The 57,671-nt window shown below is 44.0% G+C and carries 49 protein-coding genes and 1 riboswitch (2 of these 50 running past the window's edge); of the genes, 39 read left to right on the top strand and 10 right to left on the bottom strand.

Features of this window, described 5'->3' with window-relative positions; all coding sequences use genetic code 11:
• On the bottom strand, positions 1-1,873 hold the 5' portion of the coding sequence (locus tag G633_RS18015; protein ID WP_022769625.1) for a transglycosylase domain-containing protein. 854 nt of this gene lie to the left of the window's left edge; the window shows 1,873 of its 2,727 coding nt (coding positions 1-1,873); it begins with the start codon at positions 1,871-1,873; its stop codon lies beyond the left edge, outside the window.
• 123 nt (positions 1,874-1,996) lie between these two features.
• Between G633_RS18015 and G633_RS0109715 the strand changes: the two genes are divergently transcribed.
• Entirely contained in the window at positions 1,997-2,626 is a 630-nt protein-coding gene (locus tag G633_RS0109715) for a YigZ family protein (RefSeq protein ID WP_035771031.1), read from the top strand.
• Positions 2,627-2,673: 47 nt separating this feature from the next.
• Here G633_RS0109715 and typA read toward each other — a convergent pair whose 3' ends face one another.
• Complete coding sequence (gene typA / locus G633_RS0109710; protein ID WP_022769623.1) at positions 2,674-4,509, bottom strand: translational GTPase TypA; 1,836 nt, start codon at positions 4,507-4,509, stop codon at positions 2,674-2,676.
• Between the two features lie 174 nt (positions 4,510-4,683).
• On the opposite strand from typA, the gene G633_RS0109705 reads away from it, so the two are divergent.
• The 5 genes from G633_RS0109705 to hisA all read left to right on the top strand — a co-directional run bounded on the left by G633_RS0109705 (position 4,684) and on the right by hisA (position 10,198).
• A complete protein-coding gene (locus G633_RS0109705; RefSeq protein ID WP_026519784.1) occupies positions 4,684-6,117 on the top strand; it encodes a TldD/PmbA family protein in 1,434 nt (477 codons plus the stop codon).
• A gap of 15 nt (positions 6,118-6,132) precedes the next feature.
• Positions 6,133-7,404 carry a metallopeptidase TldD-related protein gene (locus G633_RS0109700; protein ID WP_026519783.1) on the top strand — a complete coding sequence of 424 codons (1,272 nt, stop codon included), beginning with the start codon at positions 6,133-6,135 and terminating at the stop codon, positions 7,402-7,404.
• Positions 7,405-7,495: 91 nt separating this feature from the next.
• A riboswitch (Lysine riboswitch) is annotated at positions 7,496-7,668 on the top strand.
• Between the two features lie 98 nt (positions 7,669-7,766).
• On the top strand, positions 7,767-8,657 hold the full coding sequence (gene dapA / locus G633_RS0109695; RefSeq protein WP_022769619.1) for a 4-hydroxy-tetrahydrodipicolinate synthase: 891 nt from the start codon (positions 7,767-7,769) through the stop codon (positions 8,655-8,657).
• Positions 8,657-9,412 (top strand): 4-hydroxy-tetrahydrodipicolinate reductase, encoded by a 756-nt coding sequence (gene dapB / locus G633_RS0109690; RefSeq protein ID WP_026519782.1) that lies wholly within the window; start codon positions 8,657-8,659, stop codon positions 9,410-9,412. Before dapA ends, dapB begins: the two co-directional genes overlap by 1 nt.
• A 12-nt stretch (positions 9,413-9,424) precedes the next feature.
• Positions 9,425-10,198 carry a phosphoribosylformimino-5-aminoimidazole carboxamide ribotide isomerase gene (hisA, locus tag G633_RS0109685; protein ID WP_026519781.1) on the top strand — a complete coding sequence of 258 codons (774 nt, stop codon included), beginning with the start codon at positions 9,425-9,427 and terminating at the stop codon, positions 10,196-10,198.
• Positions 10,199-10,344: 146 nt separating this feature from the next.
• Here hisA and G633_RS0109680 read toward each other — a convergent pair whose 3' ends face one another.
• The gene (locus G633_RS0109680; RefSeq protein WP_013281837.1) at positions 10,345-10,545 is read right to left on the bottom strand and encodes a cold-shock protein; all 201 of its coding nucleotides are present in this window, start codon (positions 10,543-10,545) and stop codon (positions 10,345-10,347) included.
• A gap of 95 nt (positions 10,546-10,640) precedes the next feature.
• Positions 10,641-12,377, bottom strand: coding sequence for a GGDEF domain-containing protein (locus G633_RS0109675; RefSeq protein ID WP_026519780.1), 1,737 nt, complete (start codon positions 12,375-12,377; stop codon positions 10,641-10,643).
• Positions 12,378-12,599: 222 nt separating this feature from the next.
• Here G633_RS0109675 and G633_RS0109670 point away from each other — a divergent pair, with 222 nt between their 5' ends.
• The 8 genes from G633_RS0109670 (at position 12,600) to G633_RS0109635 (ending at position 22,642) form a co-directional block, all read left to right on the top strand.
• Entirely contained in the window at positions 12,600-12,887 is a 288-nt protein-coding gene (locus G633_RS0109670) for a YerC/YecD family TrpR-related protein (RefSeq protein ID WP_022765063.1), read from the top strand.
• 166 nt (positions 12,888-13,053) lie between these two features.
• Positions 13,054-14,565: an ABC transporter substrate-binding protein gene (locus G633_RS19300; RefSeq protein WP_026519779.1), complete on the top strand. Its 1,512-nt coding sequence runs from the start codon at positions 13,054-13,056 to the stop codon at positions 14,563-14,565.
• Between the two features lie 118 nt (positions 14,566-14,683).
• Complete coding sequence (locus G633_RS0109660; protein WP_022769612.1) at positions 14,684-15,607, top strand: ABC transporter permease; 924 nt, start codon at positions 14,684-14,686, stop codon at positions 15,605-15,607.
• A 13-nt stretch (positions 15,608-15,620) separates the two neighbouring features.
• The gene (locus tag G633_RS0109655) at positions 15,621-16,502 is read left to right on the top strand and encodes a carbohydrate ABC transporter permease (RefSeq protein ID WP_022769611.1); all 882 of its coding nucleotides are present in this window, start codon (positions 15,621-15,623) and stop codon (positions 16,500-16,502) included.
• Positions 16,503-16,519: 17 nt separating this feature from the next.
• Positions 16,520-18,241: a sensor histidine kinase gene (locus tag G633_RS0109650; RefSeq protein ID WP_026519778.1), complete on the top strand. Its 1,722-nt coding sequence runs from the start codon at positions 16,520-16,522 to the stop codon at positions 18,239-18,241.
• Complete coding sequence (locus tag G633_RS0109645; RefSeq protein WP_026519777.1) at positions 18,238-18,999, top strand: response regulator transcription factor; 762 nt, start codon at positions 18,238-18,240, stop codon at positions 18,997-18,999. Before G633_RS0109650 ends, G633_RS0109645 begins: the two co-directional genes overlap by 4 nt.
• A gap of 17 nt (positions 19,000-19,016) precedes the next feature.
• Positions 19,017-20,357, top strand: coding sequence for a carboxylesterase/lipase family protein (locus G633_RS0109640; protein WP_026519776.1), 1,341 nt, complete (start codon positions 19,017-19,019; stop codon positions 20,355-20,357).
• 8 nt (positions 20,358-20,365) lie between these two features.
• Positions 20,366-22,642, top strand: a complete 2,277-nt coding sequence (locus G633_RS0109635) for a glycoside hydrolase family 2 protein (RefSeq protein WP_026519775.1) — start codon at positions 20,366-20,368, stop codon at positions 22,640-22,642.
• A gap of 15 nt (positions 22,643-22,657) precedes the next feature.
• On the opposite strand, the gene G633_RS18005 is transcribed toward G633_RS0109635, so the two are convergent.
• The 3 genes from G633_RS18005 to G633_RS0109620 form a co-directional block, all read right to left on the bottom strand.
• Positions 22,658-23,149 carry a bactofilin family protein gene (locus G633_RS18005; RefSeq protein WP_022769604.1) on the bottom strand — a complete coding sequence of 164 codons (492 nt, stop codon included), beginning with the start codon at positions 23,147-23,149 and terminating at the stop codon, positions 22,658-22,660.
• A 29-nt stretch (positions 23,150-23,178) separates the two neighbouring features.
• The gene (locus tag G633_RS0109625; RefSeq protein ID WP_022769602.1) at positions 23,179-23,961 is read right to left on the bottom strand and encodes a murein hydrolase activator EnvC family protein; all 783 of its coding nucleotides are present in this window, start codon (positions 23,959-23,961) and stop codon (positions 23,179-23,181) included.
• 124 nt (positions 23,962-24,085) lie between these two features.
• Positions 24,086-26,524 carry a GH36-type glycosyl hydrolase domain-containing protein gene (locus tag G633_RS0109620; protein WP_026519774.1) on the bottom strand — a complete coding sequence of 813 codons (2,439 nt, stop codon included), beginning with the start codon at positions 26,522-26,524 and terminating at the stop codon, positions 24,086-24,088.
• A 392-nt stretch (positions 26,525-26,916) separates the two neighbouring features.
• Between G633_RS0109620 and G633_RS0109615 the strand changes: the two genes are divergently transcribed.
• The 8 genes from G633_RS0109615 to G633_RS0109575 all read left to right on the top strand — a co-directional run bounded on the left by G633_RS0109615 (position 26,917) and on the right by G633_RS0109575 (position 35,745).
• The gene (locus G633_RS0109615; RefSeq protein ID WP_026512569.1) at positions 26,917-27,939 is read left to right on the top strand and encodes a LacI family DNA-binding transcriptional regulator; all 1,023 of its coding nucleotides are present in this window, start codon (positions 26,917-26,919) and stop codon (positions 27,937-27,939) included.
• A 66-nt stretch (positions 27,940-28,005) separates the two neighbouring features.
• Positions 28,006-29,445, top strand: a complete 1,440-nt coding sequence (locus G633_RS0109610) for an ABC transporter substrate-binding protein (protein ID WP_022769598.1) — start codon at positions 28,006-28,008, stop codon at positions 29,443-29,445.
• A gap of 110 nt (positions 29,446-29,555) precedes the next feature.
• Entirely contained in the window at positions 29,556-30,482 is a 927-nt protein-coding gene (locus G633_RS0109605) for a carbohydrate ABC transporter permease (protein WP_026519773.1), read from the top strand.
• A gap of 13 nt (positions 30,483-30,495) precedes the next feature.
• Complete coding sequence (locus tag G633_RS0109600) at positions 30,496-31,359, top strand: carbohydrate ABC transporter permease (protein WP_026519772.1); 864 nt, start codon at positions 30,496-30,498, stop codon at positions 31,357-31,359.
• A gap of 435 nt (positions 31,360-31,794) precedes the next feature.
• A complete protein-coding gene (locus G633_RS0109590; protein ID WP_026519771.1) occupies positions 31,795-32,523 on the top strand; it encodes a hypothetical protein in 729 nt (242 codons plus the stop codon).
• Positions 32,524-32,719: 196 nt separating this feature from the next.
• On the top strand, positions 32,720-33,175 hold the full coding sequence (locus tag G633_RS0109585; protein ID WP_022769593.1) for an ACT domain-containing protein: 456 nt from the start codon (positions 32,720-32,722) through the stop codon (positions 33,173-33,175).
• Between the two features lie 10 nt (positions 33,176-33,185).
• On the top strand, positions 33,186-34,394 hold the full coding sequence (locus tag G633_RS0109580; RefSeq protein WP_026519770.1) for a homoserine dehydrogenase: 1,209 nt from the start codon (positions 33,186-33,188) through the stop codon (positions 34,392-34,394).
• A gap of 31 nt (positions 34,395-34,425) precedes the next feature.
• Positions 34,426-35,745 (top strand): aspartate kinase, encoded by a 1,320-nt coding sequence (locus G633_RS0109575; protein WP_026519769.1) that lies wholly within the window; start codon positions 34,426-34,428, stop codon positions 35,743-35,745.
• 91 nt (positions 35,746-35,836) lie between these two features.
• Here the strand turns inward: G633_RS0109575 and G633_RS0109570 are convergent, their stop codons facing one another.
• The gene (locus G633_RS0109570) at positions 35,837-36,634 is read right to left on the bottom strand and encodes a hypothetical protein (protein ID WP_026519768.1); all 798 of its coding nucleotides are present in this window, start codon (positions 36,632-36,634) and stop codon (positions 35,837-35,839) included.
• A 231-nt stretch (positions 36,635-36,865) separates the two neighbouring features.
• On the opposite strand from G633_RS0109570, the gene G633_RS0109565 reads away from it, so the two are divergent.
• From G633_RS0109565 to G633_RS0109545, 5 genes are read left to right on the top strand one after another with little or no spacing between them, the layout of a single operon-like run.
• On the top strand, positions 36,866-37,378 hold the full coding sequence (locus tag G633_RS0109565; protein ID WP_022769584.1) for a DUF6106 family protein: 513 nt from the start codon (positions 36,866-36,868) through the stop codon (positions 37,376-37,378).
• A gap of 23 nt (positions 37,379-37,401) precedes the next feature.
• Positions 37,402-38,859 (top strand): IMP dehydrogenase, encoded by a 1,458-nt coding sequence (guaB, locus tag G633_RS0109560; protein ID WP_022769582.1) that lies wholly within the window; start codon positions 37,402-37,404, stop codon positions 38,857-38,859.
• Positions 38,860-38,918: 59 nt separating this feature from the next.
• Positions 38,919-41,654: a putative bifunctional diguanylate cyclase/phosphodiesterase gene (locus G633_RS0109555; protein WP_155834937.1), complete on the top strand. Its 2,736-nt coding sequence runs from the start codon at positions 38,919-38,921 to the stop codon at positions 41,652-41,654.
• A gap of 56 nt (positions 41,655-41,710) precedes the next feature.
• The gene (locus tag G633_RS0109550) at positions 41,711-43,420 is read left to right on the top strand and encodes a glutamine--tRNA ligase/YqeY domain fusion protein (RefSeq protein ID WP_051200093.1); all 1,710 of its coding nucleotides are present in this window, start codon (positions 41,711-41,713) and stop codon (positions 43,418-43,420) included.
• A gap of 21 nt (positions 43,421-43,441) precedes the next feature.
• A complete protein-coding gene (locus tag G633_RS0109545; RefSeq protein WP_026519765.1) occupies positions 43,442-44,287 on the top strand; it encodes a DUF2225 domain-containing protein in 846 nt (281 codons plus the stop codon).
• A gap of 64 nt (positions 44,288-44,351) precedes the next feature.
• Here G633_RS0109545 and G633_RS18000 read toward each other — a convergent pair whose 3' ends face one another.
• Entirely contained in the window at positions 44,352-44,690 is a 339-nt protein-coding gene (locus G633_RS18000) for a hypothetical protein (RefSeq protein WP_022769577.1), read from the bottom strand.
• Positions 44,691-44,867: 177 nt separating this feature from the next.
• Between G633_RS18000 and G633_RS19295 the strand changes: the two genes are divergently transcribed.
• The 8 genes from G633_RS19295 (at position 44,868) to G633_RS0109500 (ending at position 52,472) form a co-directional block, all read left to right on the top strand.
• Complete coding sequence (locus tag G633_RS19295) at positions 44,868-45,467, top strand: TetR/AcrR family transcriptional regulator (RefSeq protein WP_022769576.1); 600 nt, start codon at positions 44,868-44,870, stop codon at positions 45,465-45,467.
• A gap of 16 nt (positions 45,468-45,483) precedes the next feature.
• Positions 45,484-46,425, top strand: a complete 942-nt coding sequence (locus G633_RS0109530; RefSeq protein WP_022769574.1) for a carbohydrate kinase family protein — start codon at positions 45,484-45,486, stop codon at positions 46,423-46,425.
• Between the two features lie 129 nt (positions 46,426-46,554).
• Positions 46,555-48,078 (top strand): 4-alpha-glucanotransferase, encoded by a 1,524-nt coding sequence (gene malQ, locus G633_RS0109525; protein WP_035771029.1) that lies wholly within the window; start codon positions 46,555-46,557, stop codon positions 48,076-48,078.
• Between the two features lie 22 nt (positions 48,079-48,100).
• Positions 48,101-49,132, top strand: coding sequence for a LacI family DNA-binding transcriptional regulator (locus G633_RS0109520; protein ID WP_022769572.1), 1,032 nt, complete (start codon positions 48,101-48,103; stop codon positions 49,130-49,132).
• On the top strand, positions 49,132-49,338 hold the full coding sequence (locus G633_RS17990) for a hypothetical protein (RefSeq protein ID WP_035771026.1): 207 nt from the start codon (positions 49,132-49,134) through the stop codon (positions 49,336-49,338). Before G633_RS0109520 ends, G633_RS17990 begins: the two co-directional genes overlap by 1 nt.
• A gap of 1,065 nt (positions 49,339-50,403) precedes the next feature.
• The gene (locus tag G633_RS0109510; RefSeq protein WP_022770048.1) at positions 50,404-51,186 is read left to right on the top strand and encodes a mechanosensitive ion channel family protein; all 783 of its coding nucleotides are present in this window, start codon (positions 50,404-50,406) and stop codon (positions 51,184-51,186) included.
• A gap of 131 nt (positions 51,187-51,317) precedes the next feature.
• Positions 51,318-51,839, top strand: coding sequence for a QueT transporter family protein (locus G633_RS0109505; RefSeq protein WP_026519763.1), 522 nt, complete (start codon positions 51,318-51,320; stop codon positions 51,837-51,839).
• Positions 51,840-51,860: 21 nt separating this feature from the next.
• The gene (locus tag G633_RS0109500) at positions 51,861-52,472 is read left to right on the top strand and encodes a thymidine kinase (RefSeq protein WP_026519762.1); all 612 of its coding nucleotides are present in this window, start codon (positions 51,861-51,863) and stop codon (positions 52,470-52,472) included.
• A gap of 46 nt (positions 52,473-52,518) precedes the next feature.
• Here the strand turns inward: G633_RS0109500 and G633_RS19290 are convergent, their stop codons facing one another.
• Positions 52,519-53,580 (bottom strand): hypothetical protein, encoded by a 1,062-nt coding sequence (locus tag G633_RS19290; RefSeq protein ID WP_051200091.1) that lies wholly within the window; start codon positions 53,578-53,580, stop codon positions 52,519-52,521.
• A 464-nt stretch (positions 53,581-54,044) separates the two neighbouring features.
• Here G633_RS19290 and hisC point away from each other — a divergent pair, with 464 nt between their 5' ends.
• From hisC to G633_RS0109475, 4 genes are all read left to right on the top strand, one after another.
• Entirely contained in the window at positions 54,045-55,103 is a 1,059-nt protein-coding gene (hisC, locus tag G633_RS0109490) for a histidinol-phosphate transaminase (RefSeq protein WP_026519761.1), read from the top strand.
• Positions 55,104-55,121: 18 nt separating this feature from the next.
• A complete protein-coding gene (locus G633_RS0109485; protein WP_022770042.1) occupies positions 55,122-55,640 on the top strand; it encodes a small multi-drug export protein in 519 nt (172 codons plus the stop codon).
• Positions 55,641-55,685: 45 nt separating this feature from the next.
• On the top strand, positions 55,686-56,540 hold the full coding sequence (locus G633_RS0109480) for a class I SAM-dependent DNA methyltransferase (RefSeq protein WP_026519760.1): 855 nt from the start codon (positions 55,686-55,688) through the stop codon (positions 56,538-56,540).
• A 280-nt stretch (positions 56,541-56,820) separates the two neighbouring features.
• A protein-coding gene (locus tag G633_RS0109475; RefSeq protein ID WP_026519759.1) for a hypothetical protein crosses the window boundary here: on the top strand, positions 56,821-57,671 show its 5' portion. It continues 1,885 nt past the right edge of the window; 851 of the gene's 2,736 nt are visible here — the first part of the coding sequence; it begins with the start codon at positions 56,821-56,823; the stop codon falls past the right edge of the window.

Here is a 57,671-nt window from a genome sequence, read left to right as displayed (position 1 = left end):
CGTCGTGATCAACAATCTTGGTGTAGAGCTTGGGCTTGATGTATACACCGCCGTTGGCGATAGAAGCATAAGCTGCATTCAGCTCAAAGTTCTTAACACCCTTGGTAAGTCCGCCCAGAGCCGTTGACTGCTGGATATCGGAGAAGATCTGTCCGTTGATCTCTTCTTTTTCTACAAGGGTCGTGAATCCGAAGTTCTTAAGGTAATCAAAACCAAGCTGAGGAGTGATGAGCGTAAGGGCTTCAACTGCGATTACGTTCATGGAATCCCTGATGGCTGATCTTACTGTGTTAAGGCCTCTGTAGGATGAACCCCACCAGTTTCTAACAAGCGTTCCGTTGGCGTAGGCAAACGGAGCATCATTAAATACTGTAGCAAGAGTAAGTCCTGCGCTGTCGATACCGGGAGCATAGGTTGAAAGAACCTTGTAGGTTGAACCCGGCTGACGGTAGGAGTCGGTAGCACGGTTGAGGGTACGGCTGGCAGTCTTTTGACCACGTCCGCCTACCATGGCTACGATATAACCTGTGGACTGTTCCTCAACAGTGATTGAAACCTGTGGCTGAGGAGTCAGGGTGATCTTCTCGCCCAGAACCTCGTCGCCTTCGTTCATGACTACGGACTTGTATTCCTCAATAGCAGCTTCTGCTGACTCATGGGAGTCATAGATCATGTTAAAAGAGCTCTTTTGCTGCTTAAAGTATGACTGGAACATCTCACTGCTGTGATTGGTCACGGTTCCGTCAGGAGCCTGTACTGAAAGCTCGTAAGCAAGAAGGTACTTGGTGCCTTCGGGGTAATTACTCTCATCCTGGAATACGGAATCACAGATTCTCTGGATGTCCGGATCCTGTGTCGAATAAATCTTAAGACCGCCACTGTAGAGAAGGGTGTAGGCCTGAGTCTCGTTGTAACCTGCTGCAATAAGATCATCGATAACGTCGTTGGTAAGAGCATCTACAAAGTAGGAGTTGATGGTGGAATCTCCGCCGGTCTCCTGGTTGACGTTCTGGATCCTTGAATAAACATCATCTGCCAAAGCTGTGTCATACTCAATCTGAGTGATGAACTTGTGCTTGAGCATGTTGTTAAGGACCTTGGTACGACGCTCGGCGTTCTTTTCGGGATGGGTGATGGGGTTAAACCTGCTCGGATTCTGAGTGATGGCAGCAATTACTGCGCACTCTGAAAGGTTAAGGTCTGAAACAGGCTTGTTGAAATATCTAAGTGATGCAGCCTGTACACCCAGTGTGTTCTGGCCAAGGTTGATGGTGTTCATGTAGTTGAGAAGGATATCCTCCTTGGACATTCTCTTCTCAAGCTGAACGGCCAGGTACTGCTCCTGAATCTTACGCTTTACACTCTGTAGAAATGTCTCGTCTGTCCATCCGGAGAATACGCTGTTCTTGAGCAGCTGCTGGGTAATGGTAGAAGCACCCTGTGAGAAATCACGGGTTGTGATACCTACATAACCTGCACGGATGATACCCTGGATATCAATACCGTTGTGCTCATAGAATCTCTCGTCCTCGATAGCAACAAAGGCCTTTGAGAGAAGTTCCGGAATCATGTCCCCTGTAACCGGGATACGGTTTGAATCCGTGGATACGAGCTTGGCAATCTGATTGCCGTCGGTGTCATAGACGAAGGTTGAAAAACCTCTCGGCGTAACATCAATATTTGAAATATCCGGAGCATTGTCTCTTATTCCGTTGAAAACACCGATTCCTGCACTTGATCCTATTATTACTACTCCAAGGATCAGCGCCAGCATAATATAAAAACCGAACAGACTGAATTTCTTTCCCCATTTGTCGGTACCGGAGTTCAGCGCTCTTGCCTGCTGCACGATACCTCTTTTACCATAGTTCATATACTTTCCTCGCATATTTTTAAAACTATTAAACCAATCTATTATACCACATACAAAAGAATCGGCAAAATTTTGGCCCCCGGGGACGGAGTCAGTGGTTCAAAATATGGTATACTCACTTATATGAGCAGAGAATCTTACAAAGTCATAACTAAAGACGGAGTCGGCGAGATCGTAGAGAAAAAGTCGCGTTTCATCGGCGCAGTTTACAACGTCGAAAGCACAGATGAAGCAGATGCCAAAATTGCGGAGATTTCCAAGAAGTACTGGGATGCGAGGCACAATTGCTACGCCTATGTAATAGGAGAGAACAGCGAGATCTCAAAGTGCAGCGATAACGGCGAACCTTCGGGAACAGCAGGAAAGCCTATACTTGAAGTCATAAACGGAGCAGGGATCACCAATGCCCTGATAATTGTCACAAGGTATTTCGGAGGAGTGCTCCTTGGAACTGGAGGCCTTGTCAGGGCCTACACTCAGGCAGCACAGGCGGCTCTTGCAGATGCTGAGGTGGGGGAAAAGGTCTTTTCCCAAAAGCTCACACTGACCGTTGGCTATAACATGATAAATAATGTCCAGTATTACCTTGGACAGAATAACATAGCTATCGCAGATTCAAGATATGAAGCGGATGTAAGCTTTGATATCTGCGTAAAAGAGTCGGACCTTGAGACCATAAAAAATGGCCTGACGCAAAAGTGCGAAGGCCAGATAAACATCACAGAAGGTGACAAGGGCTACTACATATTATAAAAGAAAAAAGCAAGAACCGAATTAACCGGTCCTTGCTTTTATTATTATCAGTTGTTCTTCTTAAAGCCTGCTCTCTTACGAAGTGTAGGATCAAGAATTCTCTTACGGATTCTGAGGCTTGTAGGTGTTACCTCAAGGAGCTCGTCGTTGTCGATGAACTCGATGCACTGCTCAAGGCTCATTACACGAGGTGGAACGAGACGAAGTGCTTCATCGGATGCAGATGTTCTTGTGTTTGTTAGGTGCTTGGTCTTGCAGACGTTAACCTCAACATCCTCGCTCTTTCCGCTGGTTCCGATGACCATTCCTGAATATACCTTGTCACCTGTCTTGATAAAGAGCTGTCCACGGTCCTGAGCATTGAAAAGACCATATGCAGTTGCTTCACCGTTCTCGAATGCGATAAGGGATCCTGTCTTACGATAGTTCATATCTCCCTTGTAAGGTGCATATCCGTCGAAGATTGTATTGATGATTCCGTTACCCTTTGTATCTGTCATGAACTCACCACGATATCCGATAAGTCCGCGGGAAGGAATGTTGAACTCGATTCTTGTGTAGCCACCGTTTCCGGCACCCATGTTTACAAGCTCACCCTTTCTCTCGCCGAGCTTCTGGATAACGCTTCCTGAGAACTCGTCGGGAACGTCGATGTAGCACTTCTCCATAGGCTCAAGCTTGTGGCCCTGCTCGTCTGTGTGGTAGATAACCTCGGCCTTACTTACTGCAAACTCAAAGCCTTCACGACGCATGGTCTCGATAAGAACTGAAAGGTGAAGCTCACCTCTTCCTGAAACCTTGAAGGTCTCTGTTGTATCTGTATCTTCAACTCTTAAGGATACGTCTGTGTTGAGCTCCTTGTAGAGTCTGTCACGAAGGTGACGGCTGGTTACGTACTTACCTTCCTGTCCTGCAAGAGGAGAGTCGTTAACAATGAAGTTCATTGAAATTGTAGGCTCTGAGATTTTCTGGAAAGGAATTGCAACCTGATTATCAACTGAGCAAAGTGTATCACCGATCTTAAGATCCTCGATACCTGAGATGGCAACGATGGAACCGATCTTGGCTTCCTGAACCTCAACTCTTCCAAGTCCGTCGTATTCATAGAGCTTACCGATCTTGGTCTTAACGCGGCGCTCAGGGTCGTGGTGGTTTACAACAACGACTTCCTGGTTAACCTTAACAACACCGTTGTCTACCTTACCTACACCGATACGTCCAACGTACTCGTTGTAGTCGATGGTGCTGATAAGTACCTGTGTGCTGGCCTCAGGATCGCCTACAGGAGCAGGAATGTAATTGATGATAGTATCGAGAAGAGGCTTCATATCTGTGCCTGCCTCATCAAGGCTAAGTGAAGATGTACCTGCCTTGGCTGATGCAAATACGAATGGGCAGTCGAGCTGCTTGTCATCAGCGCCAAGGTCCATGAGAAGCTCAAGAACCTCATCGATAACATCGTTAGGTCTTGCCTCGGGTCTGTCAATCTTGTTGATACATACGATAACGGGAAGTCCCAGTTCCATAGCCTTTCCAAGAACGAACTTGGTCTGTGGCATAGGACCTTCGAAAGCGTCAACTACAAGGATAACGCCGTTAACCATCTTAAGTACACGCTCAACCTCTCCGCCGAAATCAGCATGGCCGGGAGTGTCGATGATGTTGATCTTGATATCTTTGTATGTGATAGCTGTATTCTTAGACATGATGGTGATTCCACGCTCTTTTTCAATATCGCCGGAATCCATAACACGCTCAACAACCTCCTGGCCTTCACGGAAGATTCCGCTCTGACGAAGAAGTCCGTCTACAAGAGTTGTCTTACCATGGTCTACGTGAGCAATGATCGCTACGTTTCTTACATCATTTCTAGTCTGCTTCATAAATCTTTTGTCTCCTTAATATAGAAAAAACACATCCATTTCAAACTAAGGAATTATAGCACGCAAGTATTACATGTTCAACATAAAAATTTCACAGAAAACAAGGGCCTTTTGTGATAAAATTAAGCATGGTTGCGCAAAAAGTAACCAATTTGTGAAAGAAAAGGGGAAAAAATGAAGGCGAAATTTTCAACATATTTAAATGATATCGCGCCTAGTTTAAAAGACCTTATAGCAGAACTTGGAAAGAGTTATGACTATGTAAGCGTTCTTTCAACGGATTCCGTTGGCTTTAATGTCAGGGTTTCACAGCGCGTTAAGTCCGTGAGCGGATCGACACTTACCACTGAGAGAGGAAACGTCATCAGGGTCTACAAGGACGGCCTTTACAGCGAATACTCTTTTAACAGATTTGATCCTGACAGGGCAAAAGACATGGCGGCTGAAGTGAGGGGCGTTCTTGATGCCCAGCTGTCAGTCCTTGCGGCAACTAAGTCTGAAATCTACAACACTCCCAAGCTCGATGATGAGAAGCAGGAGCTCTATGTGGAGATGGAGACAGGCTCACTACCTGAGGAGACAGATATCTCAGCACTGGTTGACAAGCTCCAGAAATTCAGCGACGAAGGCGTAGCCCTTTCCGATGAAGTTATCGACTGCAACTGCGTGGCTCAGTCAACTCATATCTGCAAGATGTTCCTTACAGCTAATAAGGATCTTCGTCAGAGCTATGTTTATTCAGAAGGTGCAGCATTCATCATCGGAGCAAGAGATGGTAAGAGTGACCAGTCCTTCAGCGGAATCTCTGACAGGCTGGGACCTGAGATCTTTGACGGAATGGGAGAGGTGGTAAAAGAGAGCTTTAGAGGACTTAATGATACTCTGGGTGCCGACCATGTGATCCCCGGCGAGTACGAGATCATCACAACTCCCGAGATCTCCGGACTCATTGCCCATGAGGCTTTTGGCCACGGTGTTGAGATGGATATGTTTGTTAAAAAGAGAGCTCTCGGAGCAGAGTATTTAGGTAAGAGAGTCGGCTCAGACATTGTTACCATGCATGAGGGAGCAAAGTGCGTAAGAGACGTTACCAGCTATGCCTTTGATGATGAGGGAACTCCTGCAGGCGACGTTGTAGAGATCGACAAGGGTATCCTTAAGACCGGTGTTTGTGATGCACTCGCTGCCTTAAGGCTCGGAACAAAGCCCACAGGAAACGGCAAGAGAGAGAACTTCGAGCACAAAGTTTACACCAGAATGACCAACACTATGTTTGATTCCGGAACTTCAACCAAGGAAGAGATGATAAAGAGCGTTAAGAAGGGCTATCTTCTTGACGGAATGGATTCAGGTATGGAGGATCCCAAGCACTGGGGAATTCAGTGCATCGTGGCAAGAGGATACGAGATCATTGACGGTAAGCTCACAGGCAAGGTTGTTTCACCTGTTATCATGACCGGATATGTGCCCGATCTTCTAGGCTCAATTTCCATGGCAAGCACAGACTACGAATCCCATGGAAACGGCGCCTGCGGTAAAGGACACAAGGAATGGGTCAAGACCGTTGACGGAGGCCCGTATCTTAAAGCCGTAGCGAAACTTGGATAAAAGGGGAAACAGATAATGACAGATAGAATAATTGAACTTTTAAAAGCTCAGGGTGTTGACGGCTTTGAAGTTACAGATAAATGCACAAGCGCCTGGGAGTTTTACTTTATAAAGCATGAGCTGGACCAGAACAGAGTTCGTGATGTCGAGCATATCGATGTCACAGTTTACAGAAAGCTTGAGGATGGGAAATTCCTTGGAAGCGCAACTCAGGAGATATCACCCACAGCGTCTGAAGAGGAAGCTAAGAAGATAATAGCCGATCTCTACGAGAGAGCCCAATATGTTAAGAACCCATACTACGAGCTCAACAAAAAGAAGGTAGAGGGCGGCGGAGAGAAGTTTGACCCGGCACAGATGGCCAGGGACTTCATCGAAGCTATGCAGCAGATTCCGGAGACTTCCGGCGAGGACATCAACTCCTACGAGATCTTTGCAGAGAGCAACACAAGAAGATACGTAAACTCAGAGGGCGTTGATGTTACAGTCAGCTATCCCAGTTCGACGGTAGAAGTCGTTGTAAACGCAAGGAACGATAAGCACGAGATTGAGCTCTATCGCATGTATACTTCAGGAACCTGTGATAAGGACAATCTGGTAAAAGAGATCTCGAAGACCCTAAGCTTTGGTAAGGACAGACTTGTAACGGTTCCGACACCAGCACTGGATAAGGCAACAGTTCTTTTTACAACGGCTGATGCGGTAGAGATCTTCAAGTGGTTTGCCATGAAGATGCACGCAGCCTTTAAGTACCGCGGATACTCAGACTGGGAGAAGGGTAAGGCCATCTGCGAAAATGTAGAAGGTGATACTTTCACCATCAAGGCAGTAAAAGAGCTTCCCAACTCCTCATATAATGCACCTGTAGATTCTCAGGGCGCAGCGATACGTGACATGTATATCTTAAAGGAAAACGTTCCGGAGAACTTCTGGGGAGATGCTCAGTTCAGATACTACCTCGGCGTTACGGATTCCTTTATAGCAAGTAACTTCGCTGCTGAAGGCGGATCACTTTCAGAGAGCGAACTCAGGTGTGGCAACTACCTTGAGCCCGTTGAGTTCTCAGACTTCAGTGTGGACCCAATAACAGGAGACATCGCAGGAGAGATAAGGCTTGCTTACTGGCATGAGGGAGATAAGGTAACACCTGTAAGCGGAGGCTCTGTTTCCGGAACTCTCTCAGACCTTATAAAGAATGTAAGACTCTCAAAAGAGCTTAAGCAGTATGACACAACTCTTATTCCAAGTGCCGTAAAGATAGAAAACGTCACTGTTACAGGAGCTTAAGGCCGATCATTTAATGCTGACTTTATGGTAAAAAATGCCTATGTATTGACAGGTTATTGACCTGCGTTGTACTATTTAAAAAACACATAAGACATTAGATAGAGGTTGCATATTTAATGAGTAACTTCGCGGATGCTACAGGAGCAGGTGAAACGAAGTGGAAGGTAAATATGCCGAAAGGTTCAGTGACCTGTAATCTGAATGCTTGGGCATACAGTTAAGAGCTGTATGACTGTCATCGCAAGATGGGGCGCTATCAATAAGCTTAATCATTATGGCTATTTTTTGTTAGGCTTTTGGCGGCTCATCAGAATATCTGATGAGCCTTTCTTTATCTAATTTGTTCACAGAAGGAGGAAAATATGGCTATATTTAAGGGTGCTGGAGTTGCCATCGCGACTCCGTTCAAAGAAAATGGAGAGGTTAATTACGAGGAGTTCGAGAGACTGATCGAATTCCAGATCGCAAACGGAACAGATGCCATCATCGTCTGCGGAACAACAGGCGAGGCAGCAACCATGTCAGAAAAAGAGCACATGGAAGTAGTTAAGTTCTGTATCGACAAGGTGGCAAAGAGAATCCCTGTCATCGCCGGAACAGGTTCTAACTGCACAGAGACAGCAATCGAGCTTTCAAAGCTTGCAGAGGAGTACGGAGCAGATGGTGTTCTTCAGGTAACTCCATATTACAACAAGGCTACTCAGGGCGGACTTATTGCTCACTTCTCAGCCATTGCAGATGCTATAAATATTCCGATCATTCTTTACAACGTACCCAGCAGAACAGGATGCAACATCCTTCCCGAGACAGCTGTCAAGCTTGCAAAAGAGCACAAGAACATCGTCGGCATCAAGGATGCAACAGGAAATATTTCCCAGACCATCAAGATGATGCAGCTTGCAGAAGGCGCAATCGACCTCTATTCAGGTGATGACGACCAGATCGTTCCAATCATGTCAGTTGGTGGACTTGGCGTAATCTCAGTTCTTTCAAACGTTGCACCAAGACAGACACACGAGATCTGCCAGAAGTGCCTGGACGGCGATTTTGCTGCAGCTCGTGAGCTTCAGTTCAAGGCTTATCCTCTGGTAAAAGCTCTTTTCTCAGAAGTTAATCCTATCCCTGTTAAGTCAGCACTTAAGATGATCGGATTTAACGCAGGACCGCTTCGCCTTCCTCTCACAGAGATGGAACCACAGAATCAGGAAAAGCTTAAGGAAGAGATGATAAAGTTCGGTCTGGAGGTTAAGTGATGGTTAAAATGATAATGCACGGCTGTAACGGCCGTATGGGTCATGTGATCGTAGATCTCTGCAAGGAAGATCAGGATATTCAGGTAGTTGCAGGTGTAGATGCTTTTGGCGAGAATACTTACGATTTTCCTGTATTTAAGAGCCTTTCAGAGTGCAATATAGATGCAGATGTAATCGTTGATTTCTCCAATGCATCAGCAGTGGATGGACTTCTTGACTACTGCACAGATAAGGGGATTCCTGTAGTTCTCTGTTCAACAGGCCTTTCAGCTGAGCAGCTTGATAAGGTAAAAGAGGCTTCATCCAAGGTTGCAGTTCTTAAGTCAGCCAACATGTCTGTAGGTGTAAATGCACTTATAAAAGTGCTTAAGGAGGTTTCTCCTCTCTTTGCAGCAGCAGGCTTTGATATTGAGATCGTAGAGAAGCACCACAACCAGAAGCTTGATGCTCCTTCGGGAACAGCTATTGCTCTGGCTGATTCGATCAATGAGTCTTTGAACAATGAGTATGAATATGTTAACGATAGAAGCACAAGAAGAGAAAAACGCCCTGTAAAAGAGATTGGAATCTCTGCAGTCCGTGGCGGAACCATCGTTGGTGATCATGATGTTATCTTTGCCGGTCACGACGAGGTCGTAACGCTTTCTCACAGAGCATATTCAAGAGCTATCTTTGGAAAGGGTGCCATTCAGGCAGCCAAGTTCCTGGCAGGAAAGAGCGCAGGAATGTACGATATGAGCGATGTACTTCAGTGAGGTTTGTGATACATGAGATTCAGGCCCTGTATTGATATTCACAACGGCAAAGTTAAACAGATAGTCGGATCGAGCCTACAAGATGAAGGAGATAGTGCTTCTGAGAACTTCGTGTCTGCAAGAGGCGCTGATTACTACGCCAGAATGTACAAGGAACTGGGACTGTTTGGTGGCCATATCATTCTGCTTAATCCTCAGGGAAGTCCTTCCTATGAGATGACTAAAAAGCAGGGAATATCGGCACTTACAGCAACTCCCGGGCTATTACAGATTGGCGGAGGCATTACGGATGAAAATGCCTTAGAGTTTATAGAAGCCGGAGCTTCCCATGTAATAGTCACATCTTTTGTATTTAAAAATGGTCGTATCAACAAGACTAATCTTAAAAAGCTGGTTAAGGCAGTAGGAAAAGAGAGACTGGTTTTGGATCTCTCCTGTAAGAAAGTGGAAGATGATTACTTTGTAGTCACTGACAGATGGCAGAAGCTTACTGATGTTAAACTTGATGCAGCCACCATGGATGACCTTTCGGACTACTGCGATGAATTTCTTATCCATGCAGCAGATGTGGAAGGTAAACAGGAAGGCATAGAAGAAAACGTTGCCACAATCCTTGGACAATGGGCCAAAAAGCCTGTGACCTACGCGGGTGGTATAAAGAGCTGCAGTGATATAGAACTTTTGAAAAGGCTTGGAAACGGAAAGGTTGATGCCACGGTGGGAAGTGCGCTTGATATCTTCGGCGGAAGCCTTAAGATGAAAGAAGTAATAGAAGCTTGTAAATGAAATTTATAAGAAAACTCAAAAGAACCATCTGGTCTACACCAGATGGTTCTTATGATTAATCATTGTTACAATATTGCAAATTCAAAATAAATCTATTTTAGAATAAGGCACCTTGTAGTCTGATTAAATGCTTTAGTTACTCTGAATTAAAGCTTGTTTACGTTTACGGCCTGAGGTCCCTTTTCGCCCTGGATTACATCATACTCTACAGAAGCGCCCTCTTCGAGAGACTTGAAACCTTCCATGTTGAGTCCTGAATAATGTACGAATACATCATTTCCAGCCTCGTCAGAAATGAAGCCGTAACCCTTCTGGTTGTTGAACCACTTAACAGTACCTTTGTTCATCGTAATACCTCCAATAAAAATAAAAAAATAAAATGTTATGTTGTCTATGACAACATATTTACGATATCACATAAGTGGTCAAAAGTAAAGCAATTTCAGCCGAGAGAATGGAGCGATAGCAGGTCAGTGAAAGCCCTGTAATATCTAAAGTGTGTCTGGTTCCACAAAATAGTTTTTCCGACTGTGGAAATGATGAATATGCATTTTCTGTTATCTTTGTCGAAAAACCTGGTGTAAATTATGGAGTAAGTCTCTCTTTTAGTCAGGAATTCCTTGATGTTATGGGCAAAAGGCGGAAGCATTTCAAGGCGGTTTATAACAACGAAATCGTCGAGGGCAAAGTATTGTTCCAGCTCCGGACTATCTAATAGATTTATAACGAAGTCTGTTGCGACTTTGTCTGTTATAGCGTTACTTCCGGCGGAACATCTGTATTTAAAGGGTTCTCCAACAAACAGCATGACGTTTTGAAGATCAAAAGCCTCGGCAAATTCTGACATGTATTGTTCTACGGTGCTGTCCTTGTCATGAAGAGCCATGTTGAACATCTTGACGATGACATCGCCATAGGAGTTATCTCTTTCGTTGATCTTTCGGGTATTTTGTTGCTTCTGCCTTATTTCTTCCAGAGTTCCGTGTTTCTCAGGCGTGTATATGATATATCTGTTTCGGCCTTTTTCCTTGGCAAGATACAGACAGTGATCGGTAAGTTCAAACAGATCATCGTAGTTATCTGCGTCATTAGGGAAAACTGCTGCACCTATAGAAACAGAAAGAGGATTGTCTTTGTCGATTCCCTTATCCGGGAATGTGGAGGTGACTTTGTTTTTAATAGCCCTGAGTTTAGCCCTTAGCTCTTTTTCTGAAGAGATATCGTATAGAACAACAAGGAACTCATCGCCTCCGAATCGCCCTGAAATACCATCGGTGTCGATCTCGTTTGATATGATGCTGGCAGTTCTTTTGATGACTTCATCACCAAACTGATGGCCAAAGGTGTCGTTTACTGATTTGAAAAAGTCAATATCAATGATCGCAAGGGCAGTGCCTTCAAGCCTTCTGTCGTCAATCCTTTCTTTGGCGATCCTCAGGATATCACTTTTATCAAGAAGCCCGGTCATTGAATCGTGCTTGATGCTGTTTATCTTTACAGCTCCGCTGCTTCTTAAAAGCTGAATATGACCAACTACGCCATTGGTATCCTTGTCATAGAAAACAAAGGATTCATCCAGGACGGTATGTGTAACATCGGGATCATCATTTAAGAGGTTCCCTTTTACGGTGGTGGTACTTCTGCCAACACCTGATTTAACCTGAGTGATAAAGCCTTTTACACTGTCAATCTGTTCACCCTCTGCTCTGGAGAGAAGGATTTTTTCGAATTCTTCCGGAGAATAGAGCCTTGACTGGAAATCAGAAACTTCTGTATTGAAAACACTGATATTGTCCTCGCCCGGGGTATATACAAAGTAAACATCCTCGTACATATCCAGCTGAGCCTGGAATATATTTATGACTCTCATAAGAGAGCTGTGAGCATTTAAAAGGTCTGCAGCATTCACAATAGTAAGCCTTATGAAGTTTTCGTTTTCTTTTGCCGCCTTCATGTAGGTGTAATACATGGTATGATGGCAGATTATCTTACTGGGGTACCAGTTGCCGTCGCAGTTTTTGATGTTATTCTGATAGATTTCCATATCCTCCGCGGCTATCATTTCGTTCATGGGCTTAACTGCGTAGTTACCAAGCTGGTCGTAGATCCAAGCATCTGCTGAAACTATTCTCTGGTCTTTTTTTGAAATGACTATATCGTAAAAACTAACGTCCTTCATACGTCTTCCTCGTCAAGAAATGTAGGCGCTAACTATATACAACAATCAAATAAACATAATAACGCAAAATATTAATCTTATTATATAACAAATAATGACATGGAAAAAGCATATATGAGTCGGGCTTTACTTTAAAGTTTTAGCGTGATAAAATATTTAAGCATGAAAGCATTATTAACGGAATATAGTTAATAGCAAATCAGATCAGTTGGAGGGACAGAAATGAACAAAAAAATCAGAACAGATGCTGTTGATCACTTGTTTGATGCAATACTCTGCCTGCAAAATAAAGAGGAGTGCTACAGCTTCTTCGAGGATCTGTGTACAGTAAATGAGCTTTTATCGCTCTCACAGAGATTTGAAGTTGCTTCAATGCTCAGAGATAAGAAGACATACCTTGAGATAGCTGAGAAGACCGGAGCTTCTACAGCGACAATCAGTAGAGTAAACAGATCTCTTAACTACGGAGATGACGGTTACGAGCTGGTATTTACCAGAATGCAGGACTGAGAAAAACACTGATATACAGAGGCTGTGCAGAATGAGAAATCATTTTCACAGCCTCTTTTAAATTTATAATAACAGGTTCTCAAATTATAAATTGAGGTTTCGATTTTGATATTTTTTTAATTTCCGGTTGAGTAGAATTGAGACTATCAACAGGAGGGAAAAGGAAATGAAAAAGAAATTTTTAAGCCTATTGTTATCCACAGTTATGGCGGGAACAATTCTCGCCGGTTGCGGTTCTGATGAGGGGGTTACATCAGATTCCACACCAGCAGCAACAAATGCTGCCACAGAGAGTGGCGCAGGGGAGTCAGAGAGTAAGGAGATTGAAAAGATCACAATGTATCTTCCCACATCAGGAAAGACCGATGATATCGCAACTGTCCTTGAGAAGGTCAATGAGATCACTACCGAGAAGATCGGTGTTGAGCTTGACATCAAGACCTATGAGATGGGTCAGTGGTTCCAGCAGTACTCACTTTTCCTCAGCGGAACAGAGGATGTGGATGTCCTCGTCAACTACGGCGGATATCTCAACGCTGTTTCCCAGGGAGCTGCATATGATCTGACAGATCTTCTTCCCGAGTACGGACAGGACATCATCGCTGCGGAGGGAGAATTCCTTAAGGGCGGCCAGGTTGAAGGCGTTCAGTATGCGATTCCGATCTATGCTTCTTATGCATGGAACATGGGTATCATCTACCGCAAGGATGTGGTGGAGGAACTCGGACTTCAGGATATGGTTGCAAATGTTAAGACCCTTGAGGACTGGGGCGAAGTGCTTGCAGCTGTAAAGGAAGCAAAGCCTGACATGACACCTTTTGTAACAAACAACGGCAACCAGGCAGCAAACTTCAACTATGGAACATGGGACACTCTCGGCAATGTATACGGAGTCCTTATGGATGGCGGCAAGACCAAAGATGTAGTAGACCTCTTTGAGACAGATGAGTATGCAGGGCTCTGCAATGTGATGCACAGCTGGTATGTAAACGGCTACACCAACAAGGATATCCAGACACAGACAGATTCCTTCACAGCTCTTACCAAGAACGATGCAGCATTTTCAACTCTTGGTCAGACAGATTTCAACACACCGTTCTATCAGTCAACTACCTGCCAGAAGGACATTGATGTAGTAATGCTCGGTGATCCGGTATCAAGAACATACAACAACGTAACATATACGGTTATGTCCAACTCTGAGCACCCTGAGGCTGCAGTTAAGTTCCTGAACCTCTGGTTCACAGATCCCGAGCTCGGAACACTTATCAAGTACGGTATTGAGGGAGTTCACTATCAGCTCGATGAAAACGGTATGGGATGTTACCTTGAGGGACAGGATCCTTCATCCTGCACATATCACCTCGGAAGCGCGATCAACAATACAAACGCGATCCGCTGGACCGGAGAGAACCCTGATTATTCTGAGCTTCTTTTAGAGAGCAACAACAATTCTCCCAAGTCAGTAGCACTTGGATTCTCTTTCAACACAGAGAACGTAACAAACGAGATCACACAGCTCGACAACGTATGCAGCAAATACCAGATCGGACTTGAGTGCGGAGCACTTGATCCGGAGACTGACCTTCCCAAGTTCATTGATGAACTTAAGAGTGCAGGACTCGACACAGTGATTGCAGAGAAGCAGGCACAGCTCGACGCTTTCCTTGCACAGTAAGAAACAGCTGAACAGAATAAACTGAGATTTAAGGGCGCAGATTACAGTGAAAGCTGTGCTGTGCCCTTTTTTTACCCAAAAACAGGTGCTTTTTAGATAGTACAGATGAGGTTTGAAAATGAAACAGAAAAATATATGGAAACAAATTAGAAAATATCTTCCATTCTATATAATGGCACTGCCGGCGGTTGTGTACTTTTTTATCAACAACTACATTCCGATGGGAGGGCTGATACTGGCCTTTGAGAAATACACTGTCAAAGGCGGAATATTTGGCAGCAAAAAAGTGGGATTTGATAATTTCAAATTCCTGTTTAAGAGTTCTGATGCCTGGATCATGACGAGAAATACCCTTCTTTATAACCTGGTGTTCATAATTCTGGGGACGGTTCTTGCGATTGTAGTAGCCTACCTTCTCCATGAACTTAAGAGCAATATGTCCAGAAAGGTCTATCAGACGCTCATTCTTTTCCCAAGTCTTCTGTCCATAATCATCGTATCTTACTTGGTAAATGCGATCCTCGCGGGAGACACAGGCTACATCAACATGCATATATTAAAGCCCATGGGGCTTGAGCCGATAGCCTTTTACAGTGAAAAGAAATGGTGGCCGTTCTTTCTGACTTTCGTGCACTTGTGGCAGATCACAGGAACTAACTGTATTTTGTACCTCGCGAATATGTCGGCTATTGATCCCGGACTTTACGAGGCTGCAAGCCTTGACGGTGCAGGCAGATGGCATTGCTTTACAAAGATCACGATTCCCTGCCTGATACCGACTATCATTACACTTACAATTCTTGCAGTAGGCAAGATATTCAACTCGGATTTTGGTCTGTTCTATCAGGTGCCCCTTAATTCAGGCGCTATCGTAGATGTTACACAGACTATCGATACTTATGTTTACAGAGGACTTATGAACACAGCGAATATGGGAATGAGTGCAGCAGCGTGCTTCTATCAGTCGGTTGTGGGATTTGCCCTTGTTCTTATAACTAATGCTCTGGTTAAAAAGCTGAGCAAAGAAAACGCAATGTTCTGATTGGAGGCGCGAAATGGTTAAGAAAGATACAGGTTTTCAGATTTTAGCCCATGTGGTAATGATCATCATGGGAATACTGGTGGTATTTCCGCTTGCCCTTCTTGTTATGTCCTCAATCACTGCAGAAGCTGATATAATGAAGTATGGGTATTCGATATTCCCCAAAAATTTTGATTTTACATCGTACAAATATATATTTGGTGAGGGAAGTATTTTCCACTCATATTTTATAACTATAATTGTTACGCTTATCGGTACTTTGATCAGTGTTGTTATTACAACCATGATCTCATACACACTTACAGTACCCGGCCTTCCGGGAAAAGGACTGCTGAGTTTTTACGTCCTTTTCACAATGCTCTTTTCCGGAGGACTTGTTCCAAGTTATATGATGTGGACCAGTATGTTCCATGTTAAAAACACAATTGTTGCACTGATCGTTCCTTTTATGCTCTGTAATGCATTCCACATCATGATCACAAGAACTTATTTTGCCAACAATATTCCAAAAGAGATTCTTGAGAGCGCAAGAATTGACGGAATGACTGAGTTTGGGATATTCTTTAAGATTGTACTGCCCCTTAGTACACCCATCATTGCAACAATCGGATTTATGAAGGCTCTTATGTACTGGAATGACTGGAAGAACAGCCTTTATTTCATAACAGATAAAGAATTTGTCGGTATTCAGGCGCTGCTCAACAACATGCTCACAAACGTGCAGTACCTTTCCCAGTCAGCAGATGCATCAAGCGTAGCAATGGAGAGCAATATCCCCACACTTGGAATTCGTATGGCAGTTGCGGTTGTAGGTATGATACCTATGGCTGTTCTCTATCCGTTCTTCCAGAAGTACTATATGAAGGGACTTACAGTTGGAGCGGTAAAAGGCTGATTTAAGAGGAGACTACGGTGAGAAAGACATCACTGCAGAGATGGTTAAGAAAATACTGGCTTGTTACGACGATCCTTTTTGTGTCGATGTTTTTGATCCTGCACACTGTTCTTGTAAGGAATATTACACTTCGGACAGAGAACGGGATCAGAAACAGTATAACCATCTCGGCGGTTGGTATAGAGAACTCTCTTCAAATGGTTGACGGCTTTGTAAATGAAGCGCTATACAGCGATTCGACACAATCCACTTCGCAGCTATACTACTCCCTGAAAAACGAAAAAGATCCGCTCTCGCTCTTAAGCGCAAGATCAGCGGTCCTTAAGTCACTTCAAAGTATCTGGACCTGGTCGGCAATGATAGATTACATTATGCTTTATACCGACAGGGAAGATGAATTTAAATGGCTTGAGGTCGGAGGAGATCAAGACATAAAGGTCAGAAACCAGATCAAGCAGACTCTGTCAGACTATCTTGAAGACGGAAATATGTCAGGGATAAAAAGATATATGATCTGGCCCAGTGATTATGGCAATCAGATGCTCAGAGTCCTTAAGGTAAACGGAAGTTACCTGGTGGTCGGAGTTTCTCAAAGAGAGATACTAAACACGCTGGGGAGGGCTTCTTTCGATGAGGAGAGCATCTCTTTTGCTGCAGATGAAAACGGGAATATTATATTCTCGTCGGCGCCTTTGGACTGCACAATAAATTCGGAGAATGAGGGAAGATATATAACCGTTAACGGGAAAAGATATCTTCAGACCGGATACGTTTCGGGGCAGGGAAATTACTATTTTGGCTCGCTTACGTTAAGGGCGGATATATTAAAAGAAACGTTCACCTTTGATATGGTGTTCCTTATAGTTTCAATCTTAATAATGCTTCTCTTCCCTCTGTCCATAGTTCTTTTGCGGAAAAACATTGAAAAGCCCATCGAGACCATCTCGGATAAAATGAACGAGATATCAGAGGGAGATCTTGATGCCACGGTAGATGAGGAATTCTTTATAAAAGAGCTTGATGTTCTGGTGAGGGCTTTTAACCACATGAGCAGCAGGCTGGGGCAGCTTAAGATTGAGAAGTATGAGATGGAGCTTGAAGCACAGAAGGCTACAATGCAGTATCTTCAGCAGCAACTTAAGCCACACTTTTTTGCCAATGTTTTAAACATTATTTATTCGCTTGCAGAGCGCAAGGACTTTGAGACAATACAGAGATTATCAAAGGCTATAGTCAGTTACTCAAGGTATATGTTCCAGGATACAAGAGAACTGGTTGAGCTCAGCAGAGAGCTGGAGCAGCTTGGATACTACATGGAGATCCAGGAAATAAGGTATATGAAGCAAATCAGGATGGATATTGATATTCCTGATGAACTTTTAAGTGCGTTGGTGCCTCCTTTTATTATCCTGACCTTCGTTGAAAATGCCGTCAAATACGCATTTTCATCTCAGAAAAATTCTGTTATAGAAGTAAGAGCCAAAGCAGATGATGATAAGGAATACATGATGATCACAGTCCATGATAATGGAGCAGGATATCCTGATCATGTCCTTAATGCGGACCTTGAGGATGTAAGCGATGAGGGACATGTGGGCCTTACCAATATCATCAGAAGGCTTAGACTGATATATGCCGATAAGGCACAAATTGAACTTAAGAACGAAGATGGTGCATTTACCACCATCAGAATTCCGTGCATTACAATGAATGATAGTTTTGGGGATGATGACCTATGAAGAAATTTAACATCCTGTTGACAGATGACGAGGAACCGGCACTACTTGGCCTTGAAGAGGGCGTCAACTGGGAGAAACTGGACGTTGAAAAAATTTATAAGTGCCACAGCAAGGATACAGCAGTAAGAATGCTTAAGACTTATCCGATTGATATCCTGATAACCGATATTGAAATGCCAAACGGAAACGGCATTGAGCTGATCAGGTGGCTTAGGGAAAATAAGCCCGGAGTAAAGGCTGTGTTTTATACAGGGCATGCGGAATTTGCGTATGCTCAGGAGGCTCTGCGCCTCGGGGTAGAAGATTATCTTTTAAAACCTATTCCCTACGATGAGCTTGAGGAGATAATCTCCCGCATTGAGAAAAAGATCATTCTTGAGGAAAAATCTGTGGATTTCTCGGAACTTGCCGAGGATAGCGCGGTTGAATCACCTGAGAGCATTGTTGATACCGTTAAAAAGCTGATAGCTGAAAATCTCTCTGTGGGAAATCTACAGAGGGATGAACTTGCTGCCATGGTGCATGTCAGCAGCGGATATCTAGGAAGAATATTTAAGAAAGAAACCGGTCTGGCTATCAGTGACTACATAGTTAAAAAGAGAATTGCCGTTGCCAAGCAGCTTCTTTCAAAAACTTCGCTTTCGGTTACTGATGTGTCCAACAGAGTCGGATTTACCTACTCGTCATATTTTACCAAGACCTTCAAGGAACATACCGGAATGACACCACAGGAATTCAGGCAGCAGAACAAAATCTGATAAATGGGGAAATATATATGCTTGTTAAGACTAAATATGGAGAAATTGAGGGCATCCGTGAGAGAGGATGCATAGTTTATAAGGGAGTTCCTTATGCCAAGGCTCCCATCGGAGATTTAAGATTTAAAAAGCCTATAGAGCCTGATAAATGGCAGGGCGTATACAAGGCAGACCACTTCCGCGACAGGTCGTTGCAGGGACCTCAGAGAGGTGGTTTTTATTATAAGGAGTTTTACTCAAATCCTGAGTTTGATGTTCCGCAGAGTGAAGACAGCCTGTATTTGAATATATGGGTACCACAGAATGCAGATGCAGATTCAAAACTTCCTGTAGCTGTATATGTTCACGGAGGCGCTTTTCTTTCAGGTGCAGGCAGTAATCTTCCATTTGTCTGTGATAAACTTGTGCAGGAAAATGTTATCATAGTAACTTTAAACTACAGACTCGGAGCTCTGGGCTTTTTGTGTCACCCATATCTTGCTGTTAATGGAGAAAATGAAGCCGGCGGAAATTATGGACTTTGGGATCAGCTCATGGCTTTCAAATGGGTAAAAGAGAATATCGCATCTTTCGGAGGGGATCCGGATAAAATAACAGCTTTTGGACAGTCGGCAGGTGCGATGAGCCTTCAGGCGCTGGCTCTTTCGGGACGGCTTGAGGGACTTGTCAGTGGAATGATACTGCAGAGCGGAGGAGGTTATAAAAATCCTCTCGGGGAGCTTAGGACCCCTGATAAGGCAGCAGAGATCGCTGAGATGCTCTTTGAAGAGCTTGGAGCAGATGCCTCTGACAAAAGGAATGTGCTTGATAAGCTCATAAACACTCCCTCTGATGTTTTGATCGAGAAGATAGGTGCTACCATAGGCAGGAGTTTTCAGGAAAAGAAAGGAATGCCCTTTGTGCCTGTTTTGGACGGAGAACTTTTGACAGACAGTCTTGATAAGCTTACGGATGAGGGGCATTACCTAAAAATCCCATATATCCTTGGGTGCAACGGTGATGACATTACAACTGAGGGGAATGCGGAGAAAAGAGCTGATAACAATCCCATGCATCTTGCCAATATATCCTATGCAGGCAAAGTTTCGGACAATGGCGGAAAAGCTTATGTATACTATTTTGACCGTAAGATGCCCGGGGATGATGCAGGCTCTTTTCACTCGGCAGAGCTCTGGTATGTGTTTGGAAGCCTTGAATACTGCTGGAGACCTTTGGAAGAAAAAGACTATGCCCTGTCCCGGGAGATGATCACGTACTGGACCGACTTTATTAAGACAGGAGATCCCAATGCCTCAGGCAGGGAGGCCCTTTGGAACTGTTATGAAGAAGCAGACGGTTTTGTAAAGAAATTTGAGTGAGGTGGAAATTGAGAAGGATAATAGAATTTAATGAAAACTGGGAATTTTATAAAGGAGATATGGAGCCAATCGGATCAGAGAATGTCTCCTTTGAAAAGGTAAGCCTTCCTCATACCTATAATGCATTTGACGGACAGGATGGCGGCAATGATTATTATCAGGGAAGAGCATGGTACAGAAGAAAGTTTGCTTCGGACGATATACCTGAGGGATTTGGAGAAAATATTTATATCAGGTTTGGCGCAGCAAGCAAAAGAGCTGATGTGTATTTAAACGGCTCTCTTATCGGAAGCCATGACGGAGGATTTTCTGCATTTACATTAGATATGTCAGGTAAGATTAAGGATGGAGATAACGAGATTCTTGTAATGGTCGATAACAGTAAGGATCTTCCGATATATCCCATGTTTGCGGATTTTACTTTCTTTGGCGGACTCTACAGGGGTGTTCAGATAATCTGCTTTGACAACGGCGAGCACTTCAAAGTGGATGAATACGGCACAGATGCTCTTATGATCACTCCTTCTGAGGATACCGTTAAGGTCAGATTCATAGCCCTTGCCAAAGAGAAGACATGTACTGTTGCAATTTATGATGTGAACGGTGAGAATACTCAGAAAGTGGCAGAAAAGACCGTTAGCTGCAATGAGAGCGGACAACCGACAGAGGTAGAACTTACTGTTCCTTCTCCGCATCTGTGGAATGGCCTTTGTGATCCTCATCTTTATAAAGCAGTTGTCACAATGGACTTTGATGAAATCTCTTCTGATTTTGGCTTCAGGAGCTTTAATGTTGATGTTGAGAAAGGTTTTTTCCTCAATGGAAATTCATATCCCCTGAGAGGTGTGTGCAGACATCAGGACAGAGAAGATATGGGATGGGCCATCACTTCCAAAGAACATGACGAGGATATGGGGCTCATCAGGGAAATCGGAGCAAATACCGTAAGACTTGCGCATTATCAGCAGGCTCCGTATTTTTATGATCTCTGCGATAAAGAGGGACTGGTGGTATGGGCTGAGATTCCGTTCATAAGCGGATATGATAGCAGAAAAGAAGCTGATGAGAATCTTAGGAGCCAGCTAAAAGAGCTTATCGTGCAGAATTTTAATCACCCATCTATCTGTTTCTGGGGCGTTGCCAATGAGATCGGAATCGGCGGAGAAAACGAGGAGATGTACAGGATCCTGGCTGAGCTTAATGCTATTGCAAAAGAGATGGATCCTACACGACTTACCACCATCGCCAATGTAGGAATGACAAGCACTTCAAGTCCTCTTTTCCACAATACGGATATCGCGACATATAACGAGTACAAGGGATGGTACGAAGGTGGCCCTGATGATCACGGCATCTTTGCCGATGAAAAGCATGGTGAACTGAAAGATATTGCTCTTGGCATCAGTGAATATGGAGCAGAAGCAGTGATGAGCTGGCACAGTGCAGAACCCAAGGTCAAGGATTACACTGAGGAATACCAGGCCCTGGTGCATGAAAAGGCTATTGAAGCTTTTGGAAAAAGAGATTATCTTTGGGGCACATGGCTCTGGAATATGTTTGACTTTGCTGCGGACAACAGGGATGAAGGCGGATGCAAGGGCAGAAATAACAAGGGCCTTGTAACCTATGACAGGAAGGTAAAAAAGCAGGCATTCTATCTTTACAAGGCGCTTTGGACTAAGGAACCTTTCATCTATGTATGTGGAAAGAGGTTTACAAAACGCTATGAAGAGAAGGTGAGTGTCAAGGCATACAGTAACCTCAAGGAGCTTTCTCTTTTTGTGAACGGAGAATGCATGCAGACATTGAAGGGGGAGACATGCTTTGTATTTGAGCCTGTTGAGCTGTCTGGCGGAGCAAACACTGTTTTGGTAAGTGGAAATGGTCTTGAAGATAGTGCGATATTTGAGAAGGTGGAGAGCATTCCTTCAGAGTATGTTTACAAGGAGGAAAAGAACCTTTCAGAGGCAGTTACGCAGTGGTTTGCTTCAGTGACAAACGGTGCACAGGAGACTGCTGTAAAAGAATTGGTGGTCAATGAAGGATATCTTTCTGTATATGATCCTTTGGAAGAGGTTTACAGATATCCGGAGGGTTTTGACACAATTCAGGAACTGGTGGCAAAGCCCATGTCGCTTATAAATCCTTCCATGGCAGATCGCATGAAGACAGGAGGGGCTATGAGCTTCCACAGTATTTGGAATCATATATCCAAGATGTTCCCGGATGATCTGATCTATATGGTTAATGAAAGACTGAACAAAATTAAGAAAGAGGAGCCTTAAGGTTCCTCTTTTCTCTTATTTGTTTTCTTCTTTGTTTTCTTCTTTATTCTCTTCTTTGTTTTCGTCTTTCTTTTCTTCTGTGGTTTCTTCAGAAGACTTGTCGGCAACCGCGCGCTCTTTTGCAATTGCTGCAGAGCTCTTGTCGATGGATGTCATCTCGCAATTTCCGTGGAATACTGCGTTCTCATCAATGATGATTCCCTTGCAGGTAACATCGCCGATGACCTTACCGGTATCGCTGATCTCAACCTTGCCCTGAGGAGCGGATACATTACCTGTGATCTCGCCTGCAACATAGGCATTCATTGCTGAAACCGTTCCGGTGATCTTGCCTTCCTGACCCACGATGAGAGCACCACTAATGGTCACGTTGCCGTTTACTGTACCGTCGATTCTGGTTGAATCTTTGGTTGTAAGCGGACCGTCAAGGATTGCTCCGGGACCAATGATGGTTCCCACCTGTTCTAAAGCAGGATCTACACTGTTGTCTTTTTTGCTTCCAAACATGATATTTCCTCCGTTTGATATTCGGGCCATTACCCGTTGATTTCTGTTAGTTCTTCCGGGTTGATATATTGTTCATTCTGCTGTATCTGATAGCCGAGTGTTGTGTTGTCTTCAGATATAACGAAGATAATATCACCCTTATCTATGGCAGATCCTTCTGTGACAAGAGGATCGCCCATATTTCTGTAAATTGAGATATAACCGTTGCCGTGGTCGATGGTGACCATGTTACCGAACTTAACATCTGTGGTAACGGTCTGTACTGTTCCGGAGCCTGCTGCGATGACGCTGTTACCGGCAGCGGAATCAAATAGTACCAGCGGATTGCCTGTGGCTGTGTCCTTGTTGTCCTCGGTGATCTTGGTGACCTTGGTTTCGTTTGGATCATCCACTGCGGGAGTCATGGATGCAGTTCCTGTTAAAGGAAATCCTGTGGGAATTGCAAGTGTCTCGGCTTCTTCCGCTGAAATCTGCTCATCCTCAAGCCTTTGGTTGAGGGCTGCCGAAAGCTGCTGAACCTTGGTCTCGAGTTCTCCGTTTGAGGCCTCCAGGGTTGCGCTCTCAGTTGTCAGCTCATCAATCTGTGCCTTCTGTTCAAGTTCAATGGAACGAAGATGGTTTATGGTGATGGCAGAGTAGATTATATAACAGATAATAACCAGCGCTATACCAAAGGCTGTGTAAGCCAGCAGCTGCGTCCTGAAGTGGTTCAGATGGAGTCTCTTGGTACTGCCATCAGAGTCACCGGATATGACCATGAAGGTATAGTGTCTCTTATGTCTGTGTTTTCTGGGCTTTTTTTCTGTGCTCATATAAACCTCCGACTTAACACTTTATTTTAACACGTATGATAGGTTTTGCGCAACCAAAAAGCCCGAGCGCGTTAAACGCGCCTGGGCTCTCCGGTTTTGGTTTTAGTTGTATTTAAGAAGGTTATTATCCGAGAATAGCTTCTACAGTGTACTCCTTAACACCTTCCTCGTAAGGGATGATGTTGCCTTCAACTTCCTTGCCATTTACAGTGAGCTTGGAGATGCCCTTCTGAGCACCGTTCTGCTTAACAGAAATGTTGTAGGTTGCTCCGCGGAACTTTCTGGTGAGAGTAAAGTCACCGAAGTCCTCGGGTACACAAGGATTGATGGAAAGTCCCTTGTGAGTAGGGTAAACACCAAGGATGTACTGTGAGATGTTTACAAAGGTCCATGCAGCTGTACCTGTAAGCCAGCTGTTCTTGCCCTGTCCGTGGAACTTAGCGTCTCTTCCTGCAACCATCTGTGAATATACATAAGGCTCTGTGCAGTGGATATCACTGATCTCCTCAACGTATGCAGGACATGTCTTCTTGTAGATATCGAAAGCTCTGTTTCCGTGTCCGAGAACGGTCTCAGCGATTGAAACCCAAGGATTGTTGTGGCAGAAGATTCCGGCGTTCTCCTTGTATCCCGGTGGATATGAGCTGACTTCTCCGAGCTCTAAGTGGTACTTGGTATATGCAGGCTGAAGGATCATGATTCCGTACTTGGTATCAAGTCTCTCCTCAACGCTCTTAAGTGCCTTTTCAGCAAGACCTTCCTTAACACCGATTCCTGCAAGAACGCAGAAGCCCTGAGGCTCGATGTAGATCTGGCCCTCTTCGCACTCTTTTGATCCAACCTTGTTGGAGTTTGCATCGTAAGCACGAACGAACCACTCGCCGTCCCAGCCGGCTGTTGTTGCTGCATCGTAAACTTTCTTGATCTCAGCTCTTGCGCGCTCAGCCTCGGCTGTATCGCCCTTGAGCTCTGCAAGCTCTGCATACTCTTCACCGTACTTAACAAACATTCCGGCGATGAATACTGACTCTGCAACAGGTCCCTCGGAAGGTCCGAAGGTCTGGAAAGACTCACCCGGATGCTCTGAGAAGCAGTTGAGGTTCAGACAGTCGTTCCAGTCAGCACGTCCGATAAGTGGAAGACCATGAGGTCCCTTGTGTGTTGCTGTGAAATTGAATGAGCACTTAAGGTGTCCCATAAGGGTCTTGGCTACGCTCATATCATTATCGAAAGGAACCATTTCATCAAGGATTGAAAGGTCGCCTGTCTCTCTTATATATGCGCTTGTTCCGGCAATGAGCCACAGAGGATCGTCATTGAAGCCTGATCCGATATCTGAGTTACCCTTCTTGGTAAGTGGCTGATACTGGTGGTATGCGCTACCATCCTGGAACTGAGTAGAAGCGATATCAATGATACGCTGTCTTGCTCTGTCGGGAATAAGGTGAACGAATCCGAGAAGATCCTGGCAGGAATCTCTGAATCCCATTCCACGGCCGATACCTGACTCATAGTAGGAAGCAGATCTTGACATGTTGAATGTAACCATGCACTGATACTGATTCCAGATATTAACCATGCGGTCAACCTTCTCATTGTTGGAAGATACATGGTAGATTGAAAGGAGTTCGCTCCAGTATTTCTTAAGTTCTGCAAGAGCTGCATCTACAGCTGCCTCGTTGTTGTACTTGGCAAGCATTGCAACTGCCGGCTTCTTGTTGACAACAGAAGGAGCTTCCCACTTGTCATCCTCAGGATTCTCAATGTATCCGAGAGTGAATACGAAGGTCTTGGACTCGCCGGGCTTAAGAGATACGTTGATCTGATGAGCTGCGATAGGAGACCATCCGCTTGCCATGGAGTTTGTGCACTTGCCGGCTGCAACAGCATCAGGACTGTCAGGTCCGTTGTATGCTCCAAGGAAGTCGTCACGGCTTGTGTCAAATCCGTCAACCTTGGTGTTTACGCCGTAGATTGCGTAGTGATTACGACGCTCTCTGTACTCTGTCTTGTGATAGATAACACTTCCGCCGTCTGTGACCTCAACTTCACCGGTTGAAAGGTTTCTCTGGAAGTTCTTCATATCATCATCTGCGTTCCACAGACACCACTCTACATATGAAAAGAGGGTTATGTTGGCATCGCTGCTCTTCTTATTAGTAAGAGTTACCTTTGAAACCTCGCAGTTATCGTCCATCGGAACAAAGGTGAGAACCTTAGCCTCGATATCGTTCTTGGTTGAAACCCATGTGCTGTAGCCAAGACCGTGTCTGCACTCATAGCTGTCCAGAGTGGTCTTTACAGGCTGCCATCCGGGATTCCAAATGGTATCGCCGTCTTTAATAAAGAAGTACTTACCGTTGTTATCATAAGGAACGTTGTTGTAACGATACCTTGTAAGACGAAGGAGCTTGGCATCCTTATAGAATGTATATCCTCCGCAGGTATTGGAGATGAGTGAAAAGAACTCTTTGTTGCCCAGATAGTTGATCCATGGAAGTGGAGTCTTGGGCGTAGTTATTACGTATTCGAGAGCATTGTCGTCAAAATAACCGTACTTCATTGGTAACCTCCTGTTAACTTAAACGTTTTCGATAAAATTCTAGGTGTATTATATATGTAAATGTACATGATTTCAATACAAATTTCAACTTTTTTTAATCTGGTGCAAAGCGCATAAATACTAGGTTTACGTTTACTTATGCGTGTAAGTTTTTACAAAGCCGCATGGATAGTGCATTTGTTTCGAAAACGTTTAAAAGAAATATGAACAAATTATGGACAAACTTAGAAAAATATATGAAATGACGCTTACAAATTTGTAAAAGACTCACAAAAATATCAAAATTGCACAAAAACTAAAAAACTCAACTTGATTTTAGAGTAATTTCGTTGTATATTGAAACTACGAAAACGATTAAGTGAGAAACGTGAGATAAACAGATGGCTAGACGTATTGTTTCATTGAAAGACATATCGAAGGCCTGTGGAGTGTCAATAGCAACTGTTTCCAAAGCGCTTAACGATCACAGCGATATTAGTAAGGAAACGAAGGAAAGAGTAAGGGAGATAGCTGATAAGCTTGGGTATCACCCCAATGCAGCTGCTCAGGCACTTAAGACAAACAGGTCAAATAATATCGGAGTGCTCTTTGTAGACGAAGCCAACAGTGGACTTACCCACGACTACTTCTCACATGTGCTCGACAGCTTTAAGAAAAAGGCTGAGCAGGAAGGTTTCGATATTACCTTTATTAATGGAGACAGATCCAGAACCAACAAGATGAGTTATCTGTCCCATGCAATTTACAGAGGCTTCGACGGAGTGGTCATTGCCTGTGTAGAGTTTTCGGACCCGGAAGTGGATGAACTTATTAAGAGTAACATCCCGGTGGTCACAATAGACCACACTTTCTACAACAGAATAGCAATTGTCTCTGACAATATTAAGGGAATAAGAGATCTTGTTACTTATATATATGAACAGGGACATCGTAAGATAGCATACGTACACGGACTCGAGAACACAGCAGTTACTCAGTCACGACTCACAAGTTTTTACAATACTCTCCAGGATCTGGGAGTACCGGTAAGAGATGAGTACATGGTATCAAGCCCGTACAGAAATACAGAGAAAGCTTTTGAAGCTACTACCAAACTTTTGGAACTGCCTGATCCGCCAACATGCATTATGTATTCAGATGATTTTGCAGCCTTCGGCGGAATGAATGCCATAAGACAAAAGGGACTTAAGATTCCGGAGGATATATCCGTTGCAGGATACGATGGAATAGAGCTTGCAAGAAGAATAAGTCCTCTTATGACAACAATAGTTCAGGACACAGACAGGATAGGAAGAGTTGCAGCAAGCAAACTCATAGATCTTATCAATAATCCAAAGGGAACACTTATCGAACAGATAGTGGTAGAAGGAACCTTGGAAAAGGGCGAGTCAGTCGCCAATATTAACCCGGTTTAAAATGGCCATAGCCGTTTTAAATATAACTCAAAATTCTTTTAAGAGAAAAGGGAGGTAAAAGTAGTTATGAGAAAGAAAATACTTGGCGTATTACTTTCAACAACAATGGTAGCTGGTATGCTTTCAGCTTGCGGATCTGCAGCAGAAGCTCCTGCAGCTACTGAGACACCTGCAGCAACAGAGGCACCTGCAGCTGAGGCACCTGCAGCAGATGCAGCAGCAGAAGCACCTGCAGCTGATGCAGCAGCAGAGACACCTGCAGCTGATGAGGGCAAGGTTCTCAACATTTCAGCTTGGAACGAGGAGTTCAAGAGCCGTCTTACAGATCACTATCCTGGATATGAGGTAGTTGATGGAACAACAGGTAAGATCGGTGATGTAACAGTTAACTGGCTGATCACTCCTAACGAGGAGAACGCTTACCAGAACAGACTTGATGAGCTTCTTCTTGCACAGGATAGCGCTGCAGCAGATGACAAGGTTGACCTTTTCCTTGTAGAGGCTGACTATGCAGTTAAGTACACAGACACAGATTACACAATGCCTATTAAGGATCTTGGAATCACAGATGATGAGCTCAAGGATCAGTACACATACACACAGGATGTTGTTACAGATTCTAACGGCGTTCTTAAGGGAACATCATGGCAGGGCTGCCCTGGTGTTATGATCTACAACAGAGAGATCGCTAAGGAAGTATTCGGAACAGATGAGCCTGCAGAGATCCAGGCTAAGTTCTCAGATTGGGATAAGTTCTTCGAGTCAGCCGGTGAGCTTGACAAGGCTGGTTACGATGTAATCTCTTCAACAGCTGATACATTCCGTGTATATCAGAACAACGCTAAGCTTCCTTGGGTTAACGGAACACAGATCCAGGTTGATGACAACCTTAAGAAGTGGGTTGAGGATTCTAAGAAGCTTGCAGATGCTGGCTACTGCAACACATGGGGCCAGTGGGGTGAGGACTGGAACAAGGGATTCTATCCTGAAGGAAAGGTATTCGCTTACTTTGGACCAGCTTGGCTGATCGACTTCTGTATGGCAGCTGACGTAGATGGCTCAGTAGCTCACGATGGTGGCTGGGCAGCTACAGAGGGACCTCAGGGCTTCTACTGGGGCGGAACATGGATCTGTGCAGCAGCTGGAACAGATAACCCATCACTCGTTGCTGATATCATGAGAAAGATGACAATGGATCCTGCAGTTATGAAGGACATCGTTCTTAAGGACAATGACTTCGTAAACAACAGACCTGTTATGGAAGAGCTTGCAAACGATCCTTCTTACCAGAACGCAGTTCTTGGTGGACAGAACCCTCTTAAGATGTTCTGTGCAGGCGCTGACAACATCGACATGGCTAACCTTACAGCTTATGACCAGGGACTTCTTGGTGACTTCCAGACAGCTATGGGCGACTACATCAACGGCAACTATGCTACATATGATGAGGCTCTTGAGCAGTTCTACACACTTGCACTTCAGAGATATCCTGAGCTTACAAGATAATTTCTGCATAAGTGTCAGTATTTCAAAAATAAGTTGCCTGCCGGGTTATCCGGCAGGCAATTTCTTAAAAATCCAAGGGTAAAGAGTAAAATATTTGCGGAGGTAAGGGTATGGACAAAAATAAGTCCACTAAAGCCAATCATAACGTGGTTAAGTTTAACCGCTGGGGATATATTTTCCTTATACCATTCTTTGTTACATATATCATCTTCAGCCTTATTCCACTGTTTTCAACTATATATAACAGTTTCTTTGAGAACTATCGTTCCGGACTTAAGCAGATCGGACCTAACTTTGTTGGTGGTGCCAACTATGTTAACCTGCTTACCACACCGGAGATTTGGAAATACTTAGGTAACACACTCATCATGTGGGTTGGTGGTTTCATCCCACAGATCGTTATAGCTCTTTTACTGGCTTACTGGTTCTCAGATCCTTCACTCAGACTTAAAGGTCAGAGATTCTTTAAGACAGTTATCTACATGCCTAACCTGATCATGGCATCAGCGTTTTCAATGCTGTTCTTTGCATTGTTCTCAGACAGCGGCCCTGTAAACCAGATTCTTATGAGTCTCGGTGCTATAAAAGAGCCTTTCAAGTTCTTCCAGTTTGTGGGTGCTTCAAGAATTCTTGTTATGCTCATGAACTTCCTGATGTGGTTCGGTAATACAACCATCCTCCTTATGGCAGGAATGCTTGGTATCGACTCATCACTTTATGAAGCTGCTCAGGTTGACGGAGCTACAGCTTCACAGGTATTCTTCAAGATCACAATGCCTATTCTCCGTCCTATATTCATCTACGTGCTGATCACATCACTTATCGGTGGTCTGCAGATGTTCGATGTTCCTCAGATCTTGACAAACGGTCGTGGTAATCCTATGGATGCCCTCACCACAGTAATCATGCTCCTTAACAGATATCTTACAAGTAAGGACGTAGGCCGTGGTGGTGCTTTGTCAGTATTCTTGTTTGTTGTAACCGGTATTCTGAGCCTTGTAGTATTCAGAATAAACAGTTCAAAAGAAAAGAATTAAGGAGGAAATAGGGATGAATAACGAAACAACATTGAAACCCCATGGAGTCCCAATTGGAGTAAGAAGAACTATCGCTTACATAACACTTATATTCTTTTCGTTCCTCTGCCTCATTTGGTTCTACATTTTGCTTATTAACTCAACCAGATCACATTCAGAGATGACACTGGGATTCACAGTACTTCCCAGCACACATCTTCTTGATAACTGGTCAAGCCTTATAAACGGAACTATTCCTATTGCAAGAGGCTTTTTAAACAGTATTATCGTTTCAGTTTGCACAGCAGTACTTTGCACATACTTCTCAGCTATGACTGCATATGCTATCAATACATATCAGTTCAAGGGAAGAGCTGCTATTGCAACATTTATTCTGGCAATCATGATGATTCCCGGACAGGTTACCGCCCTTGGTTTCCTGCGTTTGATCGTAAGACTTGGAATGGACGACTCAATCGTACCTCTTATCATTCCTGCAATTGCATCACCTGTTACTTACTTCTATCTGAAGCAGTACATGGAGAGTAACCTGCCTCTGTCACTGGTTGAGGCTGCAAGAATTGATGGTTCAGGAGAGTTCAGAACATTCAATACAATCATAATGCCGCTTATTAAGCCGGCTATCAGTGTTCAGATGATCTTCGCATTTGTAGGAAGCTGGAATAACTACTTCACACCAGCCCTGATCCTTCACACTGATACTAAGAAGACACTTCCTGTTATGATTGCTCAGCTCCGTGGTGCTGACTGGCTCCGTTTCGATATGGGTCAGATCTACATCATGATAGCTGCATCCATCTTCCCGGTTATCGTTATCTACCTCCTTCTTTCAAGGTACATCGTAGGTGGCGTATCAGCCGGTGCAGTAAAGGGATGATAAATTAGCTATCCTCCTATTTTACTCTTTCCTTTTATAAGCGTTTTTGAAAAGCCATGGCGTTCCCCGACGTCATGGCTTTTCGCTTTGTGTAGGGGATACTCTCGCCGGAGGTCCTGTGGGCTGCCACAGCTAAATGGCTATCCTCCTCGCGGACTATTTTTGTCGGAATTCATGGCCTTCATAGAACGCTTTGCAACTTCTACGGATGATCCGTGGACAGAAGCTGCAAAGCGCCCTCTGAAGACTCATGAATTCACGAAAAAATACTACGCTGCGGGTATAGCTTTTTTGCTGCTGAAGCAGGCATGGGTTACGGCTAACGACATAATTGCCTGAAAGTTCAAAATTGTGAATAATAGTAGAACAATGGCTGGAAAAAGTGATAAACTAGTTTTGCAACTGTAAATAGCAAGTACTGTGAGGTTTTGATAAATGAAAGCTAACAGAGTTTTGACCGTTGTATTTTCATCTGCGTTTATTATTCTTTCCGCAGCTTTTTTACCTGCGCCTAATGCACAGGTTGTAAGAGCTGAGGAGGATACAACTATAGAGAGTGCTGTAGATACTCAGAAGGAGAATAAGGAAGATGAGCCGGAGTTATCTGAAGAGGAGCAGGCAGCAAAAGAGGCTGAAGCAAAGAGAAAAGCGCTTCAGAATGACCCTACTCATATACATCATTTTAAGTGGGTTGCGATCATGAATGAGAGTGAATCTGCTGAAGGTACTATTAATTACATGTGTCCTGAATGCGGTAAGATATGGTATTTCAGACCGATATCTGCCTACTATGCTTTCCAGGGGGATGTTGCAAGACGAATTGAGACTGCGCCTGAAAATGCGACAGTTAAGGTTAAGACATCTGTGTTTATAAATTTCAATAAACAGGTAATGCAGGCACTTGAAGAAAGACCTGACGTTTCGCTCTATGTAAGTTTTCTTGATGGGGAGTACAAGGGTAATCGTGTCAGCTTTGTGATTCCTGCGGGAGAGGATACTGTATCTCTTCTTGATGAGAATGGATATGCCGGATTTCTTTTCCTTGGCGGTAAGTATGGACTAACAATGGAAGTGCCGGTTGTGGTTGAGGCTGCAAAAGAAACTGACTCAGAAGAGGCTGCAACAAGCACGGAAGAGAAAATTGAAAGCACGGATGCTCAATAAATAAGATATAGCGAATATGATGTTTTGGGACCATGGCAAAGGCTGTGGTCCTATTTTTGTCATAATGTACAAAGAAAAATGTATAAACTTTGAATATTTATAAACATTTCTGCTTGCCTTTAAAACTTCACTGTGATAAAATCTTTCTCATGCAGACAAATGTCCGCGATACAAAAACACTTATGGAGACATAGCAGTGCAGCAGGATACAGGATACTATGTAATCAGAAAGCAGGCGGTACCTGAGGTTTTGCTCAAGGTGGTCGAGGCCAAGAAACTCCTTGAATCCGGGAAGGTCAAGACAGCCAGTGAGGCAGCTCAGCAACTTGGAATCAGCCGCAGCTCTTTTTACAAATATAAAGAAGATATATATGAGTTCCACGACAGCCTTCAGGGTACAACACTTACCCTGACATTCCAGATGAATGATGAGGTGGGACTTCTGTCATATGTGCTCAACCTCATAGCCGAGTTTGGAGCAAACATTCTTACCATACATCAGTCCATACCACTAAACGGTGTGGCATCTATTTCAATCACCATCCAGGTTTTACCTGAAACAAGAGATATCATGGAGATGATCTCCATCATGGAAAAGACTGAAGGCGTGCACAAGGTACATATTACCGGTCGAAGTGCTACGCTTACATAAGGAGGAAGATATGGCAAAGGTAGCAGTATTAGGGTACGGTACAGTAGGAAGCGGAGTAGTTGATGTTCTTGACAACAACGCAGCCGAAATCGAAAAAAGCGCAGGGGAAAAGCTTGAACTTAAGTACATTCTTGATCTTAGAGACTTCCCCGGTGATAAGCATGAGACACAGGTCGTTCACGACATCAACATCATTCTTGACGATCCTGAGATAGAAGTTATCTGTGAAACAATGGGCGGAATTGAGCCGGCATTCTCTTTTGAAAAGAGTGCTCTCGAGAGAGGAAAGAGTGTCTGCACCTCCAACAAGGAGCTGGTTGCAGCACGCGGACCTGAGCTTGTTGAGCTTGCCAGGAAGAACGGAGCAAGCTATCTGTTTGAGGCAAGCGTAGGCGGCGGAATTCCTCTTCTTAGAACCATCAATGATTCTCTTAAGCATGAGAAGATCGATTCCATCACAGGTATCTTAAACGGAACAACCAACTACATCCTCACCAAGATGGACAAAGAGGGTGCAGGATTTGCAACAGTCCTTAAGGCAGCACAGGATAAGGGCTATGCAGAAAAGAATCCTGAGGCCGATGTGGAAGGTTACGATGCATGCCGTAAGATAGCCATCCTCTCAAGCCTTATGAGTGGAAAACACGTTAATTATGAAGATATTTACACAGAGGGTATCTCCAAGATCAGCATCGAGGATTTTGCCTATGCAAGAACCCTTGGAATGGCGATCAAGCTCCTTGGAATGTGCAAGAAGAACGAGAACGGCTTCTTTACAATAGTTGCACCATTCCTCATCCCTTATGAGAATCCTCTTGCAAACGTAAACGGTGTATTCAATGCCATCAATGTTCACGGAAACATGGTTGGCGACGTTATGTTCTACGGAAGAGGCGCAGGCAAGAACGCTACAGCAAGTGCGGTAGTTGCCGATGTTATTGATATCATCAAACACAAGGGCAAGCACATCGACGTAAACTTAAATGCAGAGAAGGCAGTTCTTTCTCCTAAGGACAATGCAGTAAGAAAGTTCTTCGTAAGAGTTGCAGCTGAGTACAAAGAACAGGCCTTTGAGATCTTCGGACACGGTATCGAGGAAGTTACAGGCGATAACGTATATAACGAGTTTGCCTTCATTACAGATGATATTTCAGAAAAAGACTTTGATGAGAAGCTTTGGAAGTTTGACAGCGTTAAGGGTTACATCAGACTTTACTGATGAATAAATAACATAGAAGGAAGATGGAGCAATGAAAAAGGTTGTAAAATTTGGCGGAAGTTCACTGGCCAGTGCAGAGCAGTTTAAGAAGGTAGGTGACATCATTAAGTCCGATCCGGACAGAGTGTACGTAGTACCTTCAGCACCGGGCAAAAGAAATTCAAAGGACACTAAGGTAACTGATATGCTTTACAAGACCTACGCCCTGGCAGAGGCGGGCAAGGATTTTAGTAAGCAGCTTTCAGATATCAAGGCCCGCTACGATGAGATCATCAAGGGACTTAAATTAAAGCTGGATCTTTCAGGTGAGTTTAAGACCATTGAAAAGAACTTTAAGGCACAAGCGGGCAGTGACTATGCAGCCAGCAGAGGTGAGTACCTTAACGGAATCATTATGGCAGTATACCTTGGCTATGAGTTCGTTGACGCTGCTACCGTTATTTCTTTTGACAAAAACGGAGAATTCGATGCAGAGAAAACCAATAAGCTGATGGCCAAGAAACTGGAGAAGACTCCAAAGGCCGTTGTTCCCGGATTTTACGGCGCATATCCTGACGGAAGCATAAAGACCTTTTCAAGAGGCGGATCCGATATCACAGGATCCATCGTATCAAGAGCAACCAAGGCAGATGTATATGAGAACTGGACAGACGTTTCAGGATTCCTTGTTGCAGATCCCAGGATCATCGATAAGCCTCCGTACATTGAGACCATCACATACACAGAGCTCAGAGAGCTTGCATACATGGGTGCCGGCGTTCTTCACGAGGATGCGATCTTCCCCGTAAGAAAAGAGGGTATCCCGATCAATATCAGAAATACCAACCAGCCTGATGATCCCGGAACATGGATCGTTGAGTCAACAGCTAAAAAGTCCAAGTATGTCATCACCGGAATTGCCGGTAAGAAGGGCTTCTGCTGTGTAAACGTTCTTAAGGATCAGATGAACTCAGAGATCGGATTCGTAAGAAAAGTCCTTCAGGCTTTTGAAGATCAGAACATTTCCATCGAGCATGTTCCTTCTGGAATCGACACCATGACTGTATTCGTACAGCAGGACGAATTCATCGAGAAGGAGCAGGCAGTTGTATCAGAGATCCACAAGCTCGCTCATCCCGACATGCTTGAGATTGAGTCAGACCTTGCTCTTATCGCTGTTGTGGGACGTGGCATGAAGTCAACACGTGGAACTGCAGGAAGAATCTTCTCTGCACTTGCACATGCCAGCGTCAATGTCCGCATGATCGACCAGGGATCTTCAGAGCTTAACATCATTATTGGTGTTGAGAATAGGGATTTTGAGAAGGCGATTGAAGCTATTTACGATATATTTGTTTCAACAGCTCTTTGATAATAAAAGTGAGTCAGTGGGGACGTTTCAGTTTGACTCATTTTGCCAGGCAAAATGAGTCAAACTGAAACGTCCCCACTGACTCACTTTTTTACTTCATAAGATATTCAATAAATAATTTCGCGTTATCAATTCTCTGAGAGTTTACTGCAATACCAACAATCGGAGCTTCATCAGGAAAAGCCTCGCAGCTCTTAAGTGCTGCAGAGTTATCAAGAATGATTCCAACGGGAATCGGATCATCCATATCCTCTTTAGCAACCTTCTGGTAGGTGAAATCCTCTTCGTACTTTGCAGCCATCACTGCATATTTGTTGTTCTTATCATATTCACCTGAAGTGATGTAAGTTGTGTACTCATCTGAGTTCAGGTAATCAATGTATCCCTGATCCACGTAGAAAACTCTATCGCCAAAACTCTCAAGTTCACTCTCGCTGTATAAGGTTCTAAGATCAATAAATGTATCCTGTGAAGCGTAGCGACCGAAGGTGTTTTCATCTGCAACTATGGTATCAAGTTCGTGTGCTGCAAGCATTGCCATGAGCTTCTCACTGGTTGCAACAGAAGTAGTATCTACTATAGAAGACATGAAGTTTGATGATGTATCAACTATAACCGCGAATTCTTCTGTATCGATACCTGCATATTCTGCAAAACCATCCTGAAGAATGGTCTGCGTATCCATGCCATGGTTGTTGATAAACATGGAATATACTGCGTAAGGTTTGTTGTCCGTAACATCTCTTATGGTAATGATCACAAAGATCAAAACTACAATGGCTACAATAGTGTGTATCTTATAATATTCCCAAAAGTAATCCCAGTGGGCTTTAAAGCCCTGACCTTTAAGCTTTTTCTGTTGTTCTTTTATCTCATCACGTACTGACATGTAAATTTCCTCCTGAATTTCTTAGGACTCATTCGAGAATTTTACGTTTATTAAAGAAAACTGTCAAGTTAGCTATAAACAATAGTTTACAAATAAATAATACATTTTTTACGATAAAACAGATATAATAGAAATGATAGGTAAGAACGGTGAAAAACGCTTGAAAGATTGGGAAAAGTAAAGTAACATAATCGTTAAAATTGATATTTTTTAAGGAGGATGAGTTCTGTAATGGGTATCGATAACAATTATGTTGAGTGCCTGGTAGAGAGCAAAGCGTCACCAATGGTGAAGATTCTCAGCTTTTTATCTCTTGCTGTGGCAATTATTTTCTTTCTTTTATCAGTCATCAGTCCGTTAGGAATCATAGGTCTTATCCTGTGCATAGGTGCAGGAGTTTTGTATTATTTCCTTACTTTGAATGCAAATATCGAGTTTGAGTATCAGTACTGTGAGAGGGAGATCACAGTTGACAAGATCCTCAATAAGAGCAGACGTAAGAATGTAGCCAAGTACGACGTCAACAAGATTGAAGCTATGGCTCCGTCTCGTTCCTATCATCTCGATGAGTTTAAGAATAAAACCCTGAAGGTGGTTGATTTCTCCGCAAGACAGAAGGACCGCCAGCCTGATCCTACATATACCTTTATATATGATGGAAAAGAAAAGGTTATATTCGAACCAAATGCAGAATTTGTAACAGCTGTTAAAAACGTAGCACCTCGCAAGGTGTTTACTGACTGAAAAGAATAAGGGAGAGCGAGACAATGGGACAGATTATCGGCGAAGGAATTACTTTTGATGACGTACTTTTAGTACCGGCATATTCACAGGTTATACCTAATCAGGTAGATGTTAGCACATATCTTACCAAGAAGATCAAACTCAACATTCCTATGATGAGTGCAGGAATGGACACAGTTACAGAGCACAGAATGGCCATCGCCATGGCTAGACAGGGCGGTATCGGTATCATTCACAAGAACATGTCTATCGAGGCTCAGGCCGAGGAAGTAGACAAGGTTAAGAGATCAGAGAACGGCGTTATCACAGATCCCTTCTCACTTTCACCGGAGCACACACTGGCAGATGCCGATTCTCTCATGGCTAAGTTCAGAATTTCAGGTGTGCCTATCACAGAGGGCAAAAAGCTTGTAGGTATCATCACAAACCGTGACCTCAAGTTTGAAAAAGACTTCTCACAGAAGATAAAAGACGTAATGACCAGCGAAAACCTTGTTACAGCCAAGGAAGGCATTACACTTGAGGAAGCAAAGAGCATTCTTGCAAAGAGCAAGAAGGAGAAGCTTCCTATCGTAGATGATGACTACAATCTTGTAGGACTTATCACGATCAAGGATATTGAAAAGACCATCAAGTATCCTCTTTCAGCCAAGGACGACCACGGCCGTCTTCTCTGCGGAGCAGGTGTTGGTATTTCAGCTAACTGCCTGGACAGAGTAGCAGCCCTTGTTGATGCCAAGGTTGACGTTATTGTTCTTGATTCAGCACACGGACATTCAGAGAACGTTCTTAAATGTCTTCGCATGATAAAAGAGAAATTCCCTGATCTTCAGGTTATCGCAGGAAACTGCGCTACAGCAGCTGCAACAAAAGACCTTATCGAGGCAGGAGCAGATGCTGTTAAGGTAGGTATCGGACCCGGATCTATCTGCACAACACGTGTGGTTGCAGGTATCGGTGTTCCTCAGATCACTGCAGTTATGGACTGCTACGAAATGGCTAAGCAGTATGGTATTCCGATCATCGCTGACGGTGGTATCAAGTACTCTGGCGATATTACCAAGGCTATTGCAGCAGGAGCTAACATCGTAATGATGGGCTCAATGTTTGCAGGCTGTGACGAGGCTCCTGGAGACTTCGAGCTGTTCCAGGGAAGAAAATACAAGGTTTACCGTGGAATGGGATCCATCGCAGCTATGGAGAACGGCTCCAAGGATCGTTACTTCCAGGAAGATGCTAAAAAGCTTGTTCCCGAGGGCGTTGAAGGACGTGTTGCCTACAAGGGAACAGTTGAAGATACAGTATTCCAGCTCATGGGCGGACTTCGTTCAGGTATGGGATATTGCGGATGCGGTACAATCGAGGAACTTAAAGAGAACGGAAGATTTATCAAGATGACCTCCGCAGCTCTTCGTGAGTCACATCCACATGATATTCAGATCACAAAAGAGGCTCCTAACTATAGCGTTGACGACAAGTAATCACCGGCGCGAGAGCAGAACTACCTTATGTTAAAAATCTAAGTGCAAGGAGAGCTTGCATGCGCGACACAAAAGCACCAGCAGAACTTATGCAGGCACAAAGCAAGGGCTCTGGCTCTAAGGAGATGGGAGCTCTTGGTCAACTTGCGCCAAAAAACAGGCAGGAACTGCAGACCTGGCAGGATATGTTCTGTGAGATGGCAGGTGTCTATGTACAGTGTCTTGACGGGGATGGCGTTCCTATTACAGAGTTCTCCGGCAATTCACACGAGATTGATATAATTCAGAAATATGTAACCCCCATCAGGATCCACAACATCTGTATGAGGGTTTCCGAGAGCGACCTTGAGGATCAGGCTGTGGAGATCACAGAGATCCCCAATCTCAGGCTCGCTGCGGTAGCGGTTGGTGGTGCTGACAGGATTGAAGCTGTCTGGATAGTCTGCGGACTCTTTACAGATGCCCAGTATGATCAGAGCTTCTATCACTATCCACCTATTGACAATTTCCAGTATCAGATTTCCGAGAGCAAATTTTATAAGACACTCGATCTGTTAAGAGAGACCTTGGACATCCTCATCAAAGTTGAGGCATCAAGGTCTAAAGCTGTTGCAATAAGTGAGGAGAGCAAGGCTCAGGAAAAGGAGATGACAAGCTCCTTCCACAGAGCAGAGATCATGACAGAGATCGTATCTCTCCTTGACAGCGACGAGGGTATAGAGGAGGTAATGGCTCAGGTCCTTTCAAGGCTTTGCAGTTATCTCCAGATTAGTAATGCCTTTACCTGCAAGATCCATCACGGAACTCTCATGGACATCATCGTTCAGTGGACACAGCCCGGAGTTCCAAAGCTCTTTTCCAATACTACCGATCAGGAAGTCTGCTGGTTCCTTGGAAGGTCCAAGGCGATAGCTATATCCAGCGACACTCAGATGAACGCCGGTGAAAGAGAGCAGATTGACAACCTCGGCATCAAGGCTCTTGTGGCAATGCCCATCATGATTGGCGGAAACCCTGCCTTCTACGCGTGTCTTACCGAGAACAGGGAGAACAGAGTCTGGTCCATTGATGACATTAAGTTTATAAACGACTCCATAAGGATCCTTCAGAGTATCATAACCAAGAGACTGCAGACCAATTCGCTGGCAAGCTCTTTTGCCTCCTTAGAAGCGGTCCTTGATAACGTGGGAAGTTCAATCTACGTAAGAGATATAGGCACAGGAATCCTGCTCTTTGCCAACAGAAGTTTTAAAAAGAACTTTAGCAAGGAACTCACAGAGAACAGGCTGGTGGAACTCTTTGAAGGAAATATTCCCTCAAGAAGCCACAGCGGAAACTACGAAGTACATCACAGAGACAGAGAGAAGTGGTACGACGTCTACTACACAAGGATCAAGTGGGTGGACGGAAGACCTGTTTCACTTTGCGCTATTTACGATATCACTGAAAAGAAGCTGTACCAGAAACGTATGGAGCAGCAGGCATATACAGACTTTTTGACAGGCCTTTTCAACAGAATGTGCTGCGAAAAGGATCTGGCAAAATATGTGGATGAGGCAAGAACTACCGGCAAGACTGGAGCTCTTATGTACCTTGACCTTGACGACTTTAAGCATATAAACGACAGTTTGGGCCACCAGTACGGTGATACCCTTCTTCAGGATATCTCGAAAGCCATCAGCAGAATAGAAGGAATCACGAATTCCTGCTATCGTATGGGCGGAGATGAGTTTGTAATCATAGTTCCACCTGAGAGCTATCACAGGATGGACAAGATCGTTGAGGAGATAAAGAATGCCTTCGCAACGCCGTGGTATCTCAAGGACAGCGACTACTACTGCACCATGAGTATGGGTGTTGTTAAGTTCCCGGAGCACGGCGACAATGTATCCGAGCTTATCAGAAAATCAGATGTTGCCATGTACGAGGCCAAGAAGTCCGGCAAGAACAGGATCGCGGAGTACTCAGACAACATCGATTCCTCCAGCATCCATAGAATCGATCTCGAGAAGAACATGCACAAAGCCATCTCCAAGAAGGTTGATGAGTTTGAAGTTTTCTTCCAACCTGTCTTTTATAATGACAAGGCAAAGGGCAAAGGAAAGAAGAGCAAGATAAAGCACCTCGGAGCGGAGGCTCTTGTCAGATGGAACAGCGAGTCGCTTGGCTTCTTAAGCCCCGATGAATTCGTACCTCTTGCTGAGTATCTTGGACTTATCACTCCGATTGGCAACCACGTGCTCAAAAAAGCTTGCGAGTGCTGCAGGCAGTGGAACGAAACAGGAAACGGTGACTTTGCCATTAGCGTAAATGTCTCTGTTGTGCAGATCATGCAGAACGATATCCTGGATATCATAAAGAACTGCCTTGAGGAAAACAATCTAAAGCCTGAGAACCTGATCCTTGAGATCACAGAAAGGCTCGCAATAAACGACCTTGCAAGGACCAAGCAGACCATCCTTGATATAAAGGATATGGGAATAAGACTTGCCCTTGATGATTTCGGAACAGGCTATTCTGCTCTTTCCAGCATAAGAGCTCTGCCTTTTGACATAATCAAGGTTGACAGAGAGTTTGTAAAAAATTTAGAGAAGGATGAATACTCTAAGGCATTTGTCCGTTCAATGGTTGATATGGGAAAATCCATCGGCGCAGATATCTGCATCGAAGGTGTTGAGACCAAAGAGCAGATGGAGATCCTTGAGAGCATGGGCGTTACTTACATTCAGGGCTATTACTATGATAAGCCACTGCGCCGTGCAGCCTTTGAGGAAAAGTATGTGTATAACCGGTAGGTTTATGCTACAATAGAATGTAAACATTTTTATAGAAAGTTGGTTTAATAAAGTAAATGGCAGATGAAGTAATTACAAAAGTAAACGAAAATCCTGAGGAAGAAAGCGGCTCAGGCAGGCACTTTATAGAAAGAGCCATCGACAAGGATCTCGCGGAAGGCGTGTACGATCACGTAGTAACCCGTTTCCCGCCCGAGCCCAATGGCTTTTTGCACATCGGTCACGCCAAGAGTATACTTCTCAACTACGGAATGGCTAAGGAGTATAACGGCAAGTTCAACATGAGATTCGATGATACCAATCCTACCAAGGAGAAATCCGAGTTCATGGATGCCATCATCGAGGATGTTAAGTGGCTTGGTGCAGATTACGAGGACAGACTCTTTTATGCATCCGATTATTTTGATGAGATGTATGAAGACGCGGTCAAGCTCATCAAGAAGGGCAAGGCTTATATCTCAGAGCTCACAGCGGATGAAATCAGAGAATACAGAGGAACACTCACAGAGCCCGGCAAGAACGATCCCGGAAGAGACAGAAGCGTAGAAGAGAATCTTCGCCTCTTTGAAGAGATGAAGAGTGGCAAGGTTGCTGACGGAGCAATGACTCTTCGTGCCAAGATCGATATGGCATCACCTAACATCAACATGAGAGATCCTATCATCTATCGTGTTGCTCACATGTCACATGCAAGGTGCGGAGATAAGTGGTGCATCTATCCTATGTACGACTTTGCTCATCCTATCGAGGATGCCATCGAGGGTATCACACATTCACTCTGCACACTGGAGTTTGAGGATCACAGACCTCTTTACGACTGGGTTAAGACAGAGTGCGAATACAAGAATCCTCCACGTCAGATTGAGTTCGCTAAGATGTACCTCAACAACGTGGTTACAGGAAAAAGATATATCAAGAAGCTTGTAGAGGATGGAATTGTTGACGGATGGGACGATCCAAGACTTGTTACCATCGCATCACTCCGCAGAAGAGGCTTTACACCTGAGTCCATCAAGATGTTCGTTGATATGTGCGGAATCAGTAAGGCACAGGCAACAGCAGAGTATGCAATGCTTGAGTACTGCATCAGAGAGGACTTAAAGCTCAAGGCTAAGAGAATGCAGGCAGTTCTTGATCCTGTTAAGCTCATCATCGACAACTATCCTGAGGGCGAGACAGAGTACCTTGATATTGAGAACAACAAGGAAGTTCCTGAGATGGGAAGCCGTAAGATCCCATTCGGAAAAGAGCTTTGGATAGAGAGAGAAGACTTCATGGAGGAGCCTCCAAAGAAGTACTTCAGACTGTTCCCGGGCAACGAAGTAAGACTTATGAACGCTTACTTTGTTACATGTACAGGATTTGAGAAGGATGAGAATGGCAATATCACAGAGATCCACTGTACATATGATCCTGCAACCAAGGGCGGAGACAGCCCCGACGGCAGAAAGGTAAAGGGAACAATCCACTGGGTAGCTGCCAAGGAGGCAGTTAACGCAGAGGTAAGACTTTACGAGAATATCATTGATGAGGAGAAGGGCGTTTACAACGAGGAAGACGGATCTCTTAATTTAAACCCCAATTCCATCAAGGTCATTAAGAATGCTAAACTTGAGCCGGAGCTTGCAAACGCCAAGGCCTTTGAGAAATTCCAGTTTGTCAGAAACGGATTCTTCTGTGTGGATTGCAAGGACTCAAAAGAGGGAGCACCGGTATTTAACAGAATAGTTTCACTTAAGAGTTCATTCGTGCTACCTAAAAACTAACTTTTAAGGAGAGGTGTAGGTATGGGCATATTTTCCGGATTTGAAAAACTTGGGCTTGGCAATATCGAAGGAGAAGCGCTTTTTGAAGACCCCAGAAAGAAAGAGGTGGTAGTCAAAAAGGAAGAACCCAAGAAAAAACTTCAGCTGGTGAACGAAGAGGATTACCTCTTTGATAAAAAATATAAATGCCCGGTCTGTGATTCTGATTTTGAAGCAAGGACCGTAAGAACAGGTAAGGTCAAAATTAAGAACGTGGATATAGATCTTAGACCTGACTATGAGGAGCTTGATCAGAACAAATATGATGTAATTGCCTGCCCTGCTTGCGGATATGCTGCTCTTGGCAGATACTTCCCGAACCTCACCAAGTACCAGATTGATGACATCAGAGTTAAGATCTGTATGAACTATAAGCACGAGCCCTGCAAAGATCCTGTCTACACCTATGAGTATGCCAAGAGGCTCTACCAGCTATGCCTGGCAAACGCTGTGGTCAAGAAGGCCAAGAACAGTGAAAAGGCATATATCTGCTTGAAATCAGCCTGGGTTATCAGAGGAGAGACCCAGAGACTTGACCCTAACGATGACGATTACGAGACCAGGAAGGCAGAGAATGATGCTCAGGAAAAAGAGCTTCTGGTAAATGCCCTTAACGGTTTTGCAATGGCCAGACAGACAGAAGAATTCCCCATTGCAGGAATGGATGCCACAACACTTGACTATTTGATGGCTGCCCTGGCTGTTGAGACGGGCCAGAGGGATATGGCATCCAAGATGATAGGCGAGATTCTCACATCAAGGGTTGCAAACAGCAGGATTAAGGACAAGGCAAGAGTACTCAAGGAAATGCTGATGGAAAAAGAATAAATATAAGCAAAATAAAAATCCCTTACAGATCACTCTGTAAGGGATTTATTCATATTCATAATAATTATTTATCCTCGTCGTCGAAGAATTCTTCTGACTCTTCAGGATCCTCTTTAGCCTCAGCCTCAGCTTCTGGCTCTTTCTCGGGCTCTGCAGGAGCCTCTTCAGAATCGGAATCTGATGCGGACTTTGTGATATCAACATATTTACGTGAACCGAACTTTGAGTCTGAGCTTGTATCCTCGTCATCATCAAAGTCGTCGAAATCGTCGAAATCATCGTCATCAAAACTGTCTGCGATTTCCTCTTCTCTCTTGCTGAGATAGTAATATGCTCCGGCTGCAGCAGCTCCGGCAGCGGCACAGAATAAAACGAACTTACCGAATGCGTTGTTCTTGGACATTTTTAGCTCCCCTCCTATTTCAAACGGTTATTTAAATTTTAATACAATTTGTTTTTAAATAAAAGACCTGAGTATTAAAATTTGATAAATAACGAAAAATCGTTTGATGTGATTTTTTATAAATGGTAAACTAGTTTTAGACTGATTTAGTCAATTCGCTCGGAATGAGGATATTCCATGAACGACAGGTTTTGGGAGTTAAAAAAAGAAAAGCAGGACAGAATGATAAATTCAGCTCTAAAGGTCTTTTCCCAGTATGGCTACAAACACGCCAGCACGGATGAGATCGTAAAAGGAGCGGGGATCAGCAAAGGGCTTTTGTTCCACTACTTTGAGAGCAAGATAGGACTCTATGCCTTTTTGTATGACTATGCAACAAGGTTTGTGACACTGGAGCTAACAGCCAATGTGGAAAAGAGTGAGAACAGATATTTTGAGCTCTACAAGCAGATCCTGTCTGCCAAGGCAAATTCAATGTCCCAGTATCCTTTCATATTTCTTTTCCTGAACAAAGCAGATGAAGAAACTGATATCGAAGCCGTTTCGGTAATCAGTGAGAGACGCGAGAAATATCAGAGGATAATGCACGCCCTGAGGGAGAGGGCGGATATTACCACCTTTATACCGGGGATCGATTTCGAAAAAGTTGGGGTGATACTTGATTACACAATAGACGGACTTATACAAAAATCCGTACTATCAGAGAACTTTAGGGCTGACTTCTTTTTGGAGGAGGCCACAGAATATGTTGATATGATGCAGACTATGACATCATAAGAACAAGGAGGGTTATATGAGCAAGTTCTTAGTAGCAGGTGTTACACAGATTGAGACCATCGTAAGAGTTGATAAGATTCCTGTGAGCTATGCTCCTCTTACCAGTGCGACCGACTCCATTTTTACAGCCATGGGCGGAGATGCGTACAACGAATCCCTGGCGCTTAAGTGGCTTGGAGACGATGTTTGCTTCATGTCCATTGTGGGAAGAAATCAGGACCTTAGTCTGATAAATCCGCATGATCGCAAGATCACTCTTTCAACCCAGTACATAATCCCTCAGATGAAGGCTACACCTACTGAGGTTGTTCTCTATGACAAGGACAGAAAACAGCAGATCTTTGAAGATATCAAGGACCTTAGAGACAATGTTTATGATATGTCCATGGTGCCACCTATTGCAGAGGAATGCGATATGATGGTGCTTGCCAATGCCAATTTCTGCAGACCGTTTGCCAAGGTGGCTTCAGAGCACAATAAGCCGGTTGCAGTTAACATCAGAAACTATAATCCCGAGAAGGAGAAGTACAACACCGACTTCCTAAAACCCGCGAAGATTCTGTACTTTAGTGATGATACGCTGACCGAGGATCCGTACGAGTTCATCGACCGAATTTCCGGGACATACGGAACAGAGATCATCATTCTCGGACAGGGCAGTGAGGGACTTATTCTCTTTGATAAGACAAAAGACCTAAGGGTTCACTACAACACAGTTAAGACCAATGAGGTTGTAAATACCATAGGTGCAGGAAATGCGCTGTTTGCATGCTTCCTTCACTACTATATGGAGACAGGTGACAGTGTAAATGCCATCAAGAATGCACTTCTTTTTGCTTCCTACAAGATCGGATACATGGGAACTTCAAACGGATTCATGACACCTGATCAGCTCGATCAGTGGAGGAACCTCATTTGGGGCATCAAGAAAAGTGCTTTTGAGGAGAATCAGAATTAATAGAAATTTTCTTGATAAAGTTTCAAAAAATGTGGTAAAGTAGAGCTATGGAAACGTTACCGGTAACGGTAAAATTTCCGTAGCTCATTTAAACTAATTACAGGTTTTACGCAAAAGGAGAGGGTAGATATGGCAAAGGCAAACAGTAAATCAGGCAGAAAATGCGGAGTATTACTTCCTATTTTCTCGCTGTCTTCCGAGTACGGAATCGGTACTTTTTCTAAAGAGGCATATGAATTTGTGGATTTCCTTAAGGAGGCAGGACAGAGCTACTGGCAGATCCTTCCTTTAGGTCCCACAAGCTATGGCGATTCGCCGTATCAGTCTTTTTCAACATTTGCGGGAAATCCTTATTTTATCGATATAACTACACTTATTGAACAAGGTCTTTTGACAAAAAAAGATGCTGACAAGTGCGACTTCGGTGGATCTGAGGAGTACATCGACTATGAGAAGATGTACAAATCAAGATTTGTGCTGCTTAAGAAAGCCTACGAGAACATGGGTAAGGCTAAAAATGCAGACAAACTCAAAAAAGACTTTGAGACATTCAAGAAAAAACGCGACAATGACTGGCTTGCTGACTATTCTCTTTTCATGGCGCTCAAGAATGACTATGACGGAAGAGCATGGAATACCTGGGAGGAGGGAATACGCCTCAGGAAGCCTGCAGCTATGAAACAGGCCAAGGAGAAGTATGCAGGGGAGATTGACTTCTACTGCTTCCTTCAGTTCCTGTTTTCTGAGCAGTGGCTGGCTCTTAAGAAGTATGCCAACGACAACGGAATTGAGATCATTGGAGATATCCCGATCTATGTTGCTTTTGACAGTGCTGATACCTGGGCTAATCCGGAGCTTTTCCAGCTGGATAAAAAGAATACTCCCATTGATGTTGCCGGTTGTCCCCCCGATGCATTTTCTGCTACAGGCCAGCTCTGGGGAAATCCTCTTTATAAGTGGGACTACCATGAGAAGACAGGCTACAAGTGGTGGATGAAGAGAATTGCTCACTGCTACAAGCTTTACGATGTTGTAAGAATCGACCACTTCCGCGGATTTGATGAGTACTATGCAATTCCTTACGGCGATCCTACAGCTGAGTTTGGTGAGTGGAGAAAGGGCCCCGGATACAAGCTCTTTGAAACCATGAAGAAAGAGCTCGGAGAGAAGAAGGTTATTGCTGAGGACCTCGGTTTCCTTACACCTTCAGTTATCAAGCTTGTTAAGAAGACAGGCTATCCCGGAATGAAGATCCTTCAGTTTGCTTTTGATTCAAGGGAAGAGAGCGATTATCTTCCTCACAACTATACCAATAACTGCATCGTTTATACCGGAACTCACGACAACGACACCACCAGAAGCTGGTTTGATAAGCTTCCCAGAGATGATAAGAAATTTGCCAAGGAATACCTTGGAATTAAGACAGGTAAGGATGCTGTATGGGCTACAATAAGAGCAAGCTTTGCAAGTGTGTCGGATACTGTTATAATTCCTATGCAGGATTATCTTGAACTCCCTGGTTATGCAAGGATCAATACTCCTTCAACCCTCGGTGGAAACTGGGTTTGGAGAATGAAGAAGGATGCGCTCTCACCTGAGCTTTGCGCTAAGATGCATGACTTTGCAAGGATTTACAGAAGACTTTCCAAATAATAAATTGGCAGGTTAATGTTTAATGTCAGAAATTACAATTGTAGAAATAGCCAGAAGATGCGGTGTTGGTGTCAGCACCGTATCAAGGGCTATAAATAATCATTCGGATATCAATCCCGAAACCAAAAAGAGAATAATGGAGGTTATCAGGGAAACCGGATACATCCCCAACAACAGTGCCAGGAACCTTAAGAGAACGGATGCAAAATGTATCGCAGTTCTTGTTAGGGGAATCACCAATCCTTTCTTTGCGCCTATGATTGAGGTGGTTGAGAAGGAAGTTGAGGAGAGAAAGTATGCTCTGGTAATGAGACACGTTGAATCCCACGAGGATGAGGTTGACGTGGCACTTGAGCTTGAGAAGGAAAAGCGTCTTCGCGGAATCATCTTTATGGGCGGAGCAGCCAAGCACTCAGCTGAGAAGATCAAGCAGCTCAGCGTCCCTGTTGTGTTTGCAACCATCGGATCCGATATCGCAGATGACCTCAGTAGAAACGAATACTCAACAGTCTCTGTTGATGACGAGAAGGAGAGCTTTAAGGTTGTTGAATATCTCATCGGTCTCGGTCACAAGAAGATTGCAATCCTGACTGAGGGAAGCGATACACCTTCAATTGTTAAGCTGCGTCTTAAGGGATATCTCGGCGCTCTTGAAAAGCACGGGATTAAGCCTGACGAGAAGCTCATCAGATATGTTGACCGAAGAATTTATACATTCAGTAACGGCTACGATACTACCAAGGCTCTTATTGAATCGGGAGAGAAATTTACTGCACTGTATTGTATTTCAGATGTGCTGGCAGTAGGAGCTCTAAGAGCTCTGGCAGATTCAGGAATCAAGGTCCCCGAGGATGTAAGCGTTGTCGGATACGATGGACAGGAGATCGCAGAGTACTGCGTACCGAGACTTACCACACTCAGGCAGCCTATGGTAGATATTTCCAAGGAAGCAATGAAGCTTCTGTTTAGTATCATCGACAAGGAATCCGGACACAAGCACATCGTGTTCCCGGGTGAGCTGATAATAGGTGAATCAACAAGGAAGATAAAGTGATGGATAAACTGGAATATGAAGGTTATATCGGAACCGTTAATTATGATGAGAAGTGCGACTATTATACTGGAGAGGTGAAGATAGACGATCGTATATACACCTATGAAGGTGATACTCTGGAGGAACTTCAGGAGGACTTCGAGGATATCATTGATTCCATTATCGCATTTGATGAGATGGATGATATAGATGAGGAAGAGGAATAATCGTAAGAGGTTTGGAAAACTTGCGATATATTGAATAGCAGCTGCCTTCCCCTGCCAAGGGGATTGTAGCATAAAACGCCGGGCCGTCAAGGACAAGCTAAAGTGCGCAAAAAGCAGCGCATCCTTGACCGCCCGGCGTTTTATGCATTTAGGTCACTAAGGGGGAAGGGAGGAAGGAGAAGGCAAAGGGGATTGGCTTTACCGAGCGCAGAGGCAGGAGCTAAGGTATCGCATTATAGAATGTGTTCCGACCTGAGTAATTCTTGTGCAAATTTAGCTCAGCGTGGAGGTGACCGGCGAGGTGTAGGCAGGGGAGAGCGCTGATTACGGGAAGCGTTACTGTCCAGGCGGAAAAATTGAAATTATACCGTAATGAAAAATGGGGTGATTGGGAAATGCTACTGTCCTGGAATAAAAATTGAATATATACCGTAATGAAAATCAGGCTGATCAATGAAGTACTACTGTCCCAGAGCAAAAACTTCAAAAATACCGTAATGAAAAACAGGTTGTTGCGAGAAGTCTTACTGTCCTGATGAAAAAATTGAAATTATACCGTAATGAAAAATGTAAGTCTTACTGTCCTAAAAGAAAAACTTGATAAATACCGTAAGGATAAGCAGATGTGAGCAATATACCTTACTGTCCTAAATCAAAAACTTCAAAAATACCGTAATGATGAGCTGAAATGTGTATGAAGCACTACTGTCCTAGAGAAAAAACTTAAAAAGGACAGTAAGGATGAACAGATGGAAGAAATAACCTTACTGTCCTGGAAGAAAAAATGCCAAAAAACAGTAACTGCGAGCGCATAGGTAAGCATGAGAGGACCGGAGATATCCAAACATGCCTTCCCCGCTTAGTGACCTGAATGTGGGAAATGCCATGGCGTCAAGAATGGGCGCTTTTTGCCCACTTGCTATGTTCTTGACGCCATGAAATTTCCTGCTACAATGCATAAATCACGGGGAAGGCACGTGAAATATACGCTGAGCTTATACAGGAAATATATCTCCAAACTTATGCCCAAATGTGATATACTACCTATGTTTTTGGAGGTAATGTATGAAAGAAGCATTGGATATTTTTCTTAAATATGTTCTACCGTTTCTGGTGGCATATTTCCTAAACATGTTCATAAATAAAGTCCTCAATAAGAAGACTCTTAGAGGCAAGCTCCATCTGATATTCTTAAAGGGTATCATTCTGGCGCTGATATGGGCTGTTGCTGCGCTGACAGCGCTGAGCGGAATTCCGGCATTCTCCAAGACCTGGGAGACGGCTGTTGCTTCATCCGGAATTGCGGCTGTTGTACTCGGTCTTGCTGCCCAGTCAACACTTGCAAATGTGTTTTCCGGAATAGCCCTTTCTGCATCCCACTCAAGACCTTTTGATATGGGAGACAGAATCAAGATAGACAACTATGATCCGGGATTCGTAGAGGATATCACATTAAGACACACTGTAATCAAGACCTATCAGAATGAGATCATCTACATCCCAAATTCAATTGTGGGTTCATCAACTATCGTAAATTACACGCAGGAGCAGTCTTTCTCCTATCCGATACGAGTTTCGGTAGCATATGGCACTGATATGCAAAAGGCCATGGATGTTATCGCAGATACTATCAAGAATCATCCAAAGCACTATGGCAAAAGACCTGTGGTACTTTGCAAGAGCTGCGATGACAGCGGAGTAACACTTCAGGCTCTGGTTGAGACAGAGGACTTCAGAGATAACCCAAGAACATGCTCTGAGTGCCTTGTGGAGATAATGAAGAGATTCAAGGAAGAAGGAATCGAGATTCCTTACAACAAACTTGTTCTTTTACAGGGAGAGGAATAATTCTCTCTTTACAAAAAGCAGTTTATCTGTTTATACTATTTTGTTTGATTAAAACTGTGATTATCTGGGAGGTGACATTACCGCATGGTTGCAGTTGGTAACTAATAATGCATTAATGGAGGAAACCAACAATGAGCAAAACAACCACCAAAACACTTTACATCGTGCATGCGGCAATTATCGCAGCCCTTTACGTTGTACTTACTGCTCTCGCAGCAGGCTTCGATCTGGCAAGCGGTGCTATTCAGGTCAGATTTTCGGAATGTCTTACAATCCTTCCGTATTTCACTCCCGCAGCTGTACCGGGTGTTGCAATCGGATGCCTTATTTCAAACATCTTCTTCGGTGGAGCGCTTCCTGATATTATCTTCGGAACACTTGCTACACTTATCGGAGCAGTAGGAACATATATGGTAAGAAAGAACAGATTCCTTTGCTCAGTTCCACCGGTAGTTTCAAATGCTGTCATCATTCCTTTCGTACTTAAGTATGCATACGGAATTCCCGGTGCTCTTTGGTACTTTGCGCTGACAGTTGGAGCAGGAGAGATCATTACCTGCGTATTCTTCGGACAGATCCTTATTTCAGCACTCAGCCCTTTCAGGGACAGAATTTTCGGAAACGGTGCAGAGTCTGTTAGGAAAAAGAAATAATAAAATTATAAGGGGTATGGTATGGGAAAGCTATATTTCAGGTATGGGGCTATGGGGAGCTCCAAGACCGCAAACGCTCTGATGGTCAGGTACAACTATATTGAGAAGGGACAGAACTGTATTCTTCTTAAGCCCGGCATCGAGAACAGGGACGGAGAGAAGAAGGTTAAGTCCAGAATGGGACTTGAGGCTGAATGTACCTTTGTTGAAGACTTCCTTGACGAGGTTGTAAACGAATGGTTCACCAAAAAGTCCGATGCCTGGAAGAAGCTGGACTGTGTCCTTGTGGATGAAGCTCAGTTCCTTACCGAGGAACAGGTTGATCTGCTGGCAGAGGTTGTGGACAGATATGATCTTCCGGTTATCTGCTATGGTCTTAGAACAGATTTTACAAGCCACTTATTTACCGGCTCCAAGCGTCTTATGGAAATCGCCAATTACATCGAGGAAGTTCCGACTGTATGCTGGTGCGGACGAAGAGCACATTTCAACGCAAGAGTATGCAATGGCAAGATTGTAAGGGACGGCGAGCAGATCATGATGGGAGGCAATGAATCCTATGTATCTGTCTGCAGAAGACATTTCCTTAGCGGAGAAGTTGACGGAGTTCGTGAAAGAGATATACTGGAATAAAAACAAGGACTATGAGCAGGGAGCCCATAGTCCTATATTTTTGCCCTTAAAGCGCAGCCATATCAAGCTGCTGAACAAGACCAACGCCTCCGCTTTCTCTGAGGAAGATTCCGGAGGATCTCATCATGGCTGCTGTAAGGAAGTTGGAATTGTAATGAGTGAATTCCGTCTCCGCATTGCCAAGATAAATTGCTCCTACATCCGATTCTTTTAAACTAAGAAGACTGTCTGTTCCATCTTCGTTTCTGATCCAGATGCTGAGCTTTTCGTAGATCTCATCATTTTCATCGATCCATCCGTTGCCGTCTTTGTCGTAGGCTGCAAGGTCAGTAAAGCCATTTCCGCTCTTTGTTCCAAATAGCTCGGACCCATTACCAATCTTGCCGTCGCCGTTCTTGTCATAGGCCAAGAAACCTGAGCCTTTTCCGAGATTGGATATCTTTTCCTCCTGTCCGTCACAGTCAAGATCAAAGTAGAAGGACTGGTCACTGATGTGAGTCACATCACTTCCAACGTTGATGACAAGAGGATCAATAAGACTTACGGCGCTTGCTACGCTCATGCCGGCATATTCGGTAAGGCGCCTGGACATTGAAAAGCTAACTCCGAAATCAATTGACCTTCCGTCCTCGGTCAGGGCTGTGCCTGTTCCGCTAAAGGTGGTCTCCTCCTGCTCTACGTGAGTCATGGAGACGGTTGTGACTTTGACGAAGGAATTCTCTGTCAGCATATTTGCAGTGTTTGACAGAGTGTGCTTAAAGCCTTTTGACTGATCATCGCCGCCAAACATCTGAAGAAGGCGAAGTATCCTGTCAAGAAGAGATGCCCGAAGTTCAGAGATCTGTTCTTCAAGGCTGCTCTCAAAGGTGCTCAGATACTCAGTCTTAGAAGGCTTAAAGGAAGTGTACGTCTCACTTCCAAGTGCAGTGGAGTCTGTACTTCCCACTGCATCGCCGCTCAGTTCAAGGCTGTCGAGTTTCTTTTCCTGATTCTGCAGACTCTCTAGGAAAGACCCTCTTGTCATGGTGCCACTTTGAACTGAGATGCTGTTCTCCTCAAAGTACTTGTTCGAGGAGACAAGGTGCACATTACTTTGCGCAATTTTCATGGTACCTCCTTTTGGATATGAAGGTGCCGTTTTGCCCCGAATGCTGCATCCTGAGCGCAAAATTTTACGACCTGTACACACAGATTGCGTCGGTGTAGTCACTTTTTGGGCGCAAAAAAGGACCTTCATATCGATGAAGTTGTAACTCATCCATGAAGATCCATGCTTTCCATAGCTGTCATTACATATATCGGATCGGGGCTCTCAATACCTTATAGAGATTTCAGAAGACTAAATATTCTGACAATAATTAAAAAGACATTTTGAAAAGAGCGTATATCTGCCCGCTTGATTTTGCATGGAGCAGTCCGTATAATTGACAGTGATTCTCGTGAAGGCACGAGTCATGTGGACATGTTTACATGTCCATATGACGACGCCCACGGGGTAACATACCTCGCTTTATGCGAAGGTATGTTACATGCACTGATAACTTTGATTTGCAACAAAAAAGTGGAGCAGATATGAGTTGGGAAGAGTACGTTAGAAAGGTTGTGCCATACACACCCGGCGAGCAGCCTAAGATTAAGAACATAATAAAGCTTAATACAAATGAAAATCCATATCCGCCATCACCTCTGGTGTATAAGGCCTATGAGGAGACTGAGCTTTCGGATTTCAGGAAATATCCTGATCCTACCTGCTCGGTACTGGTGGATTCCATTGCATCTTTTTATAATGTGAAAAAAGAGAATGTCTTTGTTGGAGTTGGCTCTGACGACGTACTGTCCATGGCTTTCCTCACATTCTTTAATTCGGATAAACCGATTCTTTTCCCGGATATAACCTATTCGTTTTATGACGTATGGGCAGATCTGTACAGGATTCCCTACAAGCAGATGCCTTTAAAAGATGATTTCACAATCGATCCTGCGGACTACTACGGTGAGAACGGCGGAGTGGTGATCGCCAATCCAAACGCGCCCACAGGAGTTAAGCTCCCGCTTGATGCCATAGAGGATATCATCAGCCATAACAGGGACGTGGTTGTCATCGTTGATGAGGCTTACGTTGACTTTGGCGCAGAGAGCGCACTTCCTCTTATAGATAAGTATGATAACCTTCTTGTTGTAAGAACTTATTCCAAATCAAGGTCACTGGCAGGGCTTCGTATAGGCTACGCCTTCGGATGCGAGAAGCTCATCAAATACCTTCTGGATGCCAAGTTCTCTTTTAACTCTTACACCATGAATATGCCCTCTCTATCACTTGGGGCAGCAGCCATGAATGACAGAGAGTACTTCGAAGAGACAACAGGCAAGGTCATTGCCACCAGGGAGCGCACCAAGGTTTTGTTAAAAGAGCTTGGATTTGAATTCGGGGATTCGGCTACAAACTTCATTTTTGCCCGTCACCCGGGGAAACCAGGTAAGGACATATTTGATTATCTGCGTTCACATGATATAATAGTGCGTCGCTTTGATAAGCCGAGCAGGATAAGTGAGTATCTTAGAATCTCCATTGGAACAGATGAGGAGATGGACAGGCTCATAGAGGTTTTAAAAGAGTATCTCGGCAAATAATTATATGAGGAGTTTTTTATGTTAGCATTTTTTAAAGAGTCACTGATTGGCCAGTATATTACAGTGTTCATCGTTTCAATGGTGCCACTTATCGAGCTCAGGGGAGCTATTCCCATTGCTCATGGTTTTAATTTAACTGATACAGGATTCAACCTGGTCCTTGGATACATTCTCATTGCGATAGGAAACATGATTCCTGTACCCCTTATCTATTTCTTCGCAAGGAAGGTCCTTGAGTGGGGAAAAGACAAGCCGGTTATCGGTAAGTTCTTCACCTTCTGCCTTGAAAAGGGAGAAAAGGGAGGACAGAAGCTCCAGGCAAAGGCAGGACAGGGATTATTTGTAGCGCTTATGCTTTTTGTAGGAATCCCTCTTCCGGGAACCGGAGCATGGACAGGTACACTTGCAGCCAGCATCCTGGATATGGATTTTAAGAAGACAGTAACTGCGGTTATCTGCGGAATTGCACTGGCAGCTGTGATCGTAAGTGTTGTTTCAGCACTTGGATTTGGAGCATATGTAGGAATTACAGGCTGATCACTGTAGCTTATGAGAGGGCAAGGCCCTTACAGGAGAATATAAATGGAAGCATATACAGATTTTGCAGCAGTATATGACACCTTTATGGATGAGACCCCATACGCAGTATGGGGTACTTTTGTTGCAGGACTAATTGAGAAGTATGGCATTTCGAAGCCTGTTAGGACAAGCACCGTTCAGGGAAAAGAGCTCTCGGAAGAATATGATACTGCTGAGGATTCCGAGCAGGCACTGGATGAAGAGAAGAACCTGATAGTAGAACTTGGCTGCGGAACAGGCTCTTTTACCCAAGAGCTCTATAAACTTGGCTATGACATAATGGGAATCGATTTATCGCCGGATATGCTAAATCTTGCCAGGATGAAGAGTGCCGAGGCGGGCTACAATATCATGTACCTGGAACAGGATATGAGGGAGCTTGATCTGTACTGCACGGCAGGAACCATAGTAAGTGTCTGCGACAGCATAAATTATGTACTTGAGGATCAGGAGGTCATAGATACCTTTAAGCTGGTGAATAACTTTCTGTATCCGGGCGGAGTATTTATCTTTGATTTCAACACGCTTCACAAGTACCGGGATGTGATCGGAGATACAACAATAGCCGAGAACAGAGAGGATTGCAGCTTCATCTGGGACAACTACTACCACGAGGAAGAACATGTAAATGAGTATGACCTTACAATCTTTGCAAGGTGCGATGAGAAGGATGAGGTCTTCAGACGATCGGTTGAGACGCATTTCCAGAGGGGCTACACACTGGAAGAAATGCGACAGTTCGTGGAAAAAGCGGGGCTTACGTTCATTGAGGCGATAGATGCAGATACCCACGAAAAGCCTGATGATAACAGTGAAAGAATCTATATAATAGCCAGAGAAAATGGAAAACGGATTTAAGGCAATTGCCTTGAATCCGTTATTTTTATGCCCCTTACACGGAACTGGAAGCGCTTACAAAAGTATCTGTTAACAAAATCTAAAGAAAAACAATGCGTCAACTGCGCGTTCTTAAACGATTTCGAAAAAATATTAACGAAGTATAAACGAACCCTTAAGCCTTGGTTAAATGACAAAATTTGAGTCAATTATGATGGTTTTTATGATTTTGGCGGTGCTATCCTAACACACAAGTTGGGAAAAACAAAAACAAAACAAGATTATTTACGAGGTGGAAAAAATGAAAAACAACAATGTAAAGTCACAGTTAATCAGGGTTGCAGCATTCGGCTTAAGTGCCAGCATGGCATCAACATCAATCACAGCTTTTGCTGCAGATGAAAATGAAATCGCTTACAACAATAATGACACTGAAGTGTTAGCAGATCAGAGTGAGATCACTACAGATGAGAGTAAAGCAGAAGAGACTGCAGAGCAGTACCAGGAGAAGACAGATGAGGTTGCTTCAAAGGTCGGCGATGTAAACGATGCAGTTGATGAGCTTGTCGATAACGGGTATGAAAAAGAGAACAGCAAGGTTGACGGATTCAGAAATGAGATAAATGAAGCTACTGATTCTATCACAGCAAGTGATAACAAGATTGCTCAGGATATCGAGACAATCGAAAATGTAAACGAAGAACTTAAGGAAGACCTGATTGAGGCCGGCGGAATCGTAGCAGAGGATCAGGAGATTGCTAAGCAGGCAGGCGATGATCTTGCAGCAAAGAGCGCTGATATCGATGCAGCTACAGAAGCAATTAAGAATGCATCAACAGTTGCAGGCGCAAATGCAGCATACAATAAAGTAGAAGGTCTTGCTAAGGAAGCTGAGACTTCTTATGAGGAAGCAGTTAAGAAGTCAGAAGAGCTCACAAAGCAGTTCGAGGAAGCTAAGCAGGCTGTAGAGGATGCTCGTGCAAGATATGAAGAGGCAGATGCTAAGGCTTCTGAGGATCTTGAGGCAGCAAGAGAAGAGCTTGCAAATGCTCAGAGAAACCTTGAGCTTTTAGAGACAGAGTCAAATGCTGCTATAGAGAATGCAAAAGAGGAGCTTGAGGCTGCAACAGAAGCTGCACAGAAGAAGGCAGA

Origin of the sequence: Butyrivibrio sp. FCS006 (genome assembly GCF_000424525.1) — a bacterium.
GTDB lineage: Bacteria > Bacillota > Clostridia > Lachnospirales > Lachnospiraceae > Butyrivibrio.
This window is presented reverse-complemented; position numbering and strand designations above follow the sequence as displayed.

Excerpts from the sequence above, each read along its gene's own strand:
- G633_RS0109715 (WP_035771031.1), top strand. The coding sequence starts at position 1,997 with ATGAGCAGAGAATCTTACAAAGTCATAACTAAAGACGGAGTCGGCGAG.
- typA (WP_022769623.1), bottom strand. The coding sequence starts at position 4,509 with ATGAAGCAGACTAGAAATGATGTAAGAAACGTAGCGATCATTGCTCAC.
- G633_RS0109705 (WP_026519784.1), top strand. The coding sequence starts at position 4,684 with ATGAAGGCGAAATTTTCAACATATTTAAATGATATCGCGCCTAGTTTA.
- G633_RS0109700 (WP_026519783.1), top strand. The coding sequence starts at position 6,133 with ATGACAGATAGAATAATTGAACTTTTAAAAGCTCAGGGTGTTGACGGC.
- dapA (WP_022769619.1), top strand. The coding sequence starts at position 7,767 with ATGGCTATATTTAAGGGTGCTGGAGTTGCCATCGCGACTCCGTTCAAA.
- dapB (WP_026519782.1), top strand. The coding sequence starts at position 8,657 with ATGGTTAAAATGATAATGCACGGCTGTAACGGCCGTATGGGTCATGTG.
- hisA (WP_026519781.1), top strand. The coding sequence starts at position 9,425 with ATGAGATTCAGGCCCTGTATTGATATTCACAACGGCAAAGTTAAACAG.
- G633_RS0109680 (WP_013281837.1), bottom strand. The coding sequence starts at position 10,545 with ATGAACAAAGGTACTGTTAAGTGGTTCAACAACCAGAAGGGTTACGGC.
- G633_RS0109675 (WP_026519780.1), bottom strand. The coding sequence starts at position 12,377 with ATGAAGGACGTTAGTTTTTACGATATAGTCATTTCAAAAAAAGACCAG.
- G633_RS0109670 (WP_022765063.1), top strand. The coding sequence starts at position 12,600 with ATGAACAAAAAAATCAGAACAGATGCTGTTGATCACTTGTTTGATGCA.
- G633_RS19300 (WP_026519779.1), top strand. The coding sequence starts at position 13,054 with ATGAAAAAGAAATTTTTAAGCCTATTGTTATCCACAGTTATGGCGGGA.
- G633_RS0109660 (WP_022769612.1), top strand. The coding sequence starts at position 14,684 with ATGAAACAGAAAAATATATGGAAACAAATTAGAAAATATCTTCCATTC.
- G633_RS0109655 (WP_022769611.1), top strand. The coding sequence starts at position 15,621 with ATGGTTAAGAAAGATACAGGTTTTCAGATTTTAGCCCATGTGGTAATG.
- G633_RS0109645 (WP_026519777.1), top strand. The coding sequence starts at position 18,238 with ATGAAGAAATTTAACATCCTGTTGACAGATGACGAGGAACCGGCACTA.
- G633_RS0109640 (WP_026519776.1), top strand. The coding sequence starts at position 19,017 with ATGCTTGTTAAGACTAAATATGGAGAAATTGAGGGCATCCGTGAGAGA.
- G633_RS18005 (WP_022769604.1), bottom strand. The coding sequence starts at position 23,149 with ATGTTTGGAAGCAAAAAAGACAACAGTGTAGATCCTGCTTTAGAACAG.
- G633_RS0109625 (WP_022769602.1), bottom strand. The coding sequence starts at position 23,961 with ATGAGCACAGAAAAAAAGCCCAGAAAACACAGACATAAGAGACACTAT.
- G633_RS0109620 (WP_026519774.1), bottom strand. The coding sequence starts at position 26,524 with ATGAAGTACGGTTATTTTGACGACAATGCTCTCGAATACGTAATAACT.
- G633_RS0109610 (WP_022769598.1), top strand. The coding sequence starts at position 28,006 with ATGAGAAAGAAAATACTTGGCGTATTACTTTCAACAACAATGGTAGCT.
- G633_RS0109605 (WP_026519773.1), top strand. The coding sequence starts at position 29,556 with ATGGACAAAAATAAGTCCACTAAAGCCAATCATAACGTGGTTAAGTTT.
- G633_RS0109600 (WP_026519772.1), top strand. The coding sequence starts at position 30,496 with ATGAATAACGAAACAACATTGAAACCCCATGGAGTCCCAATTGGAGTA.
- G633_RS0109590 (WP_026519771.1), top strand. The coding sequence starts at position 31,795 with ATGAAAGCTAACAGAGTTTTGACCGTTGTATTTTCATCTGCGTTTATT.
- G633_RS0109580 (WP_026519770.1), top strand. The coding sequence starts at position 33,186 with ATGGCAAAGGTAGCAGTATTAGGGTACGGTACAGTAGGAAGCGGAGTA.
- G633_RS0109575 (WP_026519769.1), top strand. The coding sequence starts at position 34,426 with ATGAAAAAGGTTGTAAAATTTGGCGGAAGTTCACTGGCCAGTGCAGAG.
- G633_RS0109570 (WP_026519768.1), bottom strand. The coding sequence starts at position 36,634 with ATGTCAGTACGTGATGAGATAAAAGAACAACAGAAAAAGCTTAAAGGT.
- G633_RS0109565 (WP_022769584.1), top strand. The coding sequence starts at position 36,866 with ATGGGTATCGATAACAATTATGTTGAGTGCCTGGTAGAGAGCAAAGCG.
- guaB (WP_022769582.1), top strand. The coding sequence starts at position 37,402 with ATGGGACAGATTATCGGCGAAGGAATTACTTTTGATGACGTACTTTTA.
- G633_RS0109555 (WP_155834937.1), top strand. The coding sequence starts at position 38,919 with ATGCGCGACACAAAAGCACCAGCAGAACTTATGCAGGCACAAAGCAAG.
- G633_RS0109550 (WP_051200093.1), top strand. The coding sequence starts at position 41,711 with ATGGCAGATGAAGTAATTACAAAAGTAAACGAAAATCCTGAGGAAGAA.
- G633_RS0109545 (WP_026519765.1), top strand. The coding sequence starts at position 43,442 with ATGGGCATATTTTCCGGATTTGAAAAACTTGGGCTTGGCAATATCGAA.
- G633_RS18000 (WP_022769577.1), bottom strand. The coding sequence starts at position 44,690 with ATGTCCAAGAACAACGCATTCGGTAAGTTCGTTTTATTCTGTGCCGCT.
- G633_RS19295 (WP_022769576.1), top strand. The coding sequence starts at position 44,868 with ATGAACGACAGGTTTTGGGAGTTAAAAAAAGAAAAGCAGGACAGAATG.
- G633_RS0109530 (WP_022769574.1), top strand. The coding sequence starts at position 45,484 with ATGAGCAAGTTCTTAGTAGCAGGTGTTACACAGATTGAGACCATCGTA.
- malQ (WP_035771029.1), top strand. The coding sequence starts at position 46,555 with ATGGCAAAGGCAAACAGTAAATCAGGCAGAAAATGCGGAGTATTACTT.
- G633_RS0109520 (WP_022769572.1), top strand. The coding sequence starts at position 48,101 with ATGTCAGAAATTACAATTGTAGAAATAGCCAGAAGATGCGGTGTTGGT.
- G633_RS17990 (WP_035771026.1), top strand. The coding sequence starts at position 49,132 with ATGGATAAACTGGAATATGAAGGTTATATCGGAACCGTTAATTATGAT.
- G633_RS0109510 (WP_022770048.1), top strand. The coding sequence starts at position 50,404 with ATGAAAGAAGCATTGGATATTTTTCTTAAATATGTTCTACCGTTTCTG.
- G633_RS0109505 (WP_026519763.1), top strand. The coding sequence starts at position 51,318 with ATGAGCAAAACAACCACCAAAACACTTTACATCGTGCATGCGGCAATT.
- G633_RS0109500 (WP_026519762.1), top strand. The coding sequence starts at position 51,861 with ATGGGAAAGCTATATTTCAGGTATGGGGCTATGGGGAGCTCCAAGACC.
- G633_RS19290 (WP_051200091.1), bottom strand. The coding sequence starts at position 53,580 with ATGAAAATTGCGCAAAGTAATGTGCACCTTGTCTCCTCGAACAAGTAC.
- hisC (WP_026519761.1), top strand. The coding sequence starts at position 54,045 with ATGAGTTGGGAAGAGTACGTTAGAAAGGTTGTGCCATACACACCCGGC.
- G633_RS0109485 (WP_022770042.1), top strand. The coding sequence starts at position 55,122 with ATGTTAGCATTTTTTAAAGAGTCACTGATTGGCCAGTATATTACAGTG.
- G633_RS0109480 (WP_026519760.1), top strand. The coding sequence starts at position 55,686 with ATGGAAGCATATACAGATTTTGCAGCAGTATATGACACCTTTATGGAT.